Source organism: Plantactinospora veratri (assembly GCF_036421995.1).
Lineage (GTDB): Bacteria > Actinomycetota > Actinomycetes > Mycobacteriales > Micromonosporaceae > Plantactinospora > Plantactinospora veratri.
Genome location: NZ_JAZGQL010000029.1, coordinates 1 through 57,671, shown reverse-complemented (window position 1 = coordinate 57,671; position 57,671 = coordinate 1). Strand labels below are relative to the sequence as shown.

Below are 57,671 nucleotides of genomic sequence, written 5' to 3'. Positions count from 1 at the left end.
CGGCTTCTCCGCCTCGCCGACCGGCGGGGTGAACTGCCGGACGATCTCGTCGAGCAGATAGGGCACGCCCTCGCCGGTCTTGCCGGAGACCCGGATGCAGTCGTTCGGATCCCCGCCGATCAGGTGCGCCAACTCCTCGGCGTACTTGTCCGGCTGGGCGGCCGGCAGATCGATCTTGTTGAGTACGGGGATGATGTGCAGGTCGTTCTCGAGCGCCAGATAGAGGTTGGCCAGGGTCTGCGCCTCGATCCCCTGCGCGGCGTCGACCAGCAGGATCGCCCCCTCACAGGCGGCGAGCGACCGGGACACCTCGTAGGTGAAGTCCACGTGCCCAGGCGTGTCGATCATGTTCAGCACGGCCTCTTCGCCCTGCTGGTCGCCCTCCCGCACGGTCCACGGCATGCGGACCGCCTGGCTCTTGATCGTGATGCCGCGCTCCCGCTCGATGTCCATCCGGTCGAGATACTGGGCACGCATCTGCCGGGGGTCGACCACGCCGGTGAGCTGCAACATCCGGTCGGCCAGCGTCGACTTGCCGTGGTCGATGTGGGCGATGATGCAGAAGTTCCTGATGCGGCCGGGGTCGGTGGCACCAGGAGAGTTCGCGCCGGAGTCGGGCGTCGGTGGCACGGCGGTCCGTTCTGCTTGGCTGACGACGATGGGCCTTCTATGTTCCCATGCCGCCGGACGGTGCCCGGCCGAGGCCGCCGGATCACCGCCGCGAGTTCCGTCACCATCACCGGGAACCCACCTCCCGCGGTGTTGCGGCTTTCCCGCCTCCCGGGGCGTTCGCGGATTCCGCCTCCCGGGGGGCGTCGGGCGCCGCCGGACCACGCCGCGGGCGGGCGACTCGGCCGCGGGCGACGGGCCGAAATCCCGGCCCGTCGACCGGACCAGGGCAGACTTGACGACATGGCCGCCATCTCGGTACCGCCCCGACCGTACGACGCGACCGCCGTACGCCCGGGCTGGGCCGATCTCCCCGCCGACCTGCGGGCGGCGATCACCGCCCGGCTGGGCGCCCGGGTCGGCTGGGCCAGCACCGCCGGCGGCGGCTTCACCCGGGGCTTCGCCGGAGTGTTGCAGACCGTCGCCGGGGACCGGGTCTTCGTCAAGGCGGCGTCCCTGGTCGACCAGCGTCACCTCAGCGACTGGTACGCCCGGGAGGCGGCGATCACCGCCGTACTGCCGGCCGGGCTCGCCGTCGCCCGCCCGCGCTGGACGCTGACCGCCGCCGGGTACCACGTGATCTGCCTGGACGCCGTCGACGGCCGGATGCCGGAGCTGCCGTGGACGCCGGCCGAGCTGGCGGCGACCCTCGACGCGTACGCGACCGCCGCGGCGGCGCTCCGGGAGCCCCCGGCGGAGCTGGCGGCGCTGGGCGTACCCCGGCTCGCCGACCTCGCCCGGGCGGACCTGGCCTGGTGGGCGGAGCTGGCCGCCGGCCGGGAGACGCTGCCGGAGATCCCCGCCGTCGCCCGGCACCGGCTGCCAGAACTCGCCGCGCTGGAGGCCCGGCTACCCGGGTACGCCGACCGCCCGTCGATGATCCACGGCGACCTGCGGGTCGACAACGTACTGCTGGACCCGGCCGGGTTCGCCTGGCTCTGCGACTGGACGTGGCTCTGCTACGGGCCGCCCTGGTTCGACCTGGCCAGCCTGCTGGTCACCGCGTACGCCAGCGGCCTGGACGCCGACGCCCTCTTCGCCACCCATCCGGCGGGGCGGGACGCTCCGCCCGACGGGCTGGACGCCGCACTCGCCGCACTCTCCGGATACTGGCTGGTACGCGCGGCGGCCGGCACCGGCACCGGCTCCCCGCACATCCTGGCGCACCAGCGGTGGAGTGCCCAGACCGCGCTGGACTGGCTGGCCGAGCGGCAGGGATGGCGGTGAGCTGCGGCGGGACGGCGATGGGCTGTTTTGGCCCCGACGGGGCGTACCTGGTAACGTGGCTCTTCGCGCGTGCCGACACGGCCGTACTCCGACGTGCGTCGTCGCCCGCGCATCAAAGGCAAACGTAACCCTAGCTACCAGGACGAGGCTGTCGCGTGGCGAACATCAAGTCCCAGATCAAGCGCAACCGGCAGAACGAGAAGCGCCGGCTGCGTAACAAGTCGGTCAAGTCGTCGCTGAAGACCGCCATTCGCAAGTTCAACGAGGCGACCGAGAGCGGAGACAGCGCCAAGGCGACCGAGCTCATGCGGGACGCCTCGCGCAAGCTCGACAAGGCGGTCAGCAAGGGCGTGATCCACCAGAACCAGGCGGCGAACCGCAAGTCGGCGATCGCCAAGCGGCTTCAGTCGCTCTCCGCCTGAGAAGCGGGACACCACACACCTGACGTGTGGCCCCCGAGCCGGCTGGCTCGGGGGCCACACGTGTTCTTCCGGCACCGCCACATCTCCGGGCGGCACGTGCTGCCTACCGGCACGGCCACCTTTCGGGCGGTTAGCGGTAGCGGCGTCTGGCGGACTGCCGGCCGGTGTCGATCGGATTCTGCCGGGAGACCCAACGGCGCTCCGGCCGCTGGTCCAGGCGCTCGGCCAGGCCGCTGTTCCGGGATCGGGCGGCGGCCGCCGGTGGCGGTGCTGCCTGCCGGGTCTGCGGCAGGCCGAGACGCGGTCGGCCGGCCTCCCGCCCGGTGACACCGCCGACATCCTGTCCCGGCGGGCCGTCGCCCTGCGATGACCGACTCGCCGGAGCCGCCGAGCCGGTCCGGTCCGGCATGGCCAGGTCGGAGCGGAGTCGACGCCGGCCGCCGAGTTCGAGCCGGGCCCGGACCATTGCGGTCATGCTGAACGGGCGGGCGACCAGGAACCGGCCCGGCAGCCGGTTACCCGGGGCGGGCCGAGGGGCCGGGGCGTCGCGGTCGGCTGCGACGCCGGGTTCCGGCGCGGTCAGCCGGTGGGTCTGCCCGGTCCCGACCAGCGACCGCTTCGGCACGCTGGCCCGGCCGATCGCCGGCTGGATCTGCCGGCGGAACCGTTCCCGTTCCTGCGTCGGCACCCGGGCCGCCGAACGAAGCACCGCGGCGGCCACCACGTCGTTGACCTTCACCATGACCGCGACGGTCGCGGGTAGGACGAGTACGCCCCACCAGCTCACCAGCTCGGCGAGCGCGAGCAGCAGGCCGAGGGCCACGGTCCCCTCGAAGAAGACGAAGCAGAGCATCCCGCCCGGGTCGACGTGCCGGAGCCGCAGCACGCGGGCGTAGAGCGGTCGTAGCCGCTCCTCGTCCGCCGGCACCGCCGTCGCCGTGGTCATCTCGATGTCGCCCGGCGGGCAGCCGCGACCGCGACCACGGCACGCTCCAGGGCGTAGCCCCGGTCGTCGGAGCCGCCCTTGACGGCGGCGTTGCACTCGGCGGCGGCGTACATGGCGTCGGCCAGCCCCTCCGGGGTCCAGCCCCGGCCGACCCGCTGCGCCTTCTCGATCTTCCACGGTGGCATGCCGAGGCTGCTCGCCAACTGGTAGGCGCTGCCCCGGCCCGCCGAGCTGACCCGGGCCACCGTGCGCACCCCGTCGGCGATCGCGTCCGCGATCGGCACCGGGTCCACCCCGACGTGCAGCGCCCAGCGCAGCGCCTCCAGGGCGCCCGGCACGTCACCGGCCATCGCCGCATCGGCGACCGTGAAGCCGCTGACCTCGGCCCGCCCCCGGTAGTAGCGGGCCACCGTGTCGACGCCGATCCGCCCGTCGGTGTCGGCCAGCAACTGTGAACAGGCGGAGGCGAGTTCCCGCAGGTCGTTGCCGACCGCGGCGATCAGCGCCTCGGCAGCGTCGTCGGTGCACCGGCCGCCGCCGCGCCGGATCTCGTCCCGGACGAACGCGACCCGGTCCCGATGACCCTTCAGCTTCGCCGCCGGGACGACCTCCGCGCCGGCCGCCCGGAGGCCGTCGGCGAAGGCCCTACCCTTGGCACCGCCGGCATGCGCGACCACCAACTGCACCTCGGGGTCGGGATTCTTCGCGTACGCCAGCAGCGCCGCCGCCAGATCCTTCCGGGCGTCCTGTCCAGCCCGGACGATCAGCACCCGCCGCCCCCCGAACAGGGACGGTCCGAGCAGTTCGGCGATCTCCCCCGGCCCCAACGCGCCCGCCTCATGGTCGTGTACGTCGACGTCCGGGTCGGCGGCTCTGGCCGCGTCGACCACTCCGGCGACGGCTCTGGTGGCGAGCAGTTCCTCGTCACCGAGCACGAGTACGACGGGGGCGAGACTAGCGGGGGTCACGAGGTCATCGTCGCACGTGGCGTGCGTCCATCGGGCCTGGTCACCCGGCTCGCTGCGGCTGACCCCGCACTTAGTGCAAATCCAGACATTTATCTTAACCCTGGCATTCCACGCCAGTGGTTGTGGTGACCGATCGCAGCGTACCGCCGGTGCCGACGGTGACGGCGTCACCACGCGGGGCGATAACCAACACACCCCGAACGGGTACCCGCCCAGCACGCGGCCAGGGAGGATCAGCGGAAAGGTCACCGGGTGGACGGGTCGCCGGGGTCCAGGCCCCGGACCGCCACCGACAGTCGGCCCCTGCCCGGCCCGACCACCGCCAGATCCCCCTGCTCGTCGGTCCGGAGCACCCTGGCGCCGGCCCGGGACAACCGGGCCAGTACCCCGGCGTCGGGGTGCCCGTACCCGTTGTCGGCACCGACCGGCACCAGCGCCACCGCCGGACGTACGGCGTCGAGGAACGCCGGCTCCTGGTACGCCGAGCCGTGGTGAGCGAGTTTCAACACGTCTGCCCGGAGTTGGGCGACCGGTACGACCTCCAGCAACGCCTGCTGCTCCTCGGTCTCGGCGTCCCCGGTGAGCAGGATGCTGACACCGTGGACCTCGGCGCGCAGGACCAGCGAGTTGTTGTTCGGATCCGAACGGGTACCCCGGATCGGGTGCGGCGGCCCCAACAGGGTCAGCGTCACCTGGCCGGCCGCGTAGGTCCAGCCCGTCCCGGCCGCGCCGACCGGTACGCCGTTCGCGCTGGCCGCCCGCTCGACCGTGCCGCGGCCCTCGACCGGCTCCAGCCACTGCGGAACCGCCACAGCGGCCACCCGACGTCCCCGGAACACCCCCTCCACTCCCTCCACGTGGTCGGCGTGGAAGTGGCTCACCACGAGCAGGGACACCTCGCGTACGCCGAGCCGGCGCAGGCAGCGGTCCACCGCACCGGGGTCCGGACCGGCGTCCACCACCACCGCCCGGCCGACCCCGACCGGCAGCACCAGGCTGTCGCCCTGACCCACGGCGCAGGCGGCGACCACCCAGCCGGCCGGCGGCCATCCGGTGGCGATCAGCCGCACCGGCATCGCACCGACCAGCACGGCGGCCGCGACCACCGCGACGAGCCGGCGCACCGGAGGCCGACGGGCGAAGACCAGCAGCGCCACCGTCAGGGCGCCGAGCAGCAGCCCGCCGGGCACCCCGTCCAGCCAGGGCACCGTCCCGGCGGGCAGGCGTGCGCCGTACCGGGCCACCAGGACCAGCCACCACGCCGGCCAGCTGCCGAGCCACGCGACACCCTCCGCACCGGCCGGCCAGAACGGCGAGAGCACCGCCGCCGTCACCCCGAGCACAGTGGCCGGTGCCACCGCCGGCACCGCGAGGAGGTTCGCCGGTACGGCCACCAGGCTGATGGTGCCGGAGAGTCCGGCCACCACCGGTGCGCAGGCCAGTTGTGCCGCCGCCGGGATGGCCAACGCCTCCGCCGCACCCGCCGGTACGCCACGACGCCGCAGCCCGTCCCGCCACCGGGGGGCGAGCAGCAGGAGCCCACCGGTGGCCAGTACGGAGAGCGCGAACCCCGGGTCGCCGGCCAGTTCCGGATCGACGAGCACCAGTACGGTGACCGCACTGGCCAGCGCGGGTAGGGCCGCCCGGGGTCGTCCGACGGCCAGCGCCAGCAAACCGATCGCGCCCATCGTGCCGGCCCGGACGACGCTCGGCGACGGCCGGGCCAGGATGACGAAGCCGACCAGCGCCGTGCCACAGAGGACGGCGGCGAGCCACGGCCCGGCCCGGGCCCACCGGGCGAGCAGCAGCACCAGCCCGACCACGATCGCCACGTTCGCGCCAGTGAACGCCACTTAGGGAGGTGAGTTGAAGAACGGCCCCGGCAGGTGCGCCAACACCTGTGATCCGGGGCCTTGACCGACGTAGGAGGTCGGCCCACCCATGAGTGTAGAAGCTGTCTCGTGGGCGCTGAACGATGCGCCCGACTTACCCCCCGCCTGCCTGGCTGTGCTGATCGGTCTCGCCAACCACGCGCACGCCAACGGCCGAGCCGCGTACCCGTCTCAGGAACGGCTCGCTCACTACGCCCGGAAGTCGACCCGCTCGGTACGCAGCGACCTTGCGACCTTGGAACGGCTCGGCATCATCCGGCGTGGCGATCAGCGACACGTCTTGCACCTGCCGACCGACCGTCGCCCCGTCGTGTGGGACCTCGCGATGGAACGTCGGCGGGTTCTGCCTACCTCGCTCGACCCGTTCGCCGAGCCGCTGCCCGGTCGTCCGAACGAGGTCCCCGAGCCTGTGGATAACCGGGCGGAAGCAGGCTTCCCCTCGGTGCCGACCGGGCGGAAGCACACTGCCGAGCGGCCGGAAGCAGGCTTCCGCACCGACCGGAAGCAGGCTTCCTACAAACCGTCCTTGAACCATAAAGAACCGTCCCTACCGCGTGCGGCTTCGTCGAACGGTTCCGGCCCGTCGCCGGACGCCCGGTCACCCCGTAGGGATTCCTTCGGAGGAGCAACCCAAACCCCGGCACGTCGTGGCTGGGAACCGCCCAGGGGTGCGGCGTTGCCGCCCGCCCCTGGCGACGCTCGCTGCCCTAAGCCGGGACACCTGGGTCAACCCATGGATGCGTGTGCCGTGTGCCGCAGCGAGGCGCTTGGGGGTGCGGCATGAACGCCGTAGCCGTCTGGGCTCTCTCGCTCGCTGGCGCTGGGCTCGCCCTGGTTGTCGCCCTGGTCGCCCTCATCTCCCGGTACCTGGTCTGCCACCACGGCGACCGGTTCGCCGATGACGTTGCCCACCTCTCCGCCACCCGTCGCGCTTCCGCGCGCCACTGACTTAGGACTTGATCACCGATGAACCTGACTGCCCTTACCTCTCGCCTGTCCACTCTCGTTGTCGCCGGGGTAGCCGGCTGGGCGAGTTACACGCACATCGTCAAGGTCGCCCGGGAAGCGGGAGAGCGGCTGTCCGTTGCGGCCGTCTACCCGCTGGCGATCGATGGCCTGATTGTCGTCGGCACGCTGGCGATGCTTGAGGACAAGCGCAACGGCCGGAAGCCTCGCCTGTCCGCTCGCGTCGCCGTTGCGTTCGGGGTGGTCGCCACCCTGGCAGCGAACATCGCATCGGCTCAGCCGACCGTTACGGCTCGGCTGGTTGCGGCTGTGCCTGCTCTCGCGTTCCTTATCGCCGTTGAGGTGCTGAGCCGGCAGGGCAAGCGAATCACCGAGCCTGAACCGGTGAGCCTGCCGGCCGTTGAGCCGGCCGAGCCTGAGCCGGTTGCCGTCGAGCAGGCGACCCCTGAGCCGGTCAAGCCTGAGCCGGTCAAGCCTGAGCCGAGCCGCAAGGCTCAGCCCAAGCGGGTTGTACCCCGGTCGGCAACCTCCGCTGATCTGGTGATGCGCGCTCACCGCGCCGAGCCGGACGCGACCCATGCCCGGATCGCTGAGCTTGCCGGGGTGTCGCTGGCGACGGTGAAGCGCTACCGGCCTACCCGCTCCCCCGGTTCGCCTTCCCGGACGGAAGCTGCGGACACTGCCGTCAACGGCCGTACGCCTGAGCTTGCCGGGGTGACGGCATGACCGAGCTTGAGCGGATCATCCGCCGGCTACGGCGCAAGCACACCGTTCCCCGCGTGGTCTATCGGTACCTGTCCGGCCGTCCCCTCGACGGTCGGGCGGGGTACCGCTACCTGAGCCGTGGTGCCGGTCGGCTCACCGGCTGGCAGCGTCAGGTGATCCGGCTCGGTGCACCGGCTACGGCTCTACTGGCAACGGCTCACCCTGAGCAGGTCGGCTCAGTGGTCGGCTCGGCTGCCGTGGTGGTGGGCTACCGGCTCAGACGGAAGCTGACCATGCGCCGGTTCAACCGGGCGTACATCGCTCCTACCCTGGCTGCCCTTGCCCCGGCGATGGGCATGCAGAACGGCGTACGCCTGCACGTTGATCCGTCGTTGGGCAACCTCACTCCCCGGCTCGCTAAGCCTCTGTCACCGGCTGAGACTGCCGTACGGGCCTGGTATGGCGAGCGGGTAGAACCGGTGATCCGCTGGCTTCCTGAGCGCGCTCAGCGGGCAGCCTGGTCGATGCAGCGGGCAGCCGAGCCGGTCACGTCAAAGCTGGCTCTGTTCCGTCGTCCGGTCGACGGTGACCGGGGCCCGCGCATCGAGTTGGAGGCAGACACCCCGTACCTGACCAGGGAGCAACGGCAGCTTGTCTCGTCGATCATCGGCAGCAAGATCCCCGTTGCCGATCTGGTCGAGGCGTGGCACCAGGTGGGCCCACGGGTGCGGGCAGTCTGGACCGTGCGCAAGCGTCCCCCGGCCCGGGTCGGTGTCGACCAGGTCGCCGAGCAGCTTCCCCGGCTGGCCGAATGGGAGTTCTACATCGGGCAGGGTGCAGGCGACCGGCCGGTGATCCTGTCTCTGCGGGACGACTCCCCGCACATCGCGGTAAGTGCCGGTACGGGTGCGGGCAAGTCGGTACTGGCCGAGCTGGTCGCGGTGCAGGTACTCAACCGGGGTGGCCGAGTCGTCATCCTCGACCGGAAAGGCTCGCACCGCTGGGCGCTCGGGTTGGCTGGCGTTGACTACTGCACCCGGCCGGCGCAGATGCATGACGCCCTGGTCAAGCTGGCCACGCTCGCCGATGAACGGAACACGCTGGCCCTGCACGAGCCGGAAGACTGGGACTGCGGTCCCCGCGTGCTGGTCATCGCCGAGGAGTTGAACGCGACCATCGGGCAACTGGTCAACTTCTGGGCCGAGGTGCGCGGCAAGGGTGACCCCAAGCGGTCCCCTGCCGTGTCGGCTCTGGCTGACCTGCTGTTCATGGGTCGCTCGGCCAAGGTCAACGTGCTGGCTATCGCGCAGATGCTCACGGCTCGGGCGATCGGCGGACCCGAGGCGCGAGAGAACTTCGGTATCCGGTGCTTGGCCAGATACACCGCCAACAACTGGAAGATGCTGGTTCCCGAGGCAGCCATGCCCCGGGCATCCCGGACCCTTGGCCGGTGGCAGGTGGTCATCGGCGGACAGGCCACCGAGGTGCAGGTGGCGTACCTGTCTGCGAGCGAAGCTCGGCAGCTTGCATGTCCCCGGTCCCCGGGGACTTCCCAGGTCACCGACCTATCAAGCCCTGCCGGGGACTTCCTGACGCTGCGTCAGGCGATCGATGCCGGGGTACTGCCGTGGAAGCTGGACGCAGCGAAGAAGCGGCTACAGCGGAAGGTAGGGCAGGTCCCTACGCCGAGGGGCAAGGAAGGAAACGCGGACCTGTACGCCAGAGCAGACCTTGCCCGGTGGGCAGCCGGAGAGAGGATCAGCCAGTGATCGCAACCATCACCTACGCCGACCATGTTGCCCACCTCGACCCGGTGACCGGTGAAGGTCTGTTGATCCTCCCCCGGGTCGCCGACGACATCGACCCGCTTGCCGGCCCGACCACCCTGCACGCTGCCGGCTGGGACCACGCCATGAGGGACCTCGACCGGCGAGGCTGGGAACCGAGCGAGGATGACAGTGGCGACCTGGTCCACGTCGGCACCACGGCGGACGGGCGACCGGTCATCGGTCTGTACGGGCGGGAGCCGGTCACGTCGACACCAAGCGTCGAGCAGGCGGCCGAGGCATGGCGGGAGTTGCTTGCCGTCGCCCAGGTGGTCACCGAGTAGCCCACCAACGAAGATGCCCCGGCACCCATCAGGGGTGACCGGGGCACTTCCGTTCCCGGGTCAGTCTGCGGTCAGGTCGGGCCGATGCTCGGCGATCCATCGCGCCACGTCCCGACGTCGCCACACCTTGCCCATTGCCAGCCTTGCGACGGGATCAGGGAAGCCCTTGGCGTTGGTGATCACGTTGACTCGCTGCCGGCTGATACCGCCGAGCATGTCTCGAATCTCCGCCACGCCAACAAGGTCCACGGCTCTTGACGCTAGACGTCGGCATGTGTTACGGGAGGAACAACGTCAGATGACTAGAGCTTGAGCCGTTGACGCTCGACTAGGGCAGACGACACCATGTGAGGATGCCCAGCGATAGCGCACCCAAACCGGGCCGGTTGTCGATCTTTCGACGAAACCGCCCCCGGCCGGTTGTCGTGCCAGGCGACACCCTGTACGCCCCTGAGTTCGCCCACTTCCAGCCGTACGACAGCACGGCGCGAATCCTCGGAGACCTCCGCCTACGGATTACCGCCGTCCCGGTCGACGCAAAGCCGGTACGGGAGGGCTTCCAACTGTTGCGCGGATACGTGGTCGACGCCGATGGCTTGGAAGCTGTCGCCGAATCCTGGCACTACGTGCGCTTAGCTTCCTGCCGGGTGTCGATGCCACCAGGAAGCGAGGGCACAGCACCCCCGTAGAACCCGCTGAGAGCCACGCTGCGGGGCGAAGGGTTGGCGGGGGTAGTCAGGTGTAGGCGTCGAGCGTCAAGGGCTCTGAGGGCAGCCGGGGCGGTTCGGGGTGTCGCGTGGCCCTGGTCACCCCTGCGCAACAAGCCCCAAGATCAACCCGTCTTACTAGTAGAGGGTTCAACCGCCGAGTCGGTCGACCAAGCCGCCAGGGTGAGCCCGGTCACGATGCCCGGTAAAACTCCCAAGATCAACCCGTCTTACTTGTAGAGGGTTCACCACCGAGCAATCCGAGCACCACCACGCACGCCGTGTCCCACCAGGGGATGCGGCGTTTTTTCATGCCCATCGACAGTGACAACGACTCACCACCATGAGGGAGGAACACCCGTGATCACCATCGACGACATCGACTACCTCACCCCCAACGAGGCAGCCGAACGCCTCGGAGTCACCCCCGCAACGATGCGGAACTGGCGTAGCGACGGACGCTCACCTGTCCCGTACCGGAAGCTACTCGGCAAGATCCTCTACCCACTGGCCGAGGTTGAGCGCGTAGCGCGGGAGCGTGGCCGTTGAGCGCAGAGGAACTACGGCGCATCGCCGAGCGCATCGCCAGCCAGGCACCGCCCCTCACCCCCGAGCAGAGAGCCAGACTCCGCCGTCTACTCAGCGGCGAATGAGCGGGTAGACCCAGTGAGCAACGTACCACCAACCTGAGGAGATCAACCGTGACCATCTCTGACCGCACCCTGTACGCCCTTGCCTACCTGCTCAGCGTGGTCGGGGTGCTGACCGTACTGCCCGCCTGGCTATCGGCGCTCGGCGCGCTGTGAGCCGCAACGACAACGACGACCAGGAGGTGACCGACGTGAGCCGCAAGCGCAAGCGGAACCGGCCAGGAGCACAGCGACCAGCGATGACCAGTTCACCGTTTCGGATGACCGTCGAGGAGTGGGCACGAGACACCGGCCTGAGCGTCGAGCAGGTCCGTGAGGACATCGACGCACTGATCCTCAAGGGCTGGCTGATCCCACTGGCACCCGATACGTGGATCCTGACGGTCCCACAGGGAGACGCGGCATCGTGAGCAAGAACAACGGCACAGAGTTCCGCCCCCTGGACTTCATCCGGGGAGTCATGGAAGACGACGGGCTCGACACCCGCGAGAAGGCTGTCTTGGTGGCAGCGGCGATCGGAACGGATAACCCGACGTTCAAGGTCAAGCGCAGCTTGGCTCGGCTGGCCGAGCTGGCGAAGTGCGACCGGGGCAGCATGTCCGAGCTGATCGAGCGTCCGCAGGTCTCCCGGTACTTCGCCAAGGTTGACCGGCCGAACCGGCGGCGGGTGGATCTCTGGCTGCGACAAGAGCCGGCCGAACATGTAGATCCCGTCGACACTCAACATGTCGACTCCATCGACAAGCAAGGCGAACGGTTGCCGGTCGAGCCGACTCAACATGTCGACCCCATCGACATCACATGTCGACCCGATCGACATGACATGTCGACCCCATCGACACCATCTGCCCTTCATCTGCCCCCATCTGCTTCTACTCTGCCCGGCAACTTCACTCGACCGAGCCAGGTCGAGGAGCCCACCCGCTCAGTCTGGGATGACATCGAACCTCCCGAGCCGGCTGCGCCGGCCGAGCCGGTCACGGTCAAGACTCCCGAGCCGGTTGCCGATGTGTGGGACCTGGTCCTGAGCGAGAGTCAGTAGCCCGGGGCGCTGTGCGCTACGCGCGCCGTGCCGCTGTGCTCCCGGTCAACCAGGCAGCGGCGAGAGCATGAGCGGCCGGAGGCCGCATCACCTGGGCGACCTGCTCAACAGGTTGGGGCCCGTTCGGGCCCACCATCGGGAAGCTTCCTGCCGCTGCCCCTCTGCCCAGAGGTACCCGGGCACTCTGCTCCGCGCTCGCCACTGCACCGCGAGAGCAACCCTCCCCGATCACCCTGCCGGCGCTTCACGCTGCCGGCCATCACCATGAACGGAGACACCGACCAGTGACCACCCCTCCACCCAAACCCACCAAGAAGGAACGCCAGGCTGCCCATGACCTGGCCCACCAGCGATACGCCTTCGCCAGTGACGCCAAGCGCAACGCCGCTACCCGACTCGCTCAGGTGCAGGCCGATCCCAACGCCACCGCCGACGAGATCACCGAGGCAACCGAAGCCCTGAGCGAGGCAACGGCGCTCTACCGGTCTGCTCAGGCTGCTGTCCGGGATGGTCGCTGGTGACCACCTCCACCATGGCCAACCCCGCTGATCTCGCCGTGTCCGTCATTCATGCCGCCTACTCACACCTTGCTCGCGTCGAGCGGTTGCCGGCCGGCACGAGCCGGATCGCCCCCGAGGGAGTGAAAGACCTGCCGGCGATTCTGGTCCGGCCGACCCGAGACGTTCCGATCCTCGGTCGTACTGGCGACTGGGCATCCTGTCGCGTATCGGTTCTGGCCTTCCATCGGGATGGCTACCTGGAACTGTCCCCGGATGACTTGCGCGGCAAGGCGGGACAGGTCGATCCCGGGTACCTGCCGGCTGATCTCGACCACGTGTCTCTGAGACTCACCCGCGCGTCCGCCGATAGGGCTGTGCGGTTCATCCGTACCGACAGCGGCGTCTACCTCGCCGCCCATCGCTGGTCGGCCAGCGTGCGCCTGTCTCGCCGCTGACCCCTTACACCACCAACCCCTGCCCGTTCGTCGCTCAGCGGCGATCTCAGCGGGCTACAGCACCACCCATCCCGGGCCGGCCACCTGCCGGCCTTCAACTGTCTCTGGAGGAATTCCCGTGGCTACGAAGCCCAACAGCAAGCCCACCCGCACCGCTACCGACATCGCCGCCGAGATGCTGACCGAGGCTCGGGCCCTGGTCGACCAGCGACGCACCGAGCATGAGCAGGCCGAGGAGACGCACGCCGAGCTGATCACCCGGTTAACCCGTGGCGACGCCAGCGTGAGCGCGCTCGACCTGGTAACCGCCGAGGCTGAGATCACCCGTCTCGGCTACCTGGTCGAGGCTGCTCGGAAGGCAGTCACTCCGGCTGAGAAGGCGCTCGACTCCGCGCAAGCGGTCGACTCGCCGACGCTGGCCCGGTTCGTTGCTGAGCGGATCGAGGCTGACCCGTTCGCGTTCGGGGTGTACGGCTTCCCGGTGACGGTCAACGCCGATGACCGCAGCAACCCCGGCGTCTACGTCAACCAGGCCAACGCCACCACTACCGATCCCGCTACCGGCATCATGTCCGGTCGAGTCGGCATCACCGTAGTCACGCCGAACGGCACACCGGTTGACGGTGGGGCCATGCTGGCTGGTCTCGCTGCCATCGAGTCCAGCGGCGCCGCACTGGTGGGCGCCTCGGCAAGCCCAAGCCCTGCCGGGGTAACCCTTGATGTCCGTCTGTCCAACGTCAAGCCGGACATGCCGAACCTGCCGGCCGACGTCGACAGCAAGGCGTTGCGGAACTTCGCCTTGGACCTGATCGGCGACATCACCAAGCGGGGCGGCTGGTCCGACCAGCGCAACGCCGATCCGTACGGCGGTGGCATGTACGGCAACACTCGGGGCGACTTCGGAAACCAGGCCAAGCGGATCTTGTCGGGGCTTGAGTCTGTGACCGTCGCCAGCGACGGGCGGAACGGCGACCAGGAGCGGCGCACCGTGCGGATTGTCTTCGACCTGTCGTCTCGGCTGTACGGCATCCGCGACTTCAGCGAGTTCACTCGGGCCAGCATCGGCAACCTGCCCGGCGAGATCGCGGCCGGCATCGGTCGGATCAAGGAGGCGCGGGTAGTCAGCGAGGAGCCGAGCACCGAGAAGCCGACCCCGGGCCAGGAGTTCAGTAACTCGCTCAAGGCTGGCGTGCGGGTGGTCGTCGAGGTTGACGCTGTCGCCCGGATCGCCGGCTGACCGAGGGATGACGGGGGCGGAGGGAGAGCCAGGCTGCGCCTGGCCTCCCGCTGGACATCGGGCGTTGCCCGACTGTCCTGAGGTCCGCCCCGCTCCCCCATTCCTGTGTGGGCACGACATGAGCAACGAACACGCCACAGACCGGGGATGCCTGGTCGACGGCTGCGAGCAACCCCGGCACGGGCGCGGCTACTGCGGCCGGCACCGTCGGCGCATCCTGCGGAACGGGGACCTAGCCCTACGCATCGGCCGGGAGCGAGAGAACCCCGGACTGTGCGATCAGTGCGGAACCCCGATCCGGCCGAGCACCCAACGAGCACCCCGGTTCTGTTCTCACGCCTGCCGACAGCGCGACGTGCGACGCAGACAGCGAGAGCGGCTAGCCCGCTCAGCGGCCCACTGACGGCCGAACAGATCAACACCCACCCCCAAGTAGGGCACAGGATCTCAGCGCGTCTCAGAGCCTCTGAACGGGCTACCTGACCCTGTGCCCTTGCTGATCCATGACTCAGGAGACAGAGACAGTGACAACGACCATGACCACCACCGGGCGAGCCTGCCGGGAGTGCGGCGGTTCGATGGAAGGGAAGCGACCGCAGGCCACCTACTGCTCCCGCTCCTGCAAGGAACGGGCTTCCGCGAAGCGCCACGTGACGGAACGGAACGCCCGACAGAAGGGCACCCGCACGGCATGGAAGAAGACTCACCGTAAGACCGACGCGGGCAAGGATGAGCGCTGGGCTGAGCAGGCCAGGCGGCGTGCCCGTGCGGCTGGCGCTCCCGTGGTCGAGCTGGTGAAGCGCGAAGTCGTGTTCGCTAGGGACGGCTGGATCTGCCAACTCTGCGGTGAGCCGACGTTGCGGGAGACCGGGCACGATCCCCGGTCTGCCTCGGTCGATCACACGGTGCCGCTGGCCGAGGGCGGTTCCCACACCTACGACAACACCGTTACCGCCCACCTGGCCTGCAACGTGTGGGAGAAGCGGACCAAGCCTCTCGACGAGTACTGGCTGATTCGCTGGGACTCAGTCAGCGGCGAAGCGATCCCGATCGGTCGGGCGGTCATCTGGACCCTGCTCGACCCTGCCGGCGACCAGGCCGAGACCTCGGAGGTGACCGCGTGAGGAACCGCAGCGAAGACAACATGCCCGGCGACTACAACCGTCCGGCCGACGAACGGCGAGCGGCATCGAACGCTGCCCCGGTAATCGTGCTACGCGGTGAGCGCCAGGTGGTGATCCCTGGGCCCGTTGACGACTGGCACCCCACCGCATCCGACATGTGGCTTGCCCTGATGGACAGTCCGCAGGCCAGCATCATGACCTCGGTTGACTGGGCGTACGCCCGGTTCTGCTTCGGTGAACTGTCCGCCTACCTCAACGGCGAGTACGCCTCGCGAGGCAGGACCAAGGGCAAGAGTGCCGTTGCGCTTGAAACCGTCGATCGGCTCTTGCGTGGCGTGATCATCCCTCCCGCTGACCGCCTACGCCTGCGGATCGCCATCGAACCACCGCCACCACCGGCACCCCGTGAGCTGACTCTCGATGAGCTGATGGGCGAGCTTGAAGCCGAGGAGAGGAAACTCGGCGATGGCTGAGTCTGACAGCTACCGCCCTGAGGACATCCTCAGGCAGCAAGGCGAATCCTGGCTCAGGGCCGCACGGCGGGGAGGCTCGGACGCCCTGTCTCGGGCTGACTGCCTGCGGATGGCGCGGGAGTTCTTCGATTGGGCGCGGCAGGTGGCCGAGCGAGACGGGTAGATCGGGTGGATTGGGGCCCGGGAAGGTGGATCCGGGGCCCCCGTTACCCCCGGTTTAAAAGTTCCCCGGGGCTGCCACGGATTTCCCGCGCTAAGACGTGGCGGTACGGAAGGCCAGGCCGAGAGGGTCACACCCCCACCTCCCACCCAACACCCCTCGCCGTGGCCCGATGTCCGTTTCGTAGTGGGCATGTCCGGGTTACATCCGCTCGACGGATGCATCTATCTCCGCAGTTCAGATACCCCGTACTTCAGACGGGGTATGCGTTCGCCCTGGTCAGCAGCTACGGCAGGGCCAGGGGGCATGAGTCACCGCTGAGACTGAGGCTCCGGGTCATCAGGATCGTCTCTCTTGCGAGAACGCTGTTCTGGGATTAACGGTCTCCGGAGTCTTATAAGGTTTCGCAGTGCCGCCATCTCCGCCGTTGTCTCACGATCAGATGCGGCAAGTATCCGTTGGGCCCAGTTCTCGATGCCCGACTCGTTGATGTGGTGCACTTGTCCCTGCATGCCACCAATCGCAGTGCTGGCATTGATAATCTGCACGTTCACGCCTCGTAGGGATCTCTCAGCATCATGCAACTGCTCGCTGATACTCCCCTCGTTGGTCGAGGTCTCTGTCAACGTTGCTCGCAGTTCCTCAGTCTCTTGCTGTGCCTTGGCAAGAGCCTCCTGCACGCGGGTTAGCTCGGCTTCCATCCTGGTCATCAGGGTCTCAGCCATCTGCACAGACTTATCAGCGATGTTGATCTTTCTCTCTCGCCCGTGCAGGAGGTACGTAACCCAGGCTTGCAGCACGGCACCAACACCCAGGGCGGCAAGGAGGGCGATGCCAGCGGTGATCTTCTCGGCGGTGGTCACTGTGCCTACCTGGGATTGACGGGGGTTCAGTCTTGGCAGGCTACCAACTTGCTCCAACGGGCAGAGTTACACCAACCCACGCTCAGCCCACGTCTTCTCGTCACCTCGCCAACGACTGTTGCCGAGCCTGGCAGGGTCCAGCTTCCGGGCACCCCGGTACGTCTTGCCGACGCGCAACTCAAGCAGGAGCGCGACCACCTCGCGCTGCTGGCCGATCGTCAGCCGTTCCCACCTCTGCTCGACACCGGGCCCGACCAAGTCCCGAACCAGCGGCGGCACCTCGACATGCTCGGCCCTCCGCTCGGCATCTTTGATCTCGTCGAGCAACCTCCGCTCGATCGCAGCCATACCACCGGGAGTGATCTCGTTGCGTGCGGCTGCGGCATACCACTCCTCAAGTCGCGCCTTCTTCTCGTCGGCTTCCTGCCGAGCCTGCTCAACCTCTCCCGTGTTTTGCGGCGGTGCGAGTAGGTCGAGCGCATCGGGGCGGGACAGGCGAGCCATGAGCACAGCCACCACGAATTCCTCAAGAACGGTTGTCTTGATCGACACGCAGAACCGTTCCGCGCACAGGTAGGCGTAGTGCGTTCGGTTCTTCTGCACTCGCATCCGTCCATCGCAGACGTCGCATACAGCGGCACCGGACAACAGGTGACGGACGGATGACTCCCGCTGTGTCCTACGCCGTGGGTCAGTCAGGATGGCCTTGCAGGTCGCGTATGTCTCGTCATCGATGATCGCTGGCCAGTCGGCATCACCTACGATCTTGCCGAGGTGTACCCGCTTCCCGATGTATCCGGGGTTCTGTACGGTCCGGCTGATCTGGCCGAGGGTCCACCCCTTCTCGCCACCCCTCGGCGTTGGGATGCCCCGGCGGTTGAAGTCCAGCGCGATCGAACGGCTGGCTTCCCCGCTAGCGACGCGTCGAGCAGCTTCCCGGATCACCTCGGCCTGGTCCTCGTTCACCACCTGGGCGATGAAGTTCCCCCGGTCGTCGTAGGTCCGCCGGTAGCCGTAGAGCAGCTTCCCGTGTGGCTTGCCGCTGGCAGCCTTCGCACGCACCGACCGTAGGATGCGCTCCCGCGTCTTCTCGCTCTCGTACGCCGAGTCAACGCCATCTTCTGCCAGGGTGCGCCAGTCGCGCGGGTTCTCAAGGTCGTACGTCCGCCGATGGGTCACCACATGGATGCGGACTCGACGGCGACGACAGAGGTTGAGCAAACCTGCCCAACCTTCGAGTTCTCGACCGCCACGAGATGACTCCCAGAGGATCAGCACGTCAACATGCTCGGTGGCTAGGTAGTCGAGTAGCTTCGCGTACTCTTCGCGCTGCTTCCGGGCGTAGCGGCTGGCTGAACGATCGTTGTCCACGAACACCCGGGCAACGGTCCATGCCTGGTCGGCTGCCTCTTGCTGGCACTCGTGCTCCTGCTCGCCGACCGACCGACGCAGCCTCTTGTCATCGTCGCTGACTCGGGCGTAGATGACGGCGATGACTGCGGCGCGTAGCCCTGGTTTCGTTCCTCCCATGGCGTGCTACAGTACCACTACCCCTAAGAAACGTTCGTACCGGAGACCGCTGTCAGGTGCGTCATCCCGGTGGTCAGGAAGTCCTCCTCGACCGCCGGTTCCAGCCGGCTGGTGTCGCCGACCACCAGTCCCGGCAGCAACCCGCCCGGCTCGGTGGGCAGCGGCGCACAGGCCCGTTGCAGCCCGGCCCGCAACGTGCCGGCCGCCCGCTGTGCCCAGGACGGGCTGCTGCGCAGCACGGGTGGGGTGCTGACCGTCAGCACGGCGGCGGTGAGGTCGCCACCGCGCGGCGGCGCCAGTCGCCCGGTGGTGGTCAGCCGCTGGCCGGGCAGTAGTTTCCGCCAGTCCGGATCGGTGGCCAGCACCAGGATCCGGACCGACACGCTGACCCTGCTCTCCCCCTCCTCCGGGGCCACCCAGACCAGCCGGGTCGACAACAGATAGGTCGCCGGCCGGCCGGCGACCCCGCCGATCGACCGTGGATCCTCCCGGACCACCAGCTCGGCGCCGACCCTGGCGCGTTCCTCGGCCAACTGGCCGATCGGCGGGGCGTCCCGTACCCCCAGCCGGGCGGCCGTCGCCGCGCTGCCGCAGACCACGCCGAGCAGTACGGTCACCACCACCCAGCCGTGCCGGCCCAGCATCGCCGGCACCCGGCGGGTCAGCCGACCGGACAGGATCAGTGCGGCGCCGCCGGCCAGCACAGCGGCCAGTACGGCCGGCTCGGTGCCGAACAGGAGCCCGGCCAGCGCCGACAGCCAGGCGCCGACCGCCAGCCCGGCCAACCGCAGATCCGGCGGCCGCCGACCGGGACCGGCCGGGTCTGCGGCGTCCTGACCCGCATCCGGCGGTCCCGGCGGATCGAGTCGGCCGGTCACACCGTCACCAGGTCCTTGAGGTCCTCGTAGCGGGCGTCGCCGATGCCGGTGACCTGGCGGAGGTCGGCCACCGAGCGGAATCCGCCGTGCTCCTCGCGGTGCGCCACGATGCGTTGGGCGAGCACCGGACCGACCCCGGGCAGTGCGTCGAGTTGCGCCACGGTGGCGGTGTTGAGGTTGACCTTCCCGCCGCCCGGTTGGGCACCGGTGGCTCCCGCAGGTGCCCCGGGCTGGCCGGCGCCGGCCGGGCCACCCCCGGGCGGCGGAGTCACCCCGACCAGGATCAGCTCGCCGTCGGTCACCTTGCGGGCGAGGTTCAGCAATGCCACGTCGACGCCGGGCAGCGCGCCGCCGGCGGATTCGAGGGCGTCGGCGACCCGGGCACCGGCGGGCAGGCGCACCAGACCGGGGCGGCGTACCTTGCCGGCCACCGCGACCACCACCTCGGCGGCACCGACCGCGGCCCCCGAGGTCGACGATCCGGGTCCGAACGTGCTTGCCGGGGCGGGCGGGGGCGTGACCGGCTCGCTCCGGGGCCGGGACAGCCAGGCCCAGCCGGCCGCACCGAGCACCACGACGACCGCCACCACCGCGAGGGCCTTGACCCCACGCCGTCCCGGATCGAAAGCCCTCGGACCCGCCGGGTCGAAGGCCCCCGGACCCGCCAGCCGACCCGGCTCCGTCGCTGCGTCGGGCCTCGTCGGTGCGTCCGCCTCTGTCGGTGCGTTCGCCGACGGAGCTGGTCCGGTGCCGGCGGGGTCGGAACCGGCGCTCGGCCGCTCCGCCGGGATGACGTTGCCGCCGAGCAGCCGGGAGAGCCGTTGTCGCACCAGTACTTCGTCGTCGTCGGACACCCGGCGAAGGTAGGCGACCGACGGAGCGCCCTACCGGCCGCAGACCGCCGGCTGTGGACAGCCGACGCCACTGTGGACAACGCCCTGATCAAGCGAAACTGTGCTAGCCGCTGCCCCCGGCCCGGGTCGCAGGCCGACCGCACGCCGGCCGGCGACCCGAGCGCCTCAGTGGGGGTTGCCGGCGTGGGTCAGGGTCTCCCAGGCGACGAAGAGGTAGTTCGTCCCGGCCGGGCGCTGCCGCTCGGTGAGCTGCTGGGTCCGGGTCATCGGGATGCCCCGCCGGTTGTTCAGGGCGTTGAAGGCCACCTCGGTGACCGGACCGAGCCCGAGGGTCAGGCTGCCGCCGCAGAGCGTCGACGGTACGGCGTCGCCCAGCTCGTACCTGGCGTGGAAGCCGAGCGCGTGCCGCAGCCGGTCCTGGATCTCCGGATAGATGTCCTGGCCCTGGTGCCGCAACGTCTCGGCGACGTGCGAGATGGCCGAGATGCCGTACCCGGTGTGCGTGAAGTCGCGGCAGGTCTCCTGGGAGAGTCCGTCGGAGAAGACCTCCTGGTCGTGCCAGTACGACACGATCTCGGCCCGGGTGTCGATGCTGCTGCCGACCGGGCCGCGCGGGTACGCCCCGTCGCTGGTCAGGTAGAGGAAGGCCGGCAACCGGTCGCGGAACTTGCCGACCGCCCGGTCGTAACCGGCCCGGTCCTCCAGGAATACCGCGATCCCGAGTGCCGCCTCCATCATGCTCAGTTCCCAGTTGCCGTTGCTGGTCGCGTTGCCGTTGATGATCTCGGGCAGGTAGACGTCGCGTAGCATCGTGCCGAACCGGCTGACGCCGGCCGACGACCAGCCGCCGTAGGTGTACCGGATGATCTCGGCGGCCCGGGGCCAGCTCGACCCGGCCCAGGCGGTCTGCAACGGTGCGTTGCTGTTGGTGTGGTCCCGGATCGTCGCCGACCAGGCGTCCATGATCTGGATCGCCTTCTCCGCGTACCGGCTGTCCTGGGTGATGTACCAGGCCAGCGCCAGGCTGTACGCGGCCAGCGCGTCCTGCCGCTCGTCGGTGCAGCCGTTGTTGGGGTTGGAGTACGAGCCGCACTCGACGACCGCCCGGGGCTTCGGGGTACGGCTCAGCGAGGCGAAGGCGCTGGCCATCATCTGGTCGTAGGCGCCCTTCCAGGGCTGCGCCCCGGCGTTGACCCGACCCCGGACGAAGTCGAGTTGCGGCCGGCTGACGAGTACGCCCGGGTGGGTGAAGGTGGGCGGCGCCGCGACCCGCACCTCGGCACCGAGCGGGGCGGCCGGCCCGGCCGGCGCGGCGGCACCGGGACCGGCGTACGGGACGATCACGGCGGTCGACAGCAGTAGCCCGGCGGCGATCATCCGGGATGTTCTGGCGCGGAGACGGGATCTGGACACGCTGCTCCTCCTGCTCGCGTAAGCGTCGGCAAGGTGGCGGACGACCACTTCTCTTAGGAAGGTTTACTGTCCAATAAGATCAGCCAGATCGATCCCAGTCAACGCCTACCGGGCCGGAAGCCGCGTTCCTCCAGGAAGGCCGCGAGACGGCGAGGTCAACTACAAGCGGTGCACCACGACACAGACCAGCCCCGGTCCGGCGTGCGTGGCGATCACCGCGCCGGCCTCCGTGACGTACGTGGCCCGGAGCCGGTCACCGAGGCGCCCGGCCAGCTTCTCCGCCAACTCGGCCGCACGCCCGGGTACCGCGAGATGGTGCAGCGCCACCTCGACCTCACCGGTCCCGGCCGCCTCCACGGCGAGGTCGACCAGCCGGGCCAGCCCCCGCCCGGCGGTGCGGACCCGATCCCGCAGCGCGATGCCGCCATCCGCCACGTGCAGGATCGGCTTCACCGACAGGGCGGTGCCGAGCAGCGCCTCGGCGGCGTTGATCCGGCCACCACGGCGGAGGAACTCCAGGGTGTCGACGTAGAAGAAGGTGCTGGTCCGGCCAATCGCGTCCAGCGCCGCCCGGCGTACCTCGGTCAGGCCCGCACCCCGGGCGGCGGCCGTGGCGGCGGCGACCGCCGGGAAACCGAGACCCATCCCGGTCGACCGGGCATCGACCACGCTGACCCGGGGACCCGCCTCGGCTGCGGCCAGCCGGGCCGCCTCCACCGTGCCGGAGAGTTCGGCGGAGAGGTGTACCGAGACGACGCCGTCGGCCCCCTCGGCCAGCAGCCGGCGGTACGTCTCGACGAACTCCTCCGGCGCCGGCCGGGACGTACTCATCGCGAACCGCCGGGCGCCCAGCGCCTGGGCCGCGTCCGCCGGCCCGACGTCGATGCCCTCCCGTCCCGGGGTCCCGTCGAGCACGACGATCAGCGGTACGACGGTGAGCCGGTGCCGGTCGGCCAACTCGGCCGGCAGGTAGGCGGTGGAGTCGGTGACGACCGCGACAGGCATTCCGGCACGTTAGCCGATCACCGGCGGCGGAACGACCGGCCGGCCACCGGATGGCGACCCAGCCGGGCGGCCGACCCGCCGGGAACGGCTCAGACGGGGGCCGGGGCCGGGCCCGGGGCGACCAGGCGGCCGACGTTGTGCCCGCGCAACTGCCAGCCGCGTACCTCGTCGTGCCGCAACTCGGTCCAGTGGCAGTTGTTCAGCGAGCCGACCGACCGCAGCACGGTCGAGTCCCAGCCGAGCAGATAGCCGCAGCCCTGCCGGGCGCCGCCGCCGTGCGTGGCGATCACGACCGTGCCGCCCGGTACGGCGTCGGCGGCCTCCTGCAACGCGGTGCCGACCCGCTTGCCGAGGTCGTCGAGGCTCTCCACCTCGGCGCCCGGATCCGGGTCACCGCTGCGCCAGCGGGCGTACTCGGCGGGGAACCGCTGCGCCACCTCGGTCATCAGCAGCCCCTGCCACTGCCCGTAGAACCGCTCCCGGAGCCGGAGGTCGGTGCGGATCGGCAGCCCGGTCAGCGCCGCCAGCGCGGCTGCGGTGTCGGCCGCCCGGCGCAGGTCGCTGGCGACGATCGCGTCCGGGCGCAGCGCGGCGAGCAGCGGCGCGGCCTCGGTGGCCTGCTCGCGGCCGAGGTCGTTGAGGGGTACGTCGAGTTGGCCCTGCACCCGGTTGGCGGCGTTCCAGTCCGTGTTGCCGTGCCGCCAGACGATCAGCCGGGTCATTCGGCGATGCCCGCCTCGGCCTCCACCAGGTCCCGGTCGACGAACGGGATCGTCGGGCAGTCCTTCCAGAGCCGGTCGAGCGCGTAGAACTCGCGTTCCTCGCTGTGCTGGACGTGCACCACCAGGTCGACGTAGTCGAGCAGCACCCAGCGGCCCGCCCGCTCGCCCTCGCGGCGGACCGGCTTGGCCTTCTCCGGAAGACCGACCAGTGCCTCCTCGATCGCGTCCACGATCGCGGTCACCTGCCGCTCGTTCGGCGCGGAGGCGAGCAGGAACGCATCGGTGATCACCAGCTGGTCCGCCACGTCGATGATGACGATGTCCTGCGCCTTCTTGTCGGCTGCGGCCTGCGCGGCAACCGTTGCCAGCTCACGGGCGCGGTCGGAAGCTGTCACCATTCTCCTTCGATCAACCGTCGGACCCTTCTAGCCTCTCACACGCGGGGACCGTACGGCGCGGCAGTTAACGAACGATGAGCATGAAAACGGGCGGAATCACCCCTGGTACAGCCTCCGTTTGGCGATGTACTGCACCACACCGTCGGGGACGAGATACCAGAGTGGCCCACCGGCGGCCACCCGGGCGCGGCAGTCGGTCGAGGAGATGGCCATCGCCGGCACCTCGACCAGGCTGACCGTGTCGGCCGGCAGGTGCGCGTCGGAGAGGACGAAACCGGGCCGGGTGACCCCGATGAAATGGGCCAGTTCGAACATCTGGTCGAGATCCTTCCAGGAGAGGATCTTCTCCAGCGCGTCGGCACCGGTGATGAAGAAGAGCTGCACCTTCGGGCCGTACTCCGAGTGCAGGTCGCGCAGCGTGTCGACGGTGTAGGTCGGGCCGCCCCGGTCGATGTCGGCCCGGCTCACCTGGAAGCGCGGGTTCGAGGCGGTCGCGATCACGGTCATCAGGTAGCGGTCCTCGGCCGAGCTGACCGGCTCGTCGGCCTTCTGCCACGGCTGGCCGGTGGGCACGAAGACCACCTCGTCCAGCTCGAACCGGTCGGCCACCTCGCTCGCGGCGACGAGGTGCCCGTGATGGATCGGGTCGAAGGTCCCCCCCATGATCCCTATCCGCCGGATGTCTGCCTCCACGGCTTGATCGTAGGCCGGACGCGCCGCCCGGTCCGGCGAGCATGAGCCAGATCGCATTTTCCGGCCCACCCGCTCGGCCAGGCCCGGCCCGGCTTCAGCGCCGCGCGGCGAGCGCCCGACGTAGGTCGTCGTCCTCGTCGATTACCACCCGACGCAGGCCGGACGGCAGGTCCTCCCGGTTCAGCAGCGCCGCCGCCAGTTCCCGGGTCCGCGCGGCGACGGCGTAGCACGGATAGGCCACCGCCGCGATCCGGTCGGCCACCCACGGGGTACGGCGCCGCGCCGCCCCCGGCATCTCGGCGAAGTACCGCTCCACATAGGAGTCGGTCAGTTCCGCCTGCTCCGGTTGCCAGAACCCGTGCGCCGTCGCCTCCAGCAGCCGGTTCGACAGGCTCGTCTCGCCGACGAGCAGCCGCCAGGCGTGCTCCTTGGCCGCCGGGTCCGGCAGCGCCGCCCGACACTGCGCGGCCCGCTCCGCCCCGCTGGCACTCGGGTCCTCGGCCTGCTCGGCGCCGATCTCCGGCTCCCCCACCGCACCGAGTACGGCCAGCCGACGCAGCACCGCCCAGCGCAGCTCGGCGTCGACCGCCAGCCCGTCGGGTACGTCCTTGCCGGCCAGCCAACCGGTCAGCCGGCCGGTGTCGACGGTCGAGGAGATCCAGCCGCGCGCCGCGGCGAGCTGGCCCGAGCCGCCGGGCGGCGCCACCGCGAGCAGCCGCGCACAGGCCCCGGCGAGCTGCTCCAGCGCGGCCGGCCGGACCTCCGGCGGGAGATAGCGGTCGAGCAGGTCGCGAGTCCGAGCCAGCACGTCCTGCACCACCACCACCTCGGTCTCGGCGGGCAGCGCGGCCACCACCAGCGCCACCAGCTCGGCCACCGGGCGTTCTCCGTCGGTCACCGCGTCCAGCGCCTCCGCCCAGAGCAGCGCCCGGGCCAGCGGATCGGCCAGCTCGGGCAGGGCCGACGGCACGGCGGCGACGGAGGCGGCGTCCAGACGTACCTTGGCGAAGGTCAGGTCGCCGTCGTTGGGCAGCAGCAGCCGGGCCGCCGGCTGACCGGTCAGCCCGGACAGCACCGTACGACCGCCGTCCACCGCCGGGTCGAGGTCCACCTCGACGCGGTCCCGCAGCCGCAGCGCGGTTCCCCCGCCGGCCGGATCGGGATCGTAGAGCCCGACACCGATCCGGTGCGGGCGCAGCACCGGATGTTCCGGCGGGGCGGTCTGCACCAGGGCGACCTCGGCGTAGTGCCCGTCCTCGCGCAGCCGCACCTCGGCACGCAGGGTGTTGAGCTGCGGCTGGCGCAGCCACACCGCCGCCCAGCCGGCCAGGTCGCGACCGCTGCCGGCGGCGAGCGCCGCCAGCAGGTCGGCGAGGGTGGCGTTGCCGAACCGGTGCGCCGCGAAATATCCTCGCAGCCCGGACAGGAAGGCGTCGTCGCCGAGCCAGGCAACGAGCTGGCGGAGCACCGAGGCACCCTTTGCGTACGAGATGCCGTCGAGATTGGCCAGCGCCTCGGCGGCGTCGACGACCTCGGTCGGCGCGACCGGATGGGTGGAGGGCCGCTGGTCGGCGGCGTACCCCCCGGCCTTGCGGCGCAGCGCGAAGGTGGTCCAGGCCCGGTCGAAGCGGGTCGCCTCGGCGGTCAGTCGGGTGCCGAAGTACTCGGCGAACGACTCGTTCAGCCACAGGTCGTCCCACCAGCGCAGGGTGACCAGATCGCCGAACCACATGTGCGACATCTCGTGCGCGATGACGTTCGCCCGTTGCTCCCGCTCGGCGTCGGTCACCGCCGACCGGGGCAGGAACTCGTCCCGGAAGGTCACCAGGCCCGGATTCTCCATCGCGCCCATGTTGAACTCCGGCACGAACGCCTGGTCGTACTTGTCGAACGGGTAGCGCACCCCGAAGAGCCGGTGCAGCCGGTCCAGGCACTGCCGGGTGACGGTGAGGATCTCCTCGGCGTCCCGGTCGAGATGCTCGACGAGCGAGCGCCGGCAGTAGAGGCCGAGCGGGATACCGTCGTGCTCGGCCCGGCGTACCGCGTACGGGCCGGCGACCAGTGACACGAAGTAGGTGGCCAGCGGCGGGGTCGGGGCGAATACCCACCGTCCGGTGACCGGCCCGGTGTCGAGCCGCCCGTTGCCGGCCACGATCCAGTCCTCCGGAGCGACGACGGTCAGGGCCACCGGCGCCTTCAGGTCGGGCTGGTCGAAGCAGGCGAAGATCCGCTGGGCGTTGTCCATCCCCGACATCGCGTAGAGGTAGGTCTCGCCGTCGGCCGGGTCGACGAAGCGGTGCAGCCCCTCCCCACTGTTCGAGTACGCCATCTCCGCCTCGACCACCAGCGTGTTGTCGGCGGCCAGCCCGGTCAGCGGGAACTGGTTGTCGTCCAGCGCGGCCGGGTCCAGCTCAACGCCGTTGAGTCGTACGCCGAGCAGCCGAGCCGGCCTGACCTCGACGAACGTCCCGGCTCCCGGCGCGGCCGCCCGGAACCGGACCGTGCTGGTCGACCGGAACCGCTCCGCCGGCCCGGTGAGATCCAGTTCGATGTCGTACGACTCCACGGTGAGCAGGGCGGCGCGTTCCGCCGCCGCTACCCGGGTCAGGCTCGGCATCCGCTTATCCTGCACGATGGGTCCGCGGACGGTTCGGTCCCGGCCAGATCACCTTATGGAGGAACCGACGATGGCGCAGCACCCCAAGGGCGATTTCGACCTGTCGCGCGCCGTGTGGCAGCGTGCCGAGGGCGACGACTCCGAGGGCGCGGTCGAGATCGCGTTCGTCGACGATCTGATCGGCATGCGCAACTCCGCCGAACCGGACGGTCCGGTGCTGGTCTTCACCCAGGCCGAGTGGGACGCCTTCGTGGCCGGCGCGCAGGACGGCGAGTTCGACCTCGACTGACAGGGCAGCGGGGCGGGCCGGTGCGCACCCGGGCAGCCCGTTGCGCGGTTGTCGTCAGCAGGCGTCGGTGCGCTCCCACCGGTCACCCTCCACCGGGGCGGCCGGGGACGGCAGGTCCGACCCGGACGGCACGGGCGCGGCGGCGGAGACCGTCGGGTCGGGCGAGGGTGGCGCCGGGGTTCCGGTGTCGGCCGAAGGGGTCGGGACGACGACCGTCACCCGCATGCTGCCTCGGGCGATCGTCACCCGGCTGTCGATCCGGTAACTCCCGTCGCCGAGTTCGATCGGTCGATGCCCCCTGACGTTCAGCCAGGTCGCACCGTCCTGGATGTACGCGATCGCCACGACCTCGTGTTCCGGATCCAGGTTCTCGCTGGTGAACAGCATGCAGGAACCGATGTCGTGGACCTTCCAGGCGGCGTACGACCGGATCGTGGTGAACCCCTTGGAGATGGTCCAGGAGAGTTCGCCGTCCTGGCTGGTCAGCACGGTGACGCTGGTGAGGGTCGCCCGGGAACGGTTCTGGATCTGTAGCGCCCCGGCATCCATCGGGTTCTCCGGATGGTCCGCGGGGATAGCCCAGAACGTCACGTCGTCCGCGTTCTTCGCCCGCTCCTGCTGCTCGGCCAGCGCGTTGGCGTCCTTGGCGTAGTCCAGCGAGAAGGCGGCGACCACCAGGCCGGCCACGGCGACCAGCAGGGTCAACAGGTTGTTGTGCCGGTCCCAGAACCGTCCGGCGCCCGCACCCTCCGGCGCTGCCGACCCCGTCGCCGTCGGTGGCGGCTCCGGTGTCGGCTCCGGTGCCGGGGGCGGCTCCGGGACCGGCTGGGCGGGCGACGCCGGGCTACCTGGATCCGCCATGCGGTCCTCCTGATCGATGGGCGGCTGACACAGTAGCGCCGGCCGGCAACGCGAAGACGTGAGCGTCGGCACGCGACGCGGACGCATGAACGCCGGCCGGCGACGCCGACCGTGTGCGCGGTCCGGCCGGTCGGGCGGAACCGCCTCGCCCGACCGGCCGGGCACTCTCCGATGATCCGCCGAGGCGGTGCGTCAGGATCCGGGCGGCATCATCCCCATACAGCAGGCGACGTACGGTAGGCCCGTAGTCACGAGATGCTGACTACGGGCGGTACTGGGCTGCCCCGCCCCGCCCCTCCCCCTAGCGTGACAGATCCTTTGTGCGCCCGGTCCCGGACCGGCGCGAAGGTCGCACCGTGCACTACTTGGAGCTGCGCCAAGTTGGGGGAACGAATGCCATCTTCCGCACGACCGTCACCGGTCGCCCGTCTACTGCGGACAGGAGTCGCGGTCGCGTTGGTCGCCGCGCTGGCCGCACCGATCTCCGGTACGGCACCCGCCGCCGCCGTGGTGCTGCCGACCGGCTTCCAGGAACAGGTCGTCTTCACCGGCCTCAACCAGCCGACCAACATCGAGTTCGCCTCGGACGGGCGGGTCTTCGTCGCCGAGAAGGGCGGCCGGATCAAGGTGTACGACGACCTCGCCGACACCACCGCCACCGTCTTCGCCGACCTGTCGGCGAACGTGCACAACCAACACGACCGTGGACTGCTCGGGCTGGCCCTGCACCCGAATTTCCCGACCCAGCCGTACGTCTACGTGCTCTACGCCTACGACGCCCCACCGGGGCAGACCGCGCCGTACTGGAACGACAACTGCGCCTCGGTCGGCGGTACCAACGGCGGGCGGTGCATCGTCACCGGCCGGCTCTCCCGACTGACCGCCGCCGGCAACACGATGACCGGCACCGAGCAGGTCTTCATCGACGACTGGTGCCAGCAGTACGCCAGCCACGCCACCGGTGACCTGCGGTTCGGTGCCGACGGGATGCTCTACGCCACCGCCGGGGACGGGGCCAGCTACGACCTGGTCGACTACGGCCAGCTCGGCACCCCACCGAATCCCTGTGCCGACCCGCCCGGCGGCACGATGTCCCCGCCGACCGCCGAGGGCGGCGCGCTGCGCTCCCAGGACTCCCGGACCACCGCCGACCCGACCAGCCTGGACGGTACGGTGCTGCGGCTCGACCCGCTGACCGGCGCCGCCGCCCCCGGTAACCCGTCGGCGGCCAGCCCCGACCCGAACACCCGGCGGATCGTCGCCCAGGGGCTGCGCAACCCGTTCCGGTTCACCATCCGCCCCGGCACCAACGAGGTGTGGGCCGGTGACGTGGGCTGGACCCGGTGGGAGGAGGTCAACCGGGTGGTCGACCCGACCGCCTCGGTCACCAACTTCGGCTGGCCGTGCTTCGAGGGCGCCGGCCGGCAGAGCGGCTACGACAGCGCCAACCTCGACATGTGCGAGAGCCTCTACAGCGGTGCCGGGCAGACGGCGCCGTTCTACACGTACGACCACGCCGCCCGGGTGGTGGCCGGGGAGGCGTGCCCGACCGGCAGCTCGTCGGTCTCGGGTGCCGCCTTCTACCCGGCGGCCGGCGGCAGCTATCCCGCCGAGTACGCGGGCGCGCTCTTCTTCTCCGACTACTCCCGGGACTGCATCTGGGCGATGCTGCCCGCCGCACCCGGTGGGCTGCCGGTGGCGAGCAACCGGCGTACCTTCGGCAGCGCCGCCGCCAATCCGGTCGACCTGGCCATGGGGCCGGGCGGCGACCTCTACTACGTCGACCACGCCGGTTCGGTACGCCGGGTCCGCTACTTCCCCGGCAACCAGCCGCCGGTCGCGTCGATCGCCGCCTCCCCCACCTCCGGGACGGCTCCGCTGACGGTGAACTTCGACGGCACCGGCTCCTCCGACGCGGACCCGGCCGACGCCGGCCGGCTGCGCTACGAGTGGGATTTCACCAACGACGGCACCGTCGACGCCACCACGGCGACGGCGACGTACACCTATCCGGCCGGCGGCCCGTACACCGCCCGGCTCACCGTCTACGACACGCTGAACGCCTCCGGCACCCAGACGGTGCCGATCCAGACCGGCAACAGCATGCCGACCGCGGTGATCGACAGCCCGGGCGACGACTTCACCTGGGCGGTCAACGACACGATCAGCTTCACCGGGCACGCGACCGACCCCGACCAGGGCACCCTGCCGGCCAGCGCGCTGCACTGGCGGATGCTGCTGCACCACTGCTACACCCTGGACAACTGCCACACCCACACGTTGCAGGACTTCACCGGCACCAGCGGCAGCATGTTCGGGCCGGACCACGAGTATCCGTCCTACCTGGAGCTGGTGCTCACCGCCACGGACAGCGGCGGGCTGTCGCACAGCACCAGCGTGCGACTCGACCCGAAGACCGTCGACCTGACCTTCAACTCCAGCCCGCAGGGCCTGCAACTGGTCTTCGGCGCGACGGCCCAGGCGGCACCCTTCACCCGTACCGTCATCCAGGGGTCCAGCAACACCGTCAGCGCGGTCACCCCGCAGACCCTCGGCGGCGTGCCGTACGTCTTCGGCTCCTGGTCCGACGGCGGGGCGCAGACCCACGTGCTCACCGCCCCGACCACCCCGGCCAGCTACACCGCGACCTACAACCCGCAGTCGGGCAGCACCCGGCTGCCGCAGTCGGCCTGGACCGTGGCCGGGGCGGACAGCCAGGAGACGTTACTGGTCAACGGCCGGGCCAACAACGTCCGGGACGGCAACAGCTCGTCGATCTGGCACACCCAGCGGCTGCTCTCCAACCCGGCGCACCCGCACTGGATCGACCTCGACCTGGGCAGCGCCCGGACGGTCAACCGGCTGTACTACCTGCCCCGGCAGGGCTCGAACACCGGCGGCCGGATCACCGGCTACGAGGTGTACGTCTCGAACAGCCGGAGCAGTTGGGGCACCCCGGTCGCCACCGGCACCTTCCCGAACAGCGCGGCGGAACAGACGGTGACGATCCCGCCGACCAGCGGCCGGTACCTCCGGCTCCGCGCCCTCGGTGAGGTCAGCGGCAACCGGTGGACCTCGGTGGCCGAACTCAACGTCGGTGTGGTGCCGACCGGCTGACCCGCCGTACCGGCTCCCGGCGACCGCCGGTGGCGGCTGACGACCGCCGCCGACCGATCGCCGGGAGCCGTCCGGCACCGGTCCGCCGACCGGGGTGAGGTGGACCGCCCGCCCGCTCGGGAGCCCCCCGCGCGCGCCCAGCCCCGGCGCGGTGGACCGCCCACCCGGCACACCGGCCCTGCTATCGTGGAGGTGTGCGGATGACCTCGAACGGTTGGTGGCTGCCCTGACGGGCGGCCCACGCATCCGCGTACCCGAACAACAGCCAACGGCCGCCCTCCGGGCGGCCGTTTCGCATGTGCTCACCCGGGGGCGGCTGCCAAACCGGTAAGGAGCACCCGTCATGGCCCCGAGCACCGCACTTCCGGCAACCGCCGCAGTCGCCCCGAACGCACCGGCGCTACGCCGGATCACCGGCCTCAAACCAACCGGCCACCTGCACCTGGGCAACCTGGTCGGTGCGATCCGGCCGATCGTCTCCGGCCAGTACCGGGCCGAGACGATCGTCTTCCTCGCCGACCTGCACGCGCTCACCGTGACCCATGAACCGGCGCAGATCCGGGCGCTCACCCTGGAGCAGGCCACCGTACTGCTCGCCGCCGGCCTCGACCCGGACCGGGCGCTGCTCTACGTGCAGTCGCAGGTACCGCAGCACACCGAACTGCACTACCTGCTGGAGTGTGCCACCGGCTACGGCGAGGCACACCGGATGATCCAGTTCCGGGAGAAGTCGGCGCGGCACCGGCAGGTCCGGCTGAGCCTGCTCAGCTATCCCGTGCTGATGGCCGCCGACATCCTGCTGTACGACGTGCAGGAGGTGCCGGTCGGCGACGACCAGCGCCAGCACGTCGAACTCACCCGCGCCGTGGCGACCCGGTTCAACACCCGGTACGGCCACACCTTCACCATCCCCCGGGCGGTTCATCCGACGGTGTCGGCCCGGGTGATGGACCTGACCGATCCGACCGCCAAGATGGGCAAGACCAGCAGCAGCGAGGCTGGCACGATCTTCCTGCTCGATCCGCCCGAGGTGATCCGCCGCAAGGTGCTGCGTGCCGTCACCGACCCGGGCCGGACCGTCGAGTACGACCCGCGACGCCGGCCCGGCGTGGCGAACCTGCTGGAGATCCTCGCGACCTGCGTGGGCGGCTCACCCACCGCCCTGGCCGACGAGTACGGCTCGTACGCCCAGTTGAAGAACGCGGTCGTCGAGGCGGTCGAGGCGATGCTCCGGCCGATCCGGCTCCGCCACACGGAACTCGCCCGCGACCCGGGCTACGTCCGGCGGGTACTCGCCGACGGCGCCGACCGCGCCCGTGACAACGCCACCGACACCGTCCACCGGGCGAAGCGCGCGCTGGGGCTGCTGCCCTGAGGGCTACTTCAGGGAGACTGTGGCCCCGGCCCGTCCGGGCTGCCACTCTTTCCCCGAAGTAGCGGGCTGCCGCACGTGCTCTGGCAGGCGCTTCTCGAAGCAGACGCTGTAGGGGTTGGTGACGTATTCGCCGTAGGTGGGGATCTCCACGTAACCGGAGGAGAGGTAGAGCTGGATGGCGCCGGGGAGGTAGCTGCCGGTCTCCAGCCGCAGTACGGTCTGCCCGGCCCGCAGGGCGAGTTCCTCCAGGGCGCCGAGCATCTGCCGGGCCAGGCCCTGACCCCGGTGGGCCGGCCGCACGTACATCCGCTTGACCTCGGCGGTCTCCCGGTCCAGCGTCTGGATCGCCCCGCAGGCCACCGCCCGGCCGGCGATCACGCCCACCAGGTAGCGGGCGTCGTCGTGCGGCATGAACACCTGCCCGTCCAGACCGCCGTCGGCTTCCCGAAGCTCACGCTGCTGCGCCACCACCAGGGCGGCCAGCTCGGGATCCGACGACGCACGCGACTCGATCAGCACACCGTCGACGCTAGCCACCAGGCGTTTCGGCGAGGTTTCGGCCAAGTGGACCCGATACGCCGACGCAGCGAACTAATCCACGCCCACCGCAGCGAACTGGTCCGCGTCGGCGCAGCGAACTAGTCCGCGTCCGGCGCCGTGTCGTCGCCGGGCCGGTCGACGGTATCGTCCGGGGTCGGGTCCGGGGTCGCCGCCTCCGGCGCTCGCTGCCGGCGGGCCTTGCGGGCGGCGAGCCGCTCGGCGGCGGTCGGCCGGGTCACCTTCTCGGCCAGCCGGCTGTCGGTGCCCCGCGCACTCGGCACGTACTCGGCACCGGCGTAGAGCGTCGGCTGCCAGTCGAACTCCCGCTCCCCGATCCGGACCAGGCTGCCCGGTTCCGCACCTGCCTTGGCGAGTTGCTCCTCGACGCCGAGCCGGGCCAGCCGATCGGCCAGGTAGCCGACCGCCTCCTCGTTGTCGAAGTTCGTCTGCTTGACCCAGCGCTCCGGCCGCTGCCCGCGTACCACGTACGCGCCGTCCGACGCCGTCTCGATCGTGAAGCCGGCGTCGTCGACCGCGACCGGCCGGATCACGATCCGGGTCGGCTCCAGGTCGGGCGCCACCGCCCGGGACTGCTCGACCAGCTCCGCCAGCGCGAAGGTCAGCTCGCGCAGCCCCTCCCGGGTCACCGCCGAGACCTCGAAGACCCGCAGGCCACGGGCCTCGATGTCGGGCCGGACGATCTCGGCGAGATCCCGCCCGTCCGGTACGTCGATCTTGTTGAGTACGACCAGCCGGGGCCGGTCGGCCAACCCGCCGTACTCGGACAGCTCGGCCTCGATGGCGTCGATGTCGGCCAGCGGGTCGCGCCCCGGATCCATGGTGGCCGCGTCCACCACGTGCACCAGGACCGCGCACCGCTCGATGTGCCGGAGGAACTCCAGGCCGAGCCCCTTGCCGGTGGCCGCTCCGGGAATCAGCCCCGGCACGTCGGCGACGGTGAAGGTGTGCTCGTCCACCCGGACCACGCCGAGGTTCGGCACCAGCGTGGTGAACGGGTAGTCGGCGATCTTCGGCTTGGCCGCCGAGAGCACCGAGATCAGCGAGGACTTGCCGGCCGACGGGAAGCCCACCAGGCCGACGTCGGCCACGCTCTTGAGTTCGAGTACGACGTCGAGCCGGTCCCCGGGCTCGCCCAGCTCGGCGAAACCGGGCGCCTTGCGCCGGGCGTTGGCCAGCGACGCGTTGCCCCGACCGCCCCGACCGCCCCGGGCCACCTCGAAGGTGGTGCCGGTGCCGACCAGGTCGGCCAGTACGGTGCCGTCCATGGCGTGCACGACCGTGCCGTCCGGCACCTTGAGCACCAGGTCGTGCCCGTTCGCACCGTCCCGGTTGGAGCCGGCGCCGCCCTTGCCGTTCTCGGCCTTGACGTGGGGCCGGAAGTGGAAGTCGAGCAGGGTGTGCACCTGGGGGTCGACCACCAGGGTCACGCTGCCGCCATGTCCGCCGTTGCCGCCGTCCGGCCCGCCGAACGGCTTGAACTTCTCCCGGTGGATCGAGACGCAACCGTGCCCGCCGTCACCGGCCTGCAGGTGCAGTACGACCCGGTCAACGAACGTCGTCACGCTGCAATCCTTTCATCGGCGCCCACCGGGGGCGCGGTATACGGCACAGGTCGGCCACCCGGCCGAACGGCCGGGCATGGTCGGCCGGTGCCCGAGAAACGGCGGAGCGGGCCCGGACACCAGGTCCGCGGCCCGCTCCGCCGGAAAAACTGACGTTACCGCTCGGACGGCACGATGCTGACGACCTTGCGGCCGCGCTTGGTGCCGAACTGGACCGCACCGGCGGCCAGCGCGAAGAGCGTGTCGTCGCCGCCGCGACCGACCAGGTCACCGGGGTGGAACTTGGTGCCCCGCTGCCGAATCAGGATCTCGCCGGCGCTGACGACCTGCCCACCGAACCGCTTGACGCCGAGTCGCTGCGCCGCGGAGTCGCGACCGTTCCGCGAGCTGGACGCACCCTTTTTGTGAGCCATCTGAGGACGACCTGTCTTTCCGCTGGGGCTTACTTGCCGTTGGAGATGCCGGTCACCTTGACCTGGGTCAGCGGCTGGCGGTGACCCTGGCGCTTGTGGTAGCCGGTCTTGTTCTTGAACTTGTGGATCCGGATCTTCGGACCCTTGGTGTGTGCGGCGATCTCGCCGGACACCGCGACCTTGGCCAGCTGCGCGGCGTCGGTCACCAGGTTGTCCCCGTCGACGAGGAGGACGGCGGCGAGCTTGATCGCGTCGCCGGGCTGGCCGACCAGCTTCTCGACCTCGATCACGTCGCCCTCGGCGACCTTGTACTGCTTGCCGCCGGTCTTGACGATCGCGTACATCGGACGCGGACTCCCTGTCGTTGAGGCTGCGGGTGGTTGTTCGCGACGGCCCGCTCGACCGCACTGGGGTGCGGGGCGGGGCACGCGAGAACGTGGCGCGTAATCAGCGCCGCAGGTTAGCGTACGCCATGACGGGCCGCTCACCCAAACCGGGCCCGTCCCCCGGACCGCTCGGCGCGCCCGGTGACCAGGGTCGCCGCTCTCCTCGGCGCTGCCGGGCCGGTCGGGATCAGCTCGGGCAGAGCGCGTCCAGCCGCTGCTGCAACTGCTGGAGCTTGTTCTCGTCGACCGACTCGACGCTGGCCTTCATCGCGCCGACCTCGGTGGCGATCTCGGCCAGTACCGCCTTGAGCCGCTCGTCGGTGGCCCGGGCGGACTGCTCCCGCATCGCGGCACCCCAGGTCTGCAACGCCGCCTCCGCCTTGCGCTGGGCCGCCTGCGCCCCGGCGGTGTCGCCGCTCCCCGCCGCCTGGAGCGACTTGCCCAGCTCGGAGACGAAGGTCTGCACGGAGGAGGTGGCGGCCTTGGTGGCCGCCGCGCAGACCTCCTTGCCGTTGCCGCCGGCCGGGCTGGTCTCCACCGGCGGTGCCCCGGCCGGACCGCCCGGGCTGGCACCCGGCGCCGCGGTCGCCGACGACGACGGCACGCCGGCCGACGGGGCGCCGGAGGGGCCGGGCCCGGCGACACCGTCCCGCTCGCCCGAGCAGCCGGCCGCCGCGAACAGCGCGGTGGCGATAGCGGCGGTCACCAGCAGGCGTCGCATGGTCTTCTCCTGTCGGGGGTGCGGCTGGTCCCGAGCGGGGCGGTGCCGACGGTGGTCGGGCGCCCGGCCGAGGATTCGCGAGGGAGTGCCCAGCCTAGCCACCAGCGGGGGGGGGGGGGGGGCGCGGGGGCGCCCCCCCCCCCCCGGGCCGGGGGGGGGGGGGGGGGGGGGGGCCCCCCGCCCCCCGCGGGCGGGGGGGGGTCCAAGGGGCCCCCCCCCCCGGCGCCGGGTCAGGGGCGGGTGCGGCGGCGGGTACCACCACGCCGGGCCCGGCGACGACCGCCGCCGACCTCCGCACCCTCGGCCTCACCGTCCAGGTCACCGGTGTCCTCGATCCCGTCCGGGTCACCGGCACCGGCCAGGCGCATCGACTCGGCCGGTGTGGCCTCGACGACGTCGCCGGCCTCGGGACTCTCCGCCTCGTAGCGGGACAGGTCGTACCCCATGGTGTCCTCGTACTCCGAGACCTCGACGACGACCCGCTCCGGCGCGGCCGCCTTGCGGCCCCGGCGCCGACCGCTGCCGGCCGGTGCCTCCGAGGTCGTCGCCGCGGCGGCCGGTGCCGAGGTACCGGTGGCCGAGGCGACCGCTTTCACCTTGTCCCCCGCGCCCGGGCGGGACTTCTCCGGCACCGGCTCGGTGTGGATGATCACGCCGCGGCCCTTGCAGCAGTCGCAGGTCTCGCTGAACGCCTCCAGCAGCCCGGCACCGATCCGCTTCCGGGTCATCTGGACCAGGCCGAGCGAGGTGATCTCGGTCACCTGGTGCTTGGTCCGGTCCCGGCCCAGGCACTCGGTGAGCCGGCGCAGCACCAGGTCCCGGTTCGACTCCAGCACCATGTCGATGAAGTCGATCACGACGATGCCGCCCAGGTCACGGAGGCGGAGCTGCCGGACGATCTCCTCGGCCGCCTCCAGATTGTTCCGGGTGACCGTCTCCTCCAGGTTGCCGCCGGCACCGGTGTACTTGCCGGTGTTGACGTCGATCACCGTCATCGCCTCGGTACGGTCGATCACCAGGTGGCCGCCGGAGGGCAGGAAGACCTTCCGGTCCAGCCCCTTGAGGATCTGCTCGTCGATCCGCCGCTCGGCGAAGACGTCCGCCGTACCGGTGTGCCGGCGCAGCCGGGGCACCAGGTCGGGCGAGACGTGCGAGAGGTACGACTCGACCATGTCGTACGACTCGTCGCCCTGCACGACCAGCTCGCGGAAGTCCTCGTTGAACAGGTCCCGGACCACCCGGATCACCAGGTCGGGCTCCTCGTAGAGCAGCACCGGGGCGCCACCCTCGGCCGCCTTCGCCTGGATGTCCTCCCACTGCGCCTGGAGCCGCTTCACGTCCCGGGCCAGCTCGTCCTCGCTGGCGCCCTCGGCGGCGGTCCGGACGATCACGCCGGCACCGTCCGGGACCAGCTTCTTCAGGATGTCCCGCAGCCGCTTGCGCTCGGTGTCGGGCAGCTTGCGGCTGATCCCCGAGGCGTTGCCGTGCGGCACGTAGACGAGGTGCCGTCCGGAGAGCGCGATGTGGCTGGTCAGCCGGGCGCCCTTGTGCCCGATCGGGTCCTTGGTGACCTGCACCAGCACCGAGTCGCCGGAGCGCAGCGCCTGCTCGATCGAGCGGGCCCGCCCCTCCAGGCCGGTGGTGTCCCAGTTGACCTCGCCGGCGTAGAGCACCGCGTTGCGGCCGCGCCCGACGTCGACGAAGGCCGCCTCCATGCTGGGCAGCACGTTCTGCACCTTGCCGAGGTAGACGTTGCCGGCCATCGTGCCGGCGGAGGCGCGGGTGACGTAGTGCTCGACCAGCACCCCGTCCTCCAGTACGGCGATCTGGGTCCGGTCGCCGCGCTGGCGTACCGCCATCACCCGGTCGACCGCCTCCCGGCGGGCCAGGAACTCCGACTCGCTCAGGATCGGCGGCCGGGTACGCCGCTGCTCGCGACCGTCCCGGCGGCGCTGGCGCTTGGCCTCCAGCCGGGTCGAGCCGGAGACGCCCTGCACCTCGTCCACGGTCCTGCGGGGCTCGCGGATCTTGATAACCGTGTGTACGCCGTCGTCCGCCGCACCGTCGGTCTCCCCGGCGCCCTTGCGGCGGCGCCGGCGGCGACGCCGGGTCACCCCGTCGCCGGCCTCGCCGTCCTCGTCCTCGTCGTCGGCGCCCTCCTCGGCCTGGGCCGCCGGCTCGTCGCCCTCCTCGGAGTCCTCGACGTCGTCGGCACCGCCCTTGCCCCGGCCCCGACCCCGGCGGCCGCGTCGCCGCCGACGCCGGGCCGCCGCGCTCTCCTCGTCCTCGTCGGCCTCGACGTCGGAGTCGGTGACGTCCACCGCCTCCTCGTCGGCCACCGCCTCGGCCTCGGCCTCCACCTCGGCCTCCGGCACGGTCGGCTCGGCAGCACGCCGGCCACGGCGACGCCGCCGGGTGCCCTCGACGGGCTCGACCGGCTCACCCTCGGCCTCGACCTCGACCTCGGTCGGCCGGGTCGCGGCGGTCGGCTCGACCGCCGCACCGACCCGGACCGGCGGGGTCTCCGGCTCCGGAGCCATGAACAGCACGGTGGGGGCGGAGAGCGCCGCGCGGCGCCGACGCCCACGGGGCGTCTCCTCGGCCACCTCGGCCTCGACCTCGGTCGGACCGCCGGCCGCCGGCAGGCCGGCCCCGCCGGTCGGTTCGGCGGCAGCCGGGGCGCCGACGTCGGACCCGGTCACCGGGACCTCGCCGGCCGTCGCCGGTGCGCTCTCGACGGCCTGCGCCGGGGCGGCGGCCGCCTCGGTCGGTTCGGCCGGCGGCGCCGCCTTCTTCCGGCGGGTACGCGTCACCTTCACCGGCGGTACGGCTTCGGTCGCGGTCGCGTCGTCGGCACCGGCGGCGGAGGTACCCGGGTCAGCGGCCGCGGCCGACTCCCCGGCCGGAAGACCGGTGTCGTCCTTCTTCTCCGCCGTGGTGGCCTTGCGGCGCCGACGGGTCGCTTTCGGGGCGGGTTCGATGTCAGCGGCCACCGGGGCCAGCACCTCGGCGTCGGGCGCCTCTCCGCTGGTGCTCCGGGCCGTACTGGGCGCCTCGGCCGGTACGCCGGTCGGCGCCGGCTCACTGGACGGGCTGGACGTGCGGCGCCGGGTGGTACGCCGACGGGCGGGCGCCTCGGCACCGCCGCTCTCCGGGCCGCCGCTCTCCGGGCCGGCGCTCCCGGCGCCTGTGTTCCCGGTGTCTCCCGTGCTACCGGTGTCGCCGGTGCCACCGGTGTTGCCGCTTGCGGTGGAGGCGTCGACGGCCGGCTCTGCGCCGGTCCGGTCTCCGCCCTCTGGCTCGTTCTCGAGCATGGACGTTCTCCAGTTCTGGCTTCCCCGGGCGCGGGTGAGCGCTGCCACGCAGGGTTGCCGCAAAGTATTTCCGGTGACGCGTCAAGGTGACCGGGTCGCCGAAGTCTGCCTACCTGACCGCCGGCCGGGCTTCCGGCTGGCGTTCGCCGATGGCGGTCCCGTCGCGATCCGCCTCCAACGGATCGACGATCTCCCCCTGCGCGGTCAGCGTGCCCTGTGCCAGCCGGGTCGCCCTCGGCGGCACCGGCGGCTCCAGGTCGGCCACCACGCGGAGGCCGGAAAGGACGTCATCGGGCCGTACGGACGGGGTGACCTGCCGTACGACCACTTCGAGTATCGCACACGGTACGCCCGCGACCCCGGAAGGTGCCTCGGTCCTCTCGATCACATCGATGGCCGTCACAGCGGCGCGGGTGTCGAAGACGCGTCGTCCCTGCTTGGTCATCCGCTCGACCAGCACCTCGGAGGCGGCCAGAAATGTCGACACGGCGGCACGAAGGACATCCGGCGCGACACCGGGCAGTTCGATGCGCCAGCGGGAGGCGTCGATCCGGTCGGCGAGGCTGCCGGCACCGGCCACCACCGCGTCCAGTACGTCGAGTCCGGGCGAGAGCACCGCGTCCAGGGCGGCCCGCAGCTCGGCCGGATCCACCGACCGCTGGAGCCCGATCTCCAGGTACTCCGCCTCGCTGGCCACCCCGGTCGGGGCCGCGCTGGCGTAGGAGATCTTCGGATGCGGGGTGAAGCCCTGCGAGAACGCCACCGGTACGCCGGCCCGGCGCAACGCGCGCTCGAAGGCCCGGGCGAAGTCCCGGTGCGAGGTGAACCGCAGCGGACCGCGTTTGGCGTACCTGATTCGGATCCGCTGTACGACCGGCGCCTGGCCGCCCTCCGGCTGTGGTTTTCTGCTGATCGTGCCGCTCCTCGGATACGGGTGGTCGGGGTGCGCCCGTGCCCCGCGGAGCCGACTGCTCCGCAGGGAACGGTCCAGGTCAGTGTCCGGCGCCGGCCGGCAGCCGCAGGCCGGTGTTGACCGGCGTCAGCGGCAGCAGTTTCTTGCCGGTCGGGCCGATCTGGATCTCGGTGTCCATGGACGGGCAGACGCCGCAGTCGAAGCACGGGGTCCACCGGCAGTCGTCCTGCTCGTACTCGGTGAGGGCGTCCTGCCAGTCCTGCCAGAGCCAGTCCTTGTCCAGGCCGGAGTCAAGGTGGTCCCAGGGCAGCACCTCGGTCTGCTCCCGCTCCCGGACGGTGTACCAGTCGAGGTCCACCCCGAAGGTCGGCAGCACCTCGGCGGCGGCGTCGACCCAGCGCCGGTAGGAGAAGTGCTCGCTCCAGCCGTCGAACCGGCCGCCGTTCTCCCAGACCCGCCTGATCACCGCACCGACCCGGCGGTCACCCCGGCTGAGCAGCCCCTCGATCAGCGACGGCTCGCCGTCGTGATAGCGGTAACCGATCGCCCGGCCGAGCGACCGGTCGGAGTTGATCGCCTGCTTGAGCAGCCTGAGCCGGTTGTCGATCACCTCGGGGCGCTCCATCGGGGCCCACTGGAACGGGGTGTGCGGCTTGGGGACGAACCCGCCGATCGACACGGTGCAGCGGATGTCCTTGGAGCCGGTGGCCGCGCGGCCGGCCTTGATCACCTCGTGCGCGAGCCGGGCGATCTGGAGTACGTCGGCGTCCTCCTCCGTCGGCAGTCCGCACATGAAGTAGAGCTTCACCTGCCGCCACCCGTTGGTGTAGGCGGTGACCACGGTGCGGATGAGATCCTCCTCCGACACCATCTTGTTGATCACCTTGCGGATCCGCTCCGAGCCGCCCTCGGGGGCGAAGGTCAGGCCGGTACGCCGGCCGTTGCGGGACAGCTCCTGGGCCAGCTCGATGTTGAAGGCGTCGACCCGGGTCGAGGGCAGCGAGAGCGAGACGTTGGTGCCCTCGTACTGCTGGGCGAGGCCGGAGCACATGTCGCCGATCTCGGAGTGGTCGGCCGACGAGAGCGACAGCAGCCCCACCTCGTGGAAGCCGGAGTATTCCAGACCGTCCCGCACCATCTGGCCGACCGTGGTGATCGAGCGTTCCCGTACCGGACGGGTGATCATGCCGGCCTGGCAGAACCGGCAGCCCCGGGTGCAACCCCGGAAGATCTCCACCGCGTACCGCTCGTGCACGGTCTCGGCGAGCGGCACGATCGGCTTCTTCGGGTACGGCCAGGCGTCCAGGTCCATCGTCGTGCGCTTGTGTACCCGGAACGGCACGTCCGCCCGGTTCGGCACGACCCGCTGGATCCGGCCGTCGGGCAGGTAGTCGACGTCGTAGAAGCGCGGCACGTAGACGCTCTCGGTCCGGGCCAGCCGGAGCAGCAGCTCGTCCCGCCCGCCGGGGCTGCCCTCCTCCTTCCAGGCCCGGACGATCTCGGTGATCTCCAGTACGGCTTCCTCGCCGTCACCGAGCACCGCCGCGTCGATGAAGTCCGCGATCGGCTCCGGGTTGAACGCGGCGTGCCCGCCGGCCACGATCACCGGGTGGTCGTCGGTGCGGTCGGCGGAGAGCAGCGGGATCCCGGCCAGGTCGATCGCGGTGAGCAGGTTGGTGTAGCCCAGCTCGGTGGCGAAGGAGATCCCGAAGAGGTCGAAGGCGCCGACCGGCCGGTGAGCCTCGACGGTGAACTGCGGCACGCCGTGCGTCCGCATCAGCCGCTCCAGGTCGGGCCAGACCGCGTACGTCCGCTCGGCCAGCACGTCCGGCAGCTCGTTGAGCACCTCGTAGAGGATCTGCACGCCCTGGTTCGGCAGACCCACCTCGTACGCGTCCGGATACATCAGCGCCCAACGGACGACCGCCGACTCCCACTCCTTCACCACCGCGCCCAGCTCGCCACCGACGTACTGGATCGGCTTGCTGACCTGGGGCAGCAGTTGCTCGAGCTGCGGCCAGACCGTCATCGCCGCTGACCTTTCCGCGGCAGACGACGCGGCGCTCATGGAACCTCCCGAAACAATCCGCTGGAACACCAACCATTCAGGGTACGCGCCGACCCGGCACCGCGGCGCGGTAGTCCCCACGCTTCTCCCGCCGCGGTGTTTCTGCCCGGACGTGCCACCCACGCCTGCTCGCCGGGATTCCCCGCCGTCTGAGACGCTCGTACGATCCGGCGTCGAACGACCGATTGGTCGGGCGGTACTAACCTCGGACGGGCGCGAGAGGAGATCCGCACAATGCCCCAGCCCCAGCCGGAGGAGACCGTACCGGCGTGCCGAGCCACGCCGGCCGGACCGCCCCCGGCCGACGGATCGGCGACCATGGCGTCCGGCGACCAGCACGCTCCGGCCGGTGACCAGCAGGACGATCGAGCCGGCGACGAGCGGAACGGCCGAGCCGCCGAGCGGCAGGAGGGTCCAGCCGCTGACCGGCACGGTCGGATCGGTGACCCGGACGACACGGCCGTGGACGACACGGCCGTGGACGACACGGCCGTGGACGACACGGCGGTGGACGACACGGCGGTGGACGACACGGCCGTGGACGACACGGCGGTGGACAACACGACGGTGGACGACACGGCCGTCGACAAGACGGCGGCGGACGACACGGCCGGACCGGACGGTTCCGCCGACGGGTCCGCCGACGCCGAACTCGGCCAACCCACCCGGCCGACGACGCGGTCACCCGACCCCACGGCCTCCGTTTCCGCCCCCACCACCGCCGCACCCGCCGGGCCCGACGGGCCGGTGCCGCCCTCGACCGGCGCCGACGAGAAGTCCCCAACAGGAGGTCCGCTCCCGGCCGCCACCGAACGTCCACCGGGCGAGGAACCGCACTCCGCCCCCACCGGACGCCAGGTGGTCGAAGACTCACCCTCCGCGGTCGACGGACCGCCGTCTCCGGCCGATGACGCGCCGTCCGCGTCCACGGCCGCCACCGGCCCAGACCCGACCACCGGTGGCCCCGAGCCGGCCGAAGCCGGTACCCGGGTGGTGTCACCGCCGGAGGACGACGAACCGGCTCCTACCCGGGTCGCGGCGCCGCGTTGGACCGGCTCGGCAGCCGTACCACCGCCCCGGCCCCGCAGGCGTCGCTGGTTCCGGGGCGACGCCGACAAGGCCGACGACGGCGCGGCGGCGGCGCCGACCGCGCGGACCCGGCCGCCCGATCCCACCCTGCGGATGCCGGCCGTCGAGGCGGACGAGGACGAGATCCCCACCCCGGTCGACCCCTGGGCCGGTGCCGCCGACGATCCGTGGGACGCGCACCCGCCGTACCCGCCGGTCGCCGGCCACCCGCCGACAGCGAGTCATCCACCGGTCGGCTACGACGCGCCGGTCAGCCCACCCCCGGCCCGGCAGTTGCCGGTGACCCGGCGTTTTCCCGCGCCGACCAGCCCACCGCCGCCCCCGCCGCGCACCAGCCCCGCACCGCGCACGACACCAGCGCCACGCACACCACCACCGCACAGCGCGCCGCCACCACCGCCACCGCCACCGCCGGCTCGGGCCGCCCGGCCGCCGGCCGCGCCCGCACCACGGAAGCAGCCACCGCCGCCGCCGGTCGCCCCGCCCCGGCCGGTGAAACAGCGGCGCCGGTCGGAGGCACCACCGGTCCGCAAGGCGCCGCCCGCACCCATTCCGCCGGTACGCCGACGGCGCCGCTGGCCCCGGGTGATGTTCACGCTGACCCTGCTCAGCATCGCCTGCTGCTGCGGCATTCCGGCGTACTACGCCAAGCCGGTCTGGGACCAGTACCCGGCGTCGCCGAAGGATCCGCTGCCCAGCGAGGTACTGGACCTGCGGCTGCTGGACAACGCGTCCGGCCGGCAGACCGCCGAGCGGTTGAAGCAGGAGGTCCAGGGGCGGAAATGGTTCAACGGCGGTGAGGCGTTCGCCGGGGTGTACCGGGACTCGAACGGCAAGCGGGTGGTCATCTTCGGCAGCACCGGCTTCCGGCTCAGCCCGGAGTCGGCGGTGCAGGAAGAGGTCACCCGGCTCCAGGACGAGTACGGGGTCGCCTCGGTCGAGTCGGTGCCGACCGGCGTACGCGGCGAGTACCGCAGGTGCGGCACGGGCCGGGCCGACGGTGACGAGGTGGTGGTCTGCACCTGGGCGGACCACGGCAGCCTGGCCACCGCGCTCTTCACCCGACTGTCGATAGCGGACAGCTCCGAGCTGCTGACGACGCTGCGGGAGAGCATCATCGTGCGGGACCCGGTCGGCTCCGGCGACGGCGGTCCCAGCACGGGCTGAGCCGGCGGATGGGGAGCGGCGGCGACCGGAGGTCTACGAGCCGCCGTTCTCCGCCGCGTTGCGGGCCGGCGCGTACCGGGGCACGTACTCCTGCCCGGTCAGCTTCTGGATCTCCGTCATGATCTCGTCGGTGATCTGTCGCAGCGAGGTACGGTCCGACGGGCGGCCGACGAACTCCATCGGCTTGCCGAACCGGACGGTCACCTTTCCGGTGCCCAACCGGGGCAGTCGGGCCCCGATCGGCTGGACCCGTTCGGTGCCGATCATCCCGACCGGGATCACCGGCACCTCGGCGGCGAGGGCCAGCCGAGCCACCCCGGTACGCCCCCGGTAGAGCCGGCCGTCCGGCGACCGGGTGCCCTCCGGATAGATCGCCACCAGGTCACCGGCGCGCAGCACCGGGATCGCCCCGTCGAACGCCGAGAGTGCGGCTCGGCCGCCGGCCCGTTCCACCCGGATCGCGCCGAGCCCGCTGATCACCGACCGGGTGATCCAGCCGCGCAGCCCGGTGCCGGTGAAATACTCGGCCTTGGCCCAGAAGGCGAGGTGCCGGGGCACCACCGAGCCGAGGAACAGCTCGTCGGCGACCGAGAGGTGGTTACCCGCGAAGATCGCGCCGCCGGTCGCGGGGACGTTCTCCAGGCCCTCCACGGTCGGACGCCAGGCAACCCGCATCGCGGTGCCGACGGTGTACTGGCCGATGGTGTAGAGCAGCGGCACGGGACCTCCGGCGGTTGAGGTAGTGGGGCGCTGTCACGTTAACCGACGCCCGACCGGTCCGCGTAGGTGACCGTCTCGATCACCCACCCGGACCGGTCGGACAGCACCGCCGACGACCTGCGGAGTGCTCAGCGGCGGCGTACCGCCACCGTCACCCGGTCGCCCTCGCCGACCTCACCGGCGAAGCTGTGGCCCCGGTCGGCGAGGGCGGCGGGGTCGGCCTGGTCGGCAAGGCCGATCGAGTCGGCCAGCACCTCCCGGGCCACGAAGTCCCGGTACGCCTCGACCGCCGCGGCCACCTCCGCCGGCGCGGCGAGCAGCACCTCGATCCGGTCCGACACGTCCAGCCCGGCGTCCCGGCGGGCCTGCTGCACCACCCGTACGACGTCCCGGGCCAGGCCCTCGGCGGCGAGTTCCGGGGTGACGGTGGTGTCCAGCACCACCACGCCCTCCCCGCCGGGCAGCGGGGCCGAGTGCTCGGCGTCGGCGGGCACCAGCTTCAGCTCGTACTCGCCCGGCTCCAGCCGCACCCCGGCCGCCTCCGGTACCCCGTCCACCAGCGTCCAGTCGCCGGCCTTGACCGCCCTGATCACGGTCTGCACCTGCTTGCCGACCCGGGGGCCGAGCGCCCGGGGCACCACCGTGAGCACCTGCTCGCAGTAGCTGGCCAGCTCGTCGCTGAAGGTGACCGCCTTGACATTCACCTCGTCGGCGACCAGGTCGGCGAAGGGTCGCAGGGCGGCCGCGGCCGGGCTGGCCACGGTCAGCGACGACAGCGGCAGCCGGACCCGCAGCCCCTTCGCCTTGCGCAGCGACAGCGCCGCCGAGGCGACCGCCCGGGTGGCGTCCATCGCGGCGACCAGCTCGTGGTCGGCCGGGAACTCGGCGGCCTCCGGCCAGTCGGTCAGGTGCACCGACCGCTCCCCGGTCAGCCCGCGCCAGACCTCCTCGGCGGTCAGCGGGGCCAGCGGGGCCAGCACCCGGCTGACCGTCTCCAGCACCGTGTAGAGGGTGTCGAAGGCGTCCCGGTCACCCGACCAGAACCGGTCCCGGGACCGCCGGACGTACCAGTTGGTCAGCGCGTCGAGGAAGGAGCGGACCGTGCCGCAGGCGCCGGAGATGTCGTAGACGTCGAGCTGCCCCTGCACCGCCTCGACCAGCTCCCGGGTCTTGGCCAGCACGTAGCGGTCGAGCAGGTGAGTCGAGTCGGTACGCCGGACCGCCTCGTACCCCTCCGCGTTCGCGTAGAGCGAGAAGAAGTACCAGACGTTCCAGTACGGCAGCAGCACCTGGCGTACCGAGTCCCGGATCGTCGTCTCGCTGACCACCACGTCGCCGCCGCGCAGCACCGGCGAGGACATCAGCGTCCAGCGCATCGCGTCCGAGCCGTAGCTGTCGAACATCTCGTAGACGTCCGGATAGTTGCGCAGGCTCTTGGACATCTTGCGCCCGTCCGAGCCGAGCACGATGCCGTGCACCACGGCGTTGCGGAACGCCGGCCGGTCGAAGAGGGCGGTCGCCAGCACGTGCATGGTGTAGAACCAGCCGCGCACCTGCGGGACGTACTCGACGATGAAGTCACCCGGATAGTGGTGCTCGAACCACTCCCGGTTCTCGAACGGGTAGTGCACCTGGGCGAACGGCATCGAGCCGGACTCGAACCAGCAGTCCAGCACCTCCGGCACCCGGCGCATGGTGGAGCGCCCGGTCGGGTCGTCCGGGTTGGGCCGGGTCAGCTCGTCGATGCCGGGCCGGTGCAGGTCGGTGACCTTCACCCCGAAGTCGGCCTCCAGCTCGGCGAGCGAGCCGTAGACGTCGACCCGGGGGTACTGCGGGTCGTCCGACTTCCAGACCGGGATCGGCGAGCCCCAGAACCGGTTCCGGCTGATCGACCAGTCCCGGGCGTTCGCCAGCCACTTGCCGAACGAACCGTCCCGGACGTGTCCCGGAGTCCAGCTGATCTGCTGGTTCAGCTCCAGCATCCGGTCCTTGACCTTGGTGACGGCCACGAACCAGGAGGAGACCGCCTTGTAGACCAGCGGGGTGTCGCAGCGCCAGCAGTGCGGGTAGGCGTGCGTGTAGGTGTCCTGCCGGAGCACCACCCCGCGCTCCTTCAGCTCGCGGATCACCGACTTGTTCACGTCGAAGACCTGCTCGCCCTGGTACGGCGGGACCAGCGCGGTGAACCGGGTGTGGTCGTCCACGGTCACCACGGTCGGGATGCCGGCCGCGTTGCACGCCTTCTGGTCGTCCTCGCCGAAGGCCGGGGCCAGGTGCACCACCCCGGTGCCGTCCTCGGTGGTGACGAACTCGGCGCCGAGCACCTGGTAGGCGTTCGGCCCGCCCTGCTCCACGAGAAAGTCGTAGAGCGGGGTGTAGCGGCGGCCGACCAGGTCCCGGCCGTGCACCGTGCCGACCTGGGTGTAGCCGTCCAGCTCCTTCGCGTACGCCCCGAGCCGGGCCGCGCCGACGACGTAACGCTGGCCGTCCCGCTCCAGTACCGCGTACTCGATCTCCGGGCCGACCGCGAGCGCCAGGTTGGACGGCAGGGTCCACGGCGTGGTGGTCCAGACCCCGACCCGGACCGGCCCGCGCAGCGGCTCCGGGGCGGACTCGTCCGGGGTCAGCTCGAACCAGACGGTCAGGGTCGGGTCGTGCCGGTCCCGGTAGACGTCGTCCATCCGGGTCTCGGTGTTCGACAGCGGGGTCTCGCAGCGCCAGCAGTACGCCAGCACGCTGAACCCCTCGTAGACCAGCCCCTTGTCGTGGAGCTGGCGGAACGCCCACATGACGCTCTCCATGTAGCTGAGGTCGAGCGTCTTGTAGTCGTTGCCGAAGTCGACCCACCGGGCCTGCCGGTTGACGTACCGCTCCCAGTCCCGGGTGTAGGCCAGCACCGAGGTCCGGCAGGCGTCGTTGAACCGCCCGACGCCGAGGTCGAGGATCTCCGCCTTGGTGGTGATCCCGAGCTGCTTCTCCGCCTCCACCTCGGCCGGCAGGCCGTGGCAGTCCCAGCCGAAGCGCCGCTCCACCCGCCGGCCCCGCATCGTCTGGTATCTCGGCACCAGGTCCTTGACGTAGCCGGTCAGCAGGTGACCGTAGTGCGGCAGGCCGTTGGCGAACGGCGGGCCGTCGTAGAAGACGTATTCGTTGGCGCCGTTCGGGCCGGGGTCGCGGCCCTCGACGCTGGCCTCGAAGGTCTTGTCGGCCACCCAGTGGTCGAGCACGCGCTGCTCCACCGCCGGCAGCTCCGGACTGGCCGGCACGCCCGTGCCGGCGGGGGCGTTCTTCGGGTACGCCATCGCGGGTCGCTCTCCTCGTCGCAGCTCACTGTCCGTGGTCTGCGAGGACGAGCCCTGGTACGCCGGAGACCGGCGCGGCCGTGGGCCCGCGGTACCACCCCGCTTGGCGGTCGGCGATCGACCACCCGCTCGTTGGCCGGCTGTGACGGGCCGGTCCCGTCCGGTTCTACTGGGGTGTTTCCACCTGTTCTTCCGGAGGCTCGCCGGTGATGGCCGGGTCGACGCCTGTGCCCGTCAACGATACTCGACCGCCGCTGCGGCCCCCACCCGATATCCCCGGCCGGGCGCCGGGCAGGGCGGTACCGGCAAGGAGGTCACCGCGATGGCCCGGCGGACCGCGATCGAGGTCGCCACGGCGGCGCTCAGGTCAACTCGGGGAACCAGAGCGCGATCTCCCGGCGGGCGGTCTCGACCGAGTCGGCCGCGTGCACCAGGTTCTCCCGGGACGAGCAGGCCAGGTCGCCACGGATCGTGCCGGGAACCGCCCGCCGCCCGTCGGTCGCGCCGACCAGGCCACGGACCATCCCGACCGCGCCGGAGCCGGAGAGCACCAGCGCGACCAGCGGTCCGGAGGTGATGAACTCCCGCAGCGCTGGATAGAACGGCTGTGCGATGTGCTCCGCGTAGTGCAGCTCGGCGAGCCGGTCGTCCATCCGGCGCAGCGCCATGGCGTCGATGCCGAGACCCTTGCGCTCGAACCGGCCGAGAATCTCGCTGACCAGCCGGCGCCGTACCGCGTCAGGCTTGATCAACACGAACGTACGCTCGGCGGAACCGCTGCTGACCACGGAGACCCCTCGGTACGGCCGGAGAGCTGGGCACCGTCAGCGTATGTCGGCCGCCGAGCAGTCCCGACGCCGGAGGGTCGACGGCGTACGGGCCGGTCGGCGCGTACCGGCCAGCGCACGACCCGACTGATCCGGTGGCGGGGGCCGCATACCGGCCCCGGGTCGTTCCATTCCCGCCAGATCCGGCCTAGCCTGGCCTTAACCAGGGAGGTCCACTGTGGCAGATGGTCGACGCCGCCAGGTCGCGCCGGTGCGCAAGCTGGTCGCCGCTGTGCTGGGCACCTTCGCCACCTTCGTCATCCTGTTCGGCTTCGGGATGCGTAGTTGGGCGATCGCCGTACTCGGGGTGGCGCTGCTCGCCCTGGCCATCGCGCTCGTCGTGGTCACCGCCGTACGCAGCGGTCCCCGGGCCTGGGTGACCGGCATCGGACACGTACACAGCGTCACCGAGCCGCCCGCCTCGTCGACCTTCGGCCGCTGCGAACTCCAGATCGTGATCGACGCGCCGGGGGTGCCGGGCCGGTCGGTGCGGATCCGCGATCCCCGGGTACCGGTGTCGAAGTGGCCGGACCCCGGCGCCACCCTGCCGATCATGGTGGCGATCGACGACCAGCGGCACGTCCGGATCCTCTGGGACGAGGTGTTGACCCACGCCGAGGCGGCCGCCGGCGGCGACCTGCCGCCGGAGTTCCACGACTTCGACCCGGTCGACGACGACATTCTGATCGGGCAGGAGGCGCCGCCGTGGGCGCGGGGTGGCCGGGACGACCCGTACACCGCCGCACCACCGGACGGTCCGCCGGTCGACGACCCCCTGACCGAGGACGATCTCGCCCCGCTCCGGAACGACCTGGAGCCGCTCCGGGACGACCGGGCCACGCCCCGCGAGGAGCCGGTGGTGATGCGGCAGACCCCCGGCGGGACCATCGTGCTGGAGGGGACCCTGGTCGACCCGCCCTCCACCGCGCCACTGCCCCGCCGTTCCCGGCCGGGTCCGGGTCCGGGCGGCCGGAACCGCCGGCCCCGCCCCAGCCCGACCCCGGCCGCTGCCGGACCGGTCCCCGACGCGCCACCGGCGCCGCACCCGACCGAGCCCGACGTCCCGCCGACGCAGGCCGGTGGCGGTGACACACCCGGCGACGACACCGGGCGGCCCGGGCCGTCCCCGATCCCGGAGGCCCGCTCCGGTGGCGACCCGGCGACCGCTGCGGCACCGGCCGATCCGGACCGGGAAGCGCCGGCCCCGACGACCCCGGAAGCCGCCGCGGCCGATGCCGCCCGGTCCGGCGCCGCCGCGCACGGCTCCGGCCCCCGCTCCGCCGGCCCGGCCGACATCGCGTACGACGAGATCGACATCCCGCTGGACGACCCTGCCCCGGCCCCCGGCCGCGCCTCGGCGTCTGACCCGGACCGCGAGTCGACCCAAGAGTCGGACCTCGACCCGCGAGCCGGCGCGGTGCCGTCCGACGCCCCGGCGGCCGACTCGGACGACGAGGCGATCCTGGCCGACCTGATCGCCACCCAGCCGCCGGCCCGGCTCGGCGGGTCCGGGCCGATCGCCGGGGTCGGGATCACCCTGCTGGTCACCGACCTCGAGCGGTCGATCGCGTTCTACCGGGACCTGCTCGGCTTCTTCGAGATCGACGGAGGCGAGGGCAACGCCATCCTCGCCTCCGGCGCGACCCGGCTGGTGCTGCGGGCGATCCGCGAGGTGGCGCCGATCAACCGGCGACTGGTCCACCTCAACCTGGAGGTGAACGACGTGACCGCGGTCTACGAGGAACTCCTCGGCAAGGGCGTGAAGTTCACCTACGCGCCACGGGCGGTCAACCGGGGCGCCAAACTCGAACTCTGGGCCGCCGCGTTCCGGGATCCGGACGGGCACGGGATCGCGCTCACCCAGTGGCGGAGCCGAGCCACCGGCTGAGCGGTGCGTGGTACGCCAGCCGCGGCCGGGTCAACCGAGAATGACCCGCCGGACGTGCAGGACGTACGCCCAGACGGCGGCGAAGATCAGCCCCAGCGCGCCGAGCGACCAGTGCAGGAAGCCGGCGAGCAGCAGCAGCCCCTGAAGTACGGTGGCGGCGTTCCAGGCCCATGGCCGGCGCAGGCAGCCCGCCAGGACGACCGCCAGCACCGCGAGCCCGACGACCACCCCGACGGCGCTGCCGCTCAGGTCGCCGCCGAGCAGTCGGATCGGCTGGATCGCGAGCAGCAGCACCAGCGTCTCGACGCTCAGCGTCAGGGCGCCGAGGCCGCGTACCGCCCGACCCGGGTCTCGCAGCCCGGAGGGCCGGCGACCGGGGCCACCCGTCGAGCTGCCGCCGTCGACGCGGCCGGGCGGCTGCCCGGACCCGGCCTCCCCGGCCGCCGGTCCGGCCCGGTCGGCCGCCTCGTCCGGGGCACTCATCGCTTCAGCAGCCGTCGCGCGTCGGCAACGGTCACCACCGAGCCGGTGACCAGCACACCCACCCCGCTCAGTTCCCCCTGCACGTCGGATTCGGCCAGCGCCACGGCGGCCTCGATCGCGTCCGGCAGTTCCTCGGCCACCTCGACCCGGTCCGGCCCGAAGACCTCCTCGGCCAGTTCGCCGAGTGCCGCCGCCGGCATCGCCCGCGGCGAGCTGTTCCGGGTCACCACGATCGCGTCGACCACCGGTTCGAGCAGTTCGAGCAGGCTCGCGGCGTCCTTGTCCTCCAGTACGCCGACCAGTGCGATCAGCCGGCTGAACGCGAACTCCTCCTGGAGCGCGGTGACGGTGGCCGCCATGCCGTGCGGGTTGTGCGCCCCGTCGAGCAGGATCGTCGGGGCGGACCGGACCCGCTCCAGCCGGCCGGGTGAGTCGGCGGTGGCGAAGCCCTGCCGGACGGTCTCGACGTCGAGCTGGCGGGACGCGCCCGCGCCGAGGAACGCCTCGACGGCGGCGAGCGCGATCGCGGCGTTCTGCGCCTGGTGCGCCCCGTGCAGGGGTACGAAGACGTTGTCGTAGACCCCGCCGAGGCCCTGCAACGACAGCACCTGGCCGCCGACCGCCACGCTCCGGCGCAGTACGCCGAACTCGCCGCCCTCCCGGGCGATGGTGGCGCCCACCTCGGCACAGCGTTCCAGGATCGGCCCGGCGGCCTCCTCCGGCTGGACCGCCGAGATCACCGTCGCGCCCTTGTGGATGATTCCCGACTTGTGCAGCGCGATGTCCGCGATGGTGTCGCCGAGCCACTCGGTGTGGTCGAGCCCGATCGGGGTGATGACGGCGATCCCGGCGCCGAGCACGTTGGTGGAGTCCTCCGCCCCGCCGAGACCCACCTCGACCACCGCCACGTCGACCGGGGCGTCGGCGAAGGTGGCGAAGGCGAGCGCCGTGGTCATGTCGAAGTACGTCAGCGGCTCGTCGGCGCGCTCGTCGACCAGCCGGGCCAGCGGTGCCACCTCGCGGTAGACCGAGACGAAACGGTCCTCGCTGATCGGCTCGCCGTCCAGGCTGATCCGCTCCCGGACGGTTTCCAGGTGTGGGCTGGTGTACCGGCCGGTGTGCAGCCCGAACGCCCGGAGCAGCGAGTCGATCATCCGGGCCGTCGACGTCTTGCCGTTGGTCCCGGTCAGGTGGATCGCCGGGTACGCCCGCTGCGGGCTGCCGAGCACGTCGAGCAGTTCCTCGATCCGCCCCAGGTCGAAGACCATCCGGGTGTAACCGCGATCGGCCAGTTCCGCCTCGACCTGCGCGAACTCGGCCGCCCGCTCCGCACGCTCACTCACCGCGTCTCTCGCCCCCGCACCGTACGCCCCCCACCCGTTCCGCCAGACCGCCACACTCTCGACCACCAGGCCGTCGACCGGCCTGTACTCGACCGCCGCGCCCTGGCCACCACACTCCGCCGTCCCGCATCCGCAAGTCCTCGGTCCGCACCCGACTACCGGTCACCCGACTTCCAGTCACCCCCACCGGTCAGCCGAGTGCCGCAAGGGCGGTGGCGACCCGCTGCAGGTCCGCCTCGGCCGCCGCCAGCCGGTCCCTGATCTTGTCGACCACCGGTGCGGGTGCCTTGGCGAGGAAGGCCGGGTTGTCGAGCTTCGCCCGGGCCTGGCTGATCTCCTTCTCCGCTGCGGCGCGGTCCTTGGTCAGCCGGGCCCGCTCGGCGGCGACGTCGATCGAACCCCGGGTGTCCAGGGCGACCGTCACCGCGCCGGAGACGGCAAGCGTGGCGCTGGCCCGGAAGTCCGGCGCCGGCTCGTCCAGCCGGACGAGCGAGCGGATCAGCGGCTCGTGCGCGGCGATGCCGGCCCCGCTGAGCCCGTCGAGCCGGGCCGCCACCCGCTGCGCCGGCCGCAGCCCCTGGTCGGAACGGAACCGGCGGATCTCGGTGACCACCCGTTGGAGTTCGGTCACCTCGCGCTCCGCCGCCTCGTCGCGCAGCGCCGGCACCGCCACCGGCCAGGCGGCGGTCATCACCGACGCACCGGCCGGGTCCGCACCCGCGTTCTCGGTACCGGCCAGCGCGGTCCAGAGCTCGTCGGTGACGAAGGGCACCACCGGGTGCAGCAGCCGCAGCAGTTGGTCGAGCACGTGTCCGAGCACCCGGCGGGTGACCTCGGCCGGCTCGCCACCGGCGGCCAGCACCGGTTTGGCCAGCTCGACGTACCAGTCGCAGACGTCGTCCCAGGCGAAGTGGTAGAGCACGTCGCAGACCTTGGCGAACTCGTACGCCTCGAACTGCTCGTCCACCTCGGCGGTGACCTGCTGCAACCGGGAGAGGATCCAGCGGTCCACGGTCGAGAGCCGGGCCGGCTCCGGCAGTTCCCCGGCCACGTGCGCGCCGTTCATCAGGGCGAACCGGGTGGCGTTCCAGAGCTTGTTGCAGAAGTTGCGGGAGCCCTGGCACCACTCGTCGCTGACCGGCACGTCCTGACCGGGGTTGGCGCCCCGGGCCAGGGTGAACCGGGTGGCGTCGGCGCCGTACCGCTCGATCCAGTCCAGCGGGTCGACCACGTTGCCGAAGGACTTCGACATCTTCTTGCCGTACTGGTCACGCACCATGCCGTGCAGCGCGATCACGTCGAACGGCTGCCGGCCGTCCATCGCGTAGAGGCCGAACATCATCATCCGGGCGACCCAGAAGAAGAGGATGTCGTAGCCGGTCACCAGCACGCTGGTCGGATAGAACTTCGCCAGGTCGGGCGTGGCCTCCGGCCAGCCGAGCGTGGAGAACGGCCACAGCGCGCTGGAGAACCAGGTGTCGAGCACGTCGAGGTCCTGGTGCCAGCCCTCTCCGGTCGGCGGCTCCTCGTCCGGGCCGACGCAGCGCACCTCGCCGTCCGGGCCGTACCAGACCGGGATCCGGTGCCCCCACCAGAGCTGCCGGGAGATGCACCAGTCGTGCATGTTGTCGACCCAGGCGAAGTACCGCTTTGCCATGTCGGCAGGCTCGATCTTGACCCGGCCGTCCCGCACCGCGTCGCCGGCCGCCCGGGCCAGCGGTCCGGTGTTGACGAACCACTGCAACGACAGCCGGGGCTCCACCGTCGTACGGCACCGCGAGCAGTGCCCCACCGCGTGCACGTACGGCCGCTTCTCCGCCACGATCCGGCCCTGCTCGCGCAGCGCGGCGACGATCGCCGGCCGGGCCTCGAACCGGTCGAGTCCCTCGAACGGGCCGGGCGCGGTGATGACGCCCCGCTCGTCCATCACGGTCAGGGACGGCAGGTCGTGCCGCTGGCCGATCTCGAAGTCGTTCGGGTCGTGCGCCGGGGTTACCTTGACCATGCCGGTGCCGAAGCTCGGGTCGACGTGCTCGTCACCGACGATCGGGATCCGCCGGCCGGTCAGCGGCAGCTCGACCTCGGTGCCGATCAGGTGCTTGTAGCGCTCGTCGTCCGGGTGGACGGCGACGGCGGTGTCCCCGAGCATCGTCTCGGCCCGGGTGGTGGCGACCACCACCTCGTCGCTGTACCGGATCGAGACGAGTTCACCGTCGTCGTCGGTGTGCTCCACCTCGATGTCCGACAGGGCGGTCAGGCAGCGCGGGCACCAGTTGATGATCCGCTCCGCGCGGTAGATCAGGCCGTCGTCGTACAGCTTCTTGAAGATCGTCTGTACCGCCCGGGAGAGCCCCTCGTCCATGGTGAAGCGCTCGCGGTCCCAGTCGACGGAGTCGCCGAGCCGGCGCATCTGGCCGAGGATCTTGCCGCCCGACTCGGCCTTCCACTGCCAGACCCGCTCGACGAACTTCTCCCGGCCGAGGTCGTGCCGGGACAGCCCTTCACCGGCGAGCTGGCGCTCGACGAGGTTCTGGGTCGCGATGCCGGCGTGGTCCATCCCGGGCAGCCAGAGCGCCTCGTAGCCCTGCATCCGGCGGCGCCGGGTGAGCGCGTCCATCAGGGTGTGCTCGAAGGCGTGGCCCATGTGCAGCGAGCCGGTGACGTTCGGCGGCGGGATGACGATGGTGAACGGGGGCTTGTCGCTGTCGGCCGAGGCCCGGAAACGCCCGGCCGCTACCCACTCCTCGTAGCGCCGACCTTCTACCTCGCCCGGCTGGTACTGGGCGGAAAGGGTCGGGGCCGCGGTGCGGTTCGCATCCAGAGTCTCGGTCACCCTCGAAGTCTACGAGCCTGGGCGCCGGGCCCGTCGTGCGCCACCTCCCGTCGCGTACGGTGGCGGCTATGTCCGATGCCCCCCGCTCCGAACGCCGTGCCACGGCCGATTCCGGTGCCATCGAGATCACGTCGGAGCCGATCGTGCTGCACCAGCGGACCGGCCGGGAGACCGAGGCGATCGACGTCACTCCGGCGATCGACGTCACTCCGGCGGTCGACGGCGAGGCTCGTGCCGCCGGAGCGGCCGGCAAGCCGTCGTCACGCCGCCGGAAGGTCGTCCTCGGCTCGGTGCTCGCGGTCACCGTCGCCGGAGCCGCCGTCTTCGGCACCGTGGGCTGGCGCATCATGCAGCAGAAGGACGCCACCCTCGCCACCCCGGTGGAGGTCGCCGGTCTCACCCGGGACGAGAGCGAGGGCGCCCGGGCGACGATCGAGTACCTCAGGACCGCCGTCAACGCCGAAATCAACTTCGCCGAGAGCTTCGGTGCGGTGTACGCCGACCCGGCGGGCCCGGACCGCAGCGTCCTGCTCTTCGGCGGTACGACCCTGGTCTGGCAGCCCGAGCGTGATCTGGACCGCCTCTTCGACCTGGCCTCGGAGGAGGAGAGCGAGGTCGCCGGCGTGCGGGAGGTGGACGCAGGTCCGCTCGGCGGGGTGATGAAGTGCGGCACCGCTCCGATCCGGGACGGCCAGCTCGTCTTCTGCGGCTGGGCCGATCACGGCAGCATCGCGATGGGCATGTTCGCCGGCCGGCCGCTGGACGAGTCCGCCACGCTGCTCAGGGAGATCCGAAGCGCCGTACAGAGCCGGGACTGATCCGGCAAGCAGCCGGGGCGGATCGGCATCAGCCGGAGTGCACTCCCGCGCGCGGCGATTGCTTCGGCGGCGGTGAGTTTGGGTGGCTGACCGGTAACGGTGTCGGTCGGGGTCGTGGGAAAGCGGTCCCCCTTCCCCCGGGTCGAGACGGGTCGGGTGGAAACACGAGTGGCGGGGCGCGGGGGGGGGGGGGGGGTCAAACCCGGGGGGCCCCCCCCGTGGCGGGGGGCCCCCACTTCGTAGAAGATGTCCGGCGGCGTCTTACTCTCCCACACCCTCCCGAGTGCAGTACCATCAGCGCTGGAAGGCTTAGCTTCCGGGTTCGGAATGTAACCGGGCGTTTCCCCTCCGCCATAACCGCCGTAACCCTATCAACAACACAAACAACAACCCCC

Annotated in this window: 48 protein-coding genes, 1 rRNA gene and 3 pseudogenes (1 of these 52 running past the window's edge); 21 read left to right on the top strand and 31 right to left on the bottom strand. The window is 71.3% G+C overall.

Features of this window, described 5'->3' with window-relative positions:
• Window positions 1-630, bottom strand: the 5' portion of a protein-coding gene (gene lepA / locus V1634_RS29215) for a translation elongation factor 4 (RefSeq protein ID WP_331210945.1). 1,251 nt of this gene lie to the left of the window's left edge; only the first 630 of its 1,881 coding nucleotides appear in the window; the start codon lies at window positions 628-630; the stop codon falls past the left edge of the window.
• Window positions 631-912: 282 nt separating this feature from the next.
• Between lepA and V1634_RS29210 the strand changes: the two genes are divergently transcribed.
• On the top strand, window positions 913-1,896 hold the full coding sequence (locus V1634_RS29210) for a phosphotransferase (RefSeq protein ID WP_331210944.1): 984 nt from the start codon (window positions 913-915) through the stop codon (window positions 1,894-1,896).
• A gap of 155 nt (window positions 1,897-2,051) precedes the next feature.
• Window positions 2,052-2,318, top strand: coding sequence for a 30S ribosomal protein S20 (rpsT, locus tag V1634_RS29205; RefSeq protein ID WP_331210943.1), 267 nt, complete (start codon window positions 2,052-2,054; stop codon window positions 2,316-2,318).
• A gap of 622 nt (window positions 2,319-2,940) precedes the next feature.
• Here the strand turns inward: rpsT and V1634_RS29200 are convergent.
• The 3 genes and pseudogenes from V1634_RS29200 to V1634_RS29190 all read right to left on the bottom strand — a co-directional run.
• Window positions 2,941-3,264: pseudogene (locus V1634_RS29200) on the bottom strand (hypothetical protein); the annotation flags it as partial.
• Window positions 3,261-4,232 carry a DNA polymerase III subunit delta gene (gene holA, locus V1634_RS29195; RefSeq protein ID WP_331210942.1) on the bottom strand — a complete coding sequence of 324 codons (972 nt, stop codon included), beginning with the start codon at window positions 4,230-4,232 and terminating at the stop codon, window positions 3,261-3,263. The pseudogene V1634_RS29200 and the gene holA, both read right to left, overlap by 4 nt.
• Before the next feature lie 245 nt (window positions 4,233-4,477).
• Window positions 4,478-6,082, bottom strand: a pseudogene (locus tag V1634_RS29190) (ComEC/Rec2 family competence protein); the annotation flags it as partial.
• Window positions 6,083-6,173: 91 nt separating this feature from the next.
• On the opposite strand from V1634_RS29190, the gene V1634_RS35550 reads away from it, so the two are divergent.
• Genes V1634_RS35550 through V1634_RS29170 form a run of 5 tightly spaced genes read left to right on the top strand, consistent with a single transcriptional unit; the run spans window position 6,174 to window position 9,905 of the window.
• The gene (locus V1634_RS35550) at window positions 6,174-6,908 is read left to right on the top strand and encodes a helix-turn-helix domain-containing protein (protein ID WP_407951867.1); all 735 of its coding nucleotides are present in this window, start codon (window positions 6,174-6,176) and stop codon (window positions 6,906-6,908) included.
• The gene (locus V1634_RS29185) at window positions 6,905-7,072 is read left to right on the top strand and encodes a hypothetical protein (protein ID WP_331210941.1); all 168 of its coding nucleotides are present in this window, start codon (window positions 6,905-6,907) and stop codon (window positions 7,070-7,072) included. The genes V1634_RS35550 and V1634_RS29185 overlap by 4 nt, the downstream gene beginning before the upstream one ends.
• 18 nt (window positions 7,073-7,090) lie before the next feature.
• Window positions 7,091-7,816, top strand: a complete 726-nt coding sequence (locus tag V1634_RS29180; RefSeq protein WP_331210940.1) for a DUF2637 domain-containing protein — start codon at window positions 7,091-7,093, stop codon at window positions 7,814-7,816.
• Window positions 7,813-9,564, top strand: a complete 1,752-nt coding sequence (locus V1634_RS29175; protein WP_331210939.1) for a type IV secretory system conjugative DNA transfer family protein — start codon at window positions 7,813-7,815, stop codon at window positions 9,562-9,564. Before V1634_RS29180 ends, V1634_RS29175 begins: the two co-directional genes overlap by 4 nt.
• The gene (locus V1634_RS29170) at window positions 9,561-9,905 is read left to right on the top strand and encodes a hypothetical protein (RefSeq protein WP_331210938.1); all 345 of its coding nucleotides are present in this window, start codon (window positions 9,561-9,563) and stop codon (window positions 9,903-9,905) included. Before V1634_RS29175 ends, V1634_RS29170 begins: the two co-directional genes overlap by 4 nt.
• Window positions 9,906-9,965: 60 nt before the next feature.
• Here the strand turns inward: V1634_RS29170 and V1634_RS29165 are convergent, their stop codons facing one another.
• A complete protein-coding gene (locus V1634_RS29165) occupies window positions 9,966-10,154 on the bottom strand; it encodes a hypothetical protein (protein WP_331210937.1) in 189 nt (62 codons plus the stop codon).
• Window positions 10,155-10,972: 818 nt separating this feature from the next.
• Here V1634_RS29165 and V1634_RS29160 point away from each other — a divergent pair.
• From V1634_RS29160 to V1634_RS29125, 8 genes are all read left to right on the top strand, one after another.
• The gene (locus V1634_RS29160) at window positions 10,973-11,161 is read left to right on the top strand and encodes a helix-turn-helix domain-containing protein (protein WP_331210936.1); all 189 of its coding nucleotides are present in this window, start codon (window positions 10,973-10,975) and stop codon (window positions 11,159-11,161) included.
• 253 nt (window positions 11,162-11,414) lie between these two features.
• Window positions 11,415-11,672, top strand: coding sequence for a hypothetical protein (locus V1634_RS29155; protein ID WP_331210935.1), 258 nt, complete (start codon window positions 11,415-11,417; stop codon window positions 11,670-11,672).
• The gene (locus V1634_RS29150; RefSeq protein ID WP_331210934.1) at window positions 11,669-12,304 is read left to right on the top strand and encodes a hypothetical protein; all 636 of its coding nucleotides are present in this window, start codon (window positions 11,669-11,671) and stop codon (window positions 12,302-12,304) included. Before V1634_RS29155 ends, V1634_RS29150 begins: the two co-directional genes overlap by 4 nt.
• A 284-nt stretch (window positions 12,305-12,588) precedes the next feature.
• Complete coding sequence (locus V1634_RS29145; RefSeq protein WP_331210933.1) at window positions 12,589-12,825, top strand: hypothetical protein; 237 nt, start codon at window positions 12,589-12,591, stop codon at window positions 12,823-12,825.
• Complete coding sequence (locus tag V1634_RS29140; protein WP_331210932.1) at window positions 12,822-13,259, top strand: hypothetical protein; 438 nt, start codon at window positions 12,822-12,824, stop codon at window positions 13,257-13,259. Before V1634_RS29145 ends, V1634_RS29140 begins: the two co-directional genes overlap by 4 nt.
• A gap of 118 nt (window positions 13,260-13,377) precedes the next feature.
• Window positions 13,378-14,496: a hypothetical protein gene (locus V1634_RS29135; protein WP_331210931.1), complete on the top strand. Its 1,119-nt coding sequence runs from the start codon at window positions 13,378-13,380 to the stop codon at window positions 14,494-14,496.
• A gap of 524 nt (window positions 14,497-15,020) precedes the next feature.
• On the top strand, window positions 15,021-15,620 hold the full coding sequence (locus V1634_RS29130) for an HNH endonuclease (RefSeq protein ID WP_331210930.1): 600 nt from the start codon (window positions 15,021-15,023) through the stop codon (window positions 15,618-15,620).
• The gene (locus V1634_RS29125) at window positions 15,617-16,093 is read left to right on the top strand and encodes a phage terminase small subunit (protein ID WP_331210929.1); all 477 of its coding nucleotides are present in this window, start codon (window positions 15,617-15,619) and stop codon (window positions 16,091-16,093) included. Before V1634_RS29130 ends, V1634_RS29125 begins: the two co-directional genes overlap by 4 nt.
• A 471-nt stretch (window positions 16,094-16,564) precedes the next feature.
• On the opposite strand, the gene V1634_RS29120 is transcribed toward V1634_RS29125, so the two are convergent.
• From V1634_RS29120 to pepN, 10 genes and pseudogenes are all read right to left on the bottom strand, one after another.
• A complete protein-coding gene (locus V1634_RS29120) occupies window positions 16,565-17,116 on the bottom strand; it encodes a hypothetical protein (RefSeq protein ID WP_331210928.1) in 552 nt (183 codons plus the stop codon).
• 66 nt (window positions 17,117-17,182) lie between these two features.
• Window positions 17,183-18,646 (bottom strand): recombinase family protein, encoded by a 1,464-nt coding sequence (locus tag V1634_RS29115; protein WP_331210927.1) that lies wholly within the window; start codon window positions 18,644-18,646, stop codon window positions 17,183-17,185.
• 26 nt (window positions 18,647-18,672) lie between these two features.
• Window positions 18,673-19,524, bottom strand: a pseudogene (locus tag V1634_RS29110) (ComEC/Rec2 family competence protein); the annotation flags it as partial.
• Window positions 19,521-20,378 (bottom strand): ComEA family DNA-binding protein, encoded by an 858-nt coding sequence (locus V1634_RS29105; RefSeq protein WP_331210926.1) that lies wholly within the window; start codon window positions 20,376-20,378, stop codon window positions 19,521-19,523. The gene V1634_RS29105 and the pseudogene V1634_RS29110, both read right to left, overlap by 4 nt.
• 165 nt (window positions 20,379-20,543) lie before the next feature.
• Window positions 20,544-21,755: an alginate lyase family protein gene (locus tag V1634_RS29100; protein ID WP_331210925.1), complete on the bottom strand. Its 1,212-nt coding sequence runs from the start codon at window positions 21,753-21,755 to the stop codon at window positions 20,544-20,546.
• Window positions 21,756-21,950: 195 nt separating this feature from the next.
• Window positions 21,951-22,796, bottom strand: a complete 846-nt coding sequence (locus V1634_RS29095; protein WP_331210924.1) for a DegV family protein — start codon at window positions 22,794-22,796, stop codon at window positions 21,951-21,953.
• 89 nt (window positions 22,797-22,885) lie between these two features.
• Window positions 22,886-23,518 (bottom strand): histidine phosphatase family protein, encoded by a 633-nt coding sequence (locus V1634_RS29090; protein ID WP_331210923.1) that lies wholly within the window; start codon window positions 23,516-23,518, stop codon window positions 22,886-22,888.
• The gene (gene rsfS / locus V1634_RS29085) at window positions 23,515-23,913 is read right to left on the bottom strand and encodes a ribosome silencing factor (RefSeq protein WP_331210922.1); all 399 of its coding nucleotides are present in this window, start codon (window positions 23,911-23,913) and stop codon (window positions 23,515-23,517) included. The genes V1634_RS29090 and rsfS overlap by 4 nt, the downstream gene beginning before the upstream one ends.
• Window positions 23,914-24,012: 99 nt before the next feature.
• Complete coding sequence (nadD, locus tag V1634_RS29080) at window positions 24,013-24,609, bottom strand: nicotinate-nucleotide adenylyltransferase (protein ID WP_331210921.1); 597 nt, start codon at window positions 24,607-24,609, stop codon at window positions 24,013-24,015.
• Between the two features lie 94 nt (window positions 24,610-24,703).
• Complete coding sequence (pepN, locus tag V1634_RS29075) at window positions 24,704-27,226, bottom strand: aminopeptidase N (RefSeq protein WP_331210920.1); 2,523 nt, start codon at window positions 27,224-27,226, stop codon at window positions 24,704-24,706.
• 70 nt (window positions 27,227-27,296) lie between these two features.
• On the opposite strand from pepN, the gene V1634_RS29070 reads away from it, so the two are divergent.
• Window positions 27,297-27,515: a DUF397 domain-containing protein gene (locus tag V1634_RS29070; protein ID WP_101371446.1), complete on the top strand. Its 219-nt coding sequence runs from the start codon at window positions 27,297-27,299 to the stop codon at window positions 27,513-27,515.
• A 54-nt stretch (window positions 27,516-27,569) separates the two neighbouring features.
• Here V1634_RS29070 and V1634_RS29065 read toward each other — a convergent pair whose 3' ends face one another.
• Complete coding sequence (locus V1634_RS29065) at window positions 27,570-28,376, bottom strand: hypothetical protein (protein ID WP_331210919.1); 807 nt, start codon at window positions 28,374-28,376, stop codon at window positions 27,570-27,572.
• Window positions 28,377-28,832: 456 nt separating this feature from the next.
• Between V1634_RS29065 and V1634_RS29060 the strand changes: the two genes are divergently transcribed.
• Both V1634_RS29060 and trpS read left to right on the top strand, forming a co-directional pair.
• Window positions 28,833-31,493: a PQQ-dependent sugar dehydrogenase gene (locus V1634_RS29060; RefSeq protein WP_331210918.1), complete on the top strand. Its 2,661-nt coding sequence runs from the start codon at window positions 28,833-28,835 to the stop codon at window positions 31,491-31,493.
• A 343-nt stretch (window positions 31,494-31,836) separates the two neighbouring features.
• On the top strand, window positions 31,837-32,868 hold the full coding sequence (gene trpS, locus V1634_RS29055; RefSeq protein ID WP_331210917.1) for a tryptophan--tRNA ligase: 1,032 nt from the start codon (window positions 31,837-31,839) through the stop codon (window positions 32,866-32,868).
• Window positions 32,869-32,871: 3 nt separating this feature from the next.
• Here the strand turns inward: trpS and V1634_RS29050 are convergent, their stop codons facing one another.
• The 8 genes from V1634_RS29050 to V1634_RS29015 all read right to left on the bottom strand — a co-directional run bounded on the left by V1634_RS29050 (window position 32,872) and on the right by V1634_RS29015 (window position 42,806).
• Entirely contained in the window at window positions 32,872-33,387 is a 516-nt protein-coding gene (locus tag V1634_RS29050; RefSeq protein ID WP_331210916.1) for a GNAT family N-acetyltransferase, read from the bottom strand.
• Window positions 33,388-33,506: 119 nt separating this feature from the next.
• The gene (obgE, locus tag V1634_RS29045; RefSeq protein WP_331210915.1) at window positions 33,507-34,991 is read right to left on the bottom strand and encodes a GTPase ObgE; all 1,485 of its coding nucleotides are present in this window, start codon (window positions 34,989-34,991) and stop codon (window positions 33,507-33,509) included.
• Between the two features lie 155 nt (window positions 34,992-35,146).
• Entirely contained in the window at window positions 35,147-35,404 is a 258-nt protein-coding gene (rpmA, locus tag V1634_RS29040) for a 50S ribosomal protein L27 (RefSeq protein ID WP_101367567.1), read from the bottom strand.
• Window positions 35,405-35,433: 29 nt separating this feature from the next.
• On the bottom strand, window positions 35,434-35,748 hold the full coding sequence (rplU, locus tag V1634_RS29035) for a 50S ribosomal protein L21 (RefSeq protein ID WP_101367568.1): 315 nt from the start codon (window positions 35,746-35,748) through the stop codon (window positions 35,434-35,436).
• A 229-nt stretch (window positions 35,749-35,977) separates the two neighbouring features.
• On the bottom strand, window positions 35,978-36,511 hold the full coding sequence (locus V1634_RS29030; protein ID WP_331210914.1) for a hypothetical protein: 534 nt from the start codon (window positions 36,509-36,511) through the stop codon (window positions 35,978-35,980).
• A 230-nt stretch (window positions 36,512-36,741) separates the two neighbouring features.
• Window positions 36,742-39,825, bottom strand: coding sequence for an Rne/Rng family ribonuclease (locus V1634_RS29025; RefSeq protein ID WP_331210913.1), 3,084 nt, complete (start codon window positions 39,823-39,825; stop codon window positions 36,742-36,744).
• Window positions 39,826-39,934: 109 nt separating this feature from the next.
• The gene (locus V1634_RS29020; RefSeq protein ID WP_331210956.1) at window positions 39,935-40,681 is read right to left on the bottom strand and encodes a TIGR03936 family radical SAM-associated protein; all 747 of its coding nucleotides are present in this window, start codon (window positions 40,679-40,681) and stop codon (window positions 39,935-39,937) included.
• A 136-nt stretch (window positions 40,682-40,817) separates the two neighbouring features.
• Window positions 40,818-42,806: a TIGR03960 family B12-binding radical SAM protein gene (locus tag V1634_RS29015; RefSeq protein ID WP_331210912.1), complete on the bottom strand. Its 1,989-nt coding sequence runs from the start codon at window positions 42,804-42,806 to the stop codon at window positions 40,818-40,820.
• Between the two features lie 234 nt (window positions 42,807-43,040).
• Between V1634_RS29015 and V1634_RS29010 the strand changes: the two genes are divergently transcribed.
• The gene (locus V1634_RS29010; RefSeq protein WP_331210911.1) at window positions 43,041-45,062 is read left to right on the top strand and encodes a hypothetical protein; all 2,022 of its coding nucleotides are present in this window, start codon (window positions 43,041-43,043) and stop codon (window positions 45,060-45,062) included.
• Window positions 45,063-45,095: 33 nt separating this feature from the next.
• On the opposite strand, the gene V1634_RS29005 is transcribed toward V1634_RS29010, so the two are convergent.
• From V1634_RS29005 to ndk, 3 genes are all read right to left on the bottom strand, one after another.
• Window positions 45,096-45,782, bottom strand: coding sequence for a lysophospholipid acyltransferase family protein (locus V1634_RS29005; protein WP_331210910.1), 687 nt, complete (start codon window positions 45,780-45,782; stop codon window positions 45,096-45,098).
• Between the two features lie 128 nt (window positions 45,783-45,910).
• Complete coding sequence (gene ileS / locus V1634_RS29000; protein ID WP_331210909.1) at window positions 45,911-49,084, bottom strand: isoleucine--tRNA ligase; 3,174 nt, start codon at window positions 49,082-49,084, stop codon at window positions 45,911-45,913.
• Window positions 49,085-49,446: 362 nt separating this feature from the next.
• On the bottom strand, window positions 49,447-49,872 hold the full coding sequence (gene ndk / locus V1634_RS28995) for a nucleoside-diphosphate kinase (protein ID WP_331210908.1): 426 nt from the start codon (window positions 49,870-49,872) through the stop codon (window positions 49,447-49,449).
• Window positions 49,873-50,089: 217 nt separating this feature from the next.
• On the opposite strand from ndk, the gene V1634_RS28990 reads away from it, so the two are divergent.
• On the top strand, window positions 50,090-51,799 hold the full coding sequence (locus tag V1634_RS28990; RefSeq protein WP_331210907.1) for a VOC family protein: 1,710 nt from the start codon (window positions 50,090-50,092) through the stop codon (window positions 51,797-51,799).
• Between the two features lie 30 nt (window positions 51,800-51,829).
• Here V1634_RS28990 and V1634_RS28985 read toward each other — a convergent pair whose 3' ends face one another.
• The 3 genes from V1634_RS28985 to V1634_RS28975 all read right to left on the bottom strand — a co-directional run bounded on the left by V1634_RS28985 (window position 51,830) and on the right by V1634_RS28975 (window position 56,458).
• The gene (locus V1634_RS28985; RefSeq protein WP_331210906.1) at window positions 51,830-52,282 is read right to left on the bottom strand and encodes a DUF4233 domain-containing protein; all 453 of its coding nucleotides are present in this window, start codon (window positions 52,280-52,282) and stop codon (window positions 51,830-51,832) included.
• Window positions 52,279-53,550, bottom strand: a complete 1,272-nt coding sequence (locus tag V1634_RS28980; RefSeq protein WP_331210955.1) for a bifunctional folylpolyglutamate synthase/dihydrofolate synthase — start codon at window positions 53,548-53,550, stop codon at window positions 52,279-52,281. Before V1634_RS28980 ends, V1634_RS28985 begins: the two co-directional genes overlap by 4 nt.
• 265 nt (window positions 53,551-53,815) lie before the next feature.
• Window positions 53,816-56,458 carry a valine--tRNA ligase gene (locus tag V1634_RS28975; RefSeq protein WP_331210905.1) on the bottom strand — a complete coding sequence of 881 codons (2,643 nt, stop codon included), beginning with the start codon at window positions 56,456-56,458 and terminating at the stop codon, window positions 53,816-53,818.
• Between the two features lie 68 nt (window positions 56,459-56,526).
• Between V1634_RS28975 and V1634_RS28970 the strand changes: the two genes are divergently transcribed.
• Window positions 56,527-57,276, top strand: coding sequence for a hypothetical protein (locus V1634_RS28970; RefSeq protein ID WP_331210904.1), 750 nt, complete (start codon window positions 56,527-56,529; stop codon window positions 57,274-57,276).
• 248 nt (window positions 57,277-57,524) lie between these two features.
• Here the strand turns inward: V1634_RS28970 and rrf are convergent.
• Window positions 57,525-57,641: ribosomal RNA gene (rrf, locus tag V1634_RS28965) — 5S ribosomal RNA — on the bottom strand.
• Window positions 57,642-57,671 lie beyond the last annotated feature (30 nt).

What these genes read in the sequence shown, in the direction of transcription:
- V1634_RS29210 (WP_331210944.1), top strand. Translation starts at nt 913, where the DNA reads ATGGCCGCCATCTCGGTACCGCCCCGACCGTACGACGCGACCGCCGTA.
- V1634_RS35550 (WP_407951867.1), top strand. Translation starts at nt 6,174, where the DNA reads ATGAGTGTAGAAGCTGTCTCGTGGGCGCTGAACGATGCGCCCGACTTA.
- V1634_RS29185 (WP_331210941.1), top strand. Translation starts at nt 6,905, where the DNA reads ATGAACGCCGTAGCCGTCTGGGCTCTCTCGCTCGCTGGCGCTGGGCTC.
- V1634_RS29180 (WP_331210940.1), top strand. Translation starts at nt 7,091, where the DNA reads ATGAACCTGACTGCCCTTACCTCTCGCCTGTCCACTCTCGTTGTCGCC.
- V1634_RS29175 (WP_331210939.1), top strand. Translation starts at nt 7,813, where the DNA reads ATGACCGAGCTTGAGCGGATCATCCGCCGGCTACGGCGCAAGCACACC.
- V1634_RS29115 (WP_331210927.1), bottom strand. Translation starts at nt 18,646, where the DNA reads ATGGGAGGAACGAAACCAGGGCTACGCGCCGCAGTCATCGCCGTCATC.
- V1634_RS29100 (WP_331210925.1), bottom strand. Translation starts at nt 21,755, where the DNA reads ATGATCGCCGCCGGGCTACTGCTGTCGACCGCCGTGATCGTCCCGTAC.
- V1634_RS29095 (WP_331210924.1), bottom strand. Translation starts at nt 22,796, where the DNA reads ATGCCTGTCGCGGTCGTCACCGACTCCACCGCCTACCTGCCGGCCGAG.
- V1634_RS29090 (WP_331210923.1), bottom strand. Translation starts at nt 23,518, where the DNA reads ATGACCCGGCTGATCGTCTGGCGGCACGGCAACACGGACTGGAACGCC.
- pepN (WP_331210920.1), bottom strand. Translation starts at nt 27,226, where the DNA reads ATGCCGAGCCTGACCCGGGTAGCGGCGGCGGAACGCGCCGCCCTGCTC.
- V1634_RS29070 (WP_101371446.1), top strand. Translation starts at nt 27,297, where the DNA reads ATGGCGCAGCACCCCAAGGGCGATTTCGACCTGTCGCGCGCCGTGTGG.
- V1634_RS29065 (WP_331210919.1), bottom strand. Translation starts at nt 28,376, where the DNA reads ATGGCGGATCCAGGTAGCCCGGCGTCGCCCGCCCAGCCGGTCCCGGAG.
- trpS (WP_331210917.1), top strand. Translation starts at nt 31,837, where the DNA reads ATGGCCCCGAGCACCGCACTTCCGGCAACCGCCGCAGTCGCCCCGAAC.
- rpmA (WP_101367567.1), bottom strand. Translation starts at nt 35,404, where the DNA reads ATGGCTCACAAAAAGGGTGCGTCCAGCTCGCGGAACGGTCGCGACTCC.
- rplU (WP_101367568.1), bottom strand. Translation starts at nt 35,748, where the DNA reads ATGTACGCGATCGTCAAGACCGGCGGCAAGCAGTACAAGGTCGCCGAG.
- V1634_RS29030 (WP_331210914.1), bottom strand. Translation starts at nt 36,511, where the DNA reads ATGCGACGCCTGCTGGTGACCGCCGCTATCGCCACCGCGCTGTTCGCG.
- V1634_RS29025 (WP_331210913.1), bottom strand. Translation starts at nt 39,825, where the DNA reads ATGCTCGAGAACGAGCCAGAGGGCGGAGACCGGACCGGCGCAGAGCCG.
- V1634_RS29015 (WP_331210912.1), bottom strand. Translation starts at nt 42,806, where the DNA reads ATGAGCGCCGCGTCGTCTGCCGCGGAAAGGTCAGCGGCGATGACGGTC.
- V1634_RS29010 (WP_331210911.1), top strand. Translation starts at nt 43,041, where the DNA reads ATGCCCCAGCCCCAGCCGGAGGAGACCGTACCGGCGTGCCGAGCCACG.
- ileS (WP_331210909.1), bottom strand. Translation starts at nt 49,084, where the DNA reads ATGGCGTACCCGAAGAACGCCCCCGCCGGCACGGGCGTGCCGGCCAGT.
- V1634_RS28985 (WP_331210906.1), bottom strand. Translation starts at nt 52,282, where the DNA reads ATGAGTGCCCCGGACGAGGCGGCCGACCGGGCCGGACCGGCGGCCGGG.
- V1634_RS28980 (WP_331210955.1), bottom strand. Translation starts at nt 53,550, where the DNA reads ATGGTCTTCGACCTGGGGCGGATCGAGGAACTGCTCGACGTGCTCGGC.
- V1634_RS28970 (WP_331210904.1), top strand. Translation starts at nt 56,527, where the DNA reads ATGTCCGATGCCCCCCGCTCCGAACGCCGTGCCACGGCCGATTCCGGT.